Origin of the sequence: Streptomyces sp. NPDC006372, assembly GCF_040612515.1 — a bacterium.
Classification (GTDB): domain Bacteria; phylum Actinomycetota; class Actinomycetes; order Streptomycetales; family Streptomycetaceae; genus Streptomyces.
In genome coordinates, this window is record NZ_JBEXQJ010000014.1 from 57672 (window position 1) to 114772 (window position 57101).

Consider the following 57101-nt stretch of genomic DNA (forward strand, 5'->3'; position numbering starts at 1 on the left):
GTGGTGAACCTGCTGGACGACCTCCAGGACGAGCTGGGCCTGACGTACGTGATCATCGCGCACGACCTGTCCGTCGTCCGGCACGTCTCGGACCGGATCGCGGTGATGTACCTCGGCAAGATCGTCGAGCTGGCCGAGCGCGACCAGCTGTACAAGTCGCCGATGCACCCGTATTCGAAGGCCCTGCTGTCGGCCGTGCCGATCCCGGATCCGAAGCGCCGGGGTGTGAAGAGCGAGCGGATCCTGCTCAAGGGCGACGTGCCCTCGCCGATCGCCCCGCCGAGCGGCTGCCGCTTCCACACCCGGTGCTGGAAGGCGACGGAGATCTGCAAGACCACCGAGCCGCCGCTGGTGGAGCTGCGGGCCGGGCAGCAGGTCGCCTGCCACCACCCGGAGAACTTCGAGGACCAGCAGCCGCAGGACACCAAGCTGCTCTCGTCGGCCCACGACGCCGCGGAGAACAACACCTCACCTGTGGAGAAGTGACTCCGTCCGAGCCCCCGCCCTCGCACCTGGGGGCGGGGGCTTCGCCATGGGTAAAAATGTTCGGGTGCTCCAGGAACTCTTCTCCCCGTCCGTCCAGCACTCGCTCGAGCTGATCGGCATCTTCGTCTTCGCGATCTCCGGCGCCCTGCTGGCGGTGCGCAAGAACTTCGACGTGTTCGGCATGGCCGTGCTCGCCGAGGGCACCGCGCTGGGCGGCGGGCTCTTCCGTGACCTGGTCATCGGGGCCGTCCCGCCCGCCGCCTTCACGGACCTGGGGTACTTCCTCACCCCGCTGCTCGCCACGCTCCTCGTCTTCTTCCTGCATCCCCATGTGGAGCGCATCCAGGTCGCCGTGAACGTGTTCGACGCGGCCGGCCTCGGCCTGTTCTGCGTCGCCGGGACGACGAAGGCGTACGAGTACGGGCTCAACCTGACCGCCTCGGCCTGTCTGGGGATGGTCACCGCGGTGGGCGGGGGCGTGCTGCGGGACGTGCTCGCCAACGAGGTGCCCTCGCTGCTGCGCTGGGACCGCGACCTGTACGCGGTTCCGGCGATCGTCGGCGCCACGATGGTCGTGCTCTGCATCCGCTACGACGCCCTGTCCCCGCTCACCAGCACCCTCGCGGTGATCACCGCCTTCGTACTGCGGCTGCTCGCGATGCGGTACCACTGGCGAGCTCCGCGGGCGTGGCACCGGCGGTCGACGGTGAGCGAGGAGGAGCAGCCCCTCCTGCCGTGACGGGGCCGCGGCCGGTGACCTCGGTCAGCCAGCGGAAGGCCGGGACCACCTGCGGCCGCCACAGCGCCATGGTGTGACCGCCCGCGCTCCGTGGGACGTACACCACGTGCACGGTCGTCGGGGCCTTCGCGGTCTGCTCCAGGGCCACGGCCGCCTCGTAGCCGTCGTGCGGCTGGCCGGAGAGGTAGAGCGCGATCCGCGGCGGCACGGGCGCCTCGCGCAGCAGCAGGAGGGGGTCGTTCTCGGCCCGCAGGGCGGGGCTCTGCGCGGCGAGCGAGTCGCGTTCGCCGATCGGGTCGTTGTAGCCGGACAGGCTCACGGCGGCCCGGTAGCGGTCGGGGTGGGCCACGGCGAGCTTGGCGGCGCAGTGCGCCCCGGCCGAGTAGCCGGCGACGGCCCAGCCCCGCGGGGCGGACTCGACGCGGAAGTTGTCCATGACCATCTTCGGCACGTCGACGCTCAGCCAGGTGTCGGCGTTGACCGTGCCCGGGATGTTGGCGCAGCCGGTGTCCACCCCGGCCAGCAGGTTGGTGCGCGGCGCGACCAGGATGAACGGGGCGACCCGGCCGTCCCGCATCAGCGGAAGCAGTTGCTCGTGCACCTGCAGCGAGCCGAACCAGGCCTTCGCCGAGCCCGGGTAGCCGGGCAGCAGTTCGACGACCGGGAACCTGTGATGCCGGTAGGCCGGGTCGTCGTACTGCGGCGGCAGCCAGACGTAGACCTCGGCGTTCACCCCCGACACCCGGCCTTCGAGCTGGGTGACCCGCACTCCGCCGGCCGCGCGCATCCCGGGTCCGCCGGCCGGCTCGAAGATCTGCCGCACCTTGGGCAGCCGCCGCAGCACGATACCGCCGGTGCCGTCGGCGCCCAGGTCGGCCGCCTGCTGCACATGGTCGCCGGTTCCGAGCAGGTCGGCCCAGTTGTCGTACAGGTTGTTGGCGTTGTTGACCAGGGTGAACACCAGGGCCACGGCCGTCCCCTGCGCGAACAGCAGCATCAGTGTCCGGGCCGCGGCGCGCAGGAGACGGGGGCCGCGCAGGCGCGACCAGAGGGCGAGCGGCAGGGCGAGGGCGAGGACGGACAGCACGACCAGCGCGCAGAGGAACGGAGTCCCGGTGAGGCTCATGCCCTTTCAGAGGACGGGAACTCGCCCCGGGTTTACGGATGTGTCGGACACTTACCGAGATATTGCCCGTGTCTCACCAAGCCCGAACCGCCGGGCGGTGAGGAAAGCTACCGCTTAGTAGTTAGTTCTTGTACTGTTCAGGCATGCCAGAAGCAGCCTCCGCCCCGGCCGTCCGGGCCTCGATCGGTGACAGCGAGTTCGACCGCGACACCGCGGTCACCCGCCGTGCGCCCGGCGTCTACGACATCGACCTCTCCGCCGGCTGGACGATCATCAGCGCCGTCAACGGCGGCTACCTGCTGGCGGTCCTGGGCCGCGCGCTCGCGGACACCCTGCCGCACGCCGACCCCTTCACCGTCTCGGCGCACTACCTGACCGCGTCCCAGCCCGGCCCGGCGGTCGTCCGCACCGACGTCGTTCGCACCGGCCGGACCCTGTCGACCGGCCAGGCCTCCCTCTTCCAGTACGACGAGCAGGGCCGCGAGGTCGAACGCATCCGCGTCCTCGCCTCCTACGGCGATCTGGAAGCCCTGCCCGACGACGTCCGCACGACGGCCGTACCGCCCGCCATTCCGCCGATCGAGCAGTGCTTCGGCCCCGAGGACGGGCCCGCCCCCGTCGACGGCAGCTCGGCCATCGCCGACCGGCTGATGCTCAAGCTCGACCCGTCCACCCTGGGCTGGGCCCTCGGGCAGCCGTCCGGCAAGGGCGAGATGCGGGCCTGGTTCGGCCTCGCGGACGGCCGCGACCCCGACCCGCTCTCCCTGCTGCTGGCGGTGGACGCCCTGCCGCCCACCGCCTTCGAGCTCGGGCTGAAGGGCTGGGTGCCCACCGTCGAGCTGACCGTGCATGTCCGCTGCCGCCCGGCACCGGGCCCGCTGCGCGTGTCGATCACCACGCGCAACCTCGCCGGCGGCTTCCTCGAGGAGGACGCCGAGGTGTGGGACAGCGCCGGCCGGCTGGTCGCCCAGTCCCGCCAGCTCGCCCGGGTCAGGCTCGGCTGAGCGGCTCGCGCCCCAGCCAGGCGGCCAGCCTGTCGTAGGCATCGGCTCCCTCGGGGGCCGGCCGGGCCGAGCCGAACGGCGTGCGCTCGTCCCGCTGTTCGTCGGGCAGCATGCGGTGGCCGACGGTGAGCGCGAACTCGGCCAGTTGCGGATCGAGGGCGAGCGGCCGTCCCAGGGCCTCGGACAGGTCCCAGGTGTGGGTCACCGTCTCCATGACGTAGGCCGACAGGGCGGTCCGGCCCGGCATCTCACCGAACGGCAGACGCAGCAGGGCGTCCAGTCGGTCGTCGTCCGCCCAGGCCTTGACGGCCCGGATCCTGGCCTCGTCGTACGCGACGGCCCAGCCGTCGTCGGGCACGCCCTCGGCGAACGGCTGGGCGGCGACCGCGTCGCCCCCCTCGCCCGCGATCGCGATGCGGCGGGCTCCGCCGGTGAGATGGCTCAGCAGCGTGCGCACGTCGAACTCGGAGCACGGGGTGGGGCGGTCGAGCTGCTCCGGGCGTACGGTCTGGATCAGCGCGGTGGCCTGCTCGGCGGCGCGGGCGAACAGCGGGCGGGGGTCGGTGGTCATCGGATCTCCTCCTGTGTGCGTGGGCGAGAGGAGCATCGCCGGATAACCTGACAGCCTCCGTCAACATTTGCGGCGGGCTCCCACACGGCACGATGCTGATGCCGTGAAGTCCGACCGACTGCTGTCGATCCTGCTGCTCCTGCAGACCCGCGGCCGGGTCCCGGCCCGTGAACTCGCCGAGCGGCTCGAGGTGTCCGTCCGCACCGTCTACCGCGACGTCGAGTCCCTGTCGGCCGCGGGCGTCCCGGTCTATGCCGAACGCGGACGGCACGGCGGCATCGAACTGCTCGCCGGTTTCCGCACGGACGTCACCGGCCTCACCGCCGACGAGTCCCGCGCGCTCTTCGTCCTGGCCGCGCAGGGCGCGCACACCGCGCTCGGGCTGGACGCGGCGTTCGGCTCGGCCCTGCGCAAGGTGATGGCCGCGCTGCCGGCCCCGCACCGACCGGCCGCCGAGACCGCCTCCCGCCGCATCCTCGTCGACGCCACCCGCTGGCGGGGCGGCCCGCAACCGGCCGTCGACCTGGAGGTGCTGCGGGACGCGGTCTTCGCCGACCGCAGGCTGCGGCTGCGCTACCGGCACAGCGGCGAGCGCCAGGTGCGGACGTACACCGTCGACCCGTACGGCCTCGTCGCCAAGGCGGGCGTCTGGTACCTGGTCGCCGACCGGCGGGCCGCGCCACGGCTCTTCCGGGCGGACCGGGTGCGCTCGGCCCGGCTCCTCGACGATCCGGTACGGCGGCGCCCCGGCGTCGAACTGGCCGAGGTCTGGGAGGTGCTGCGCCGGCAGGTCGAGGCGCGCCCCGGTGGGCTCGACGTCACCGTCAGGGTGCGGCGTGACCGGCTCGACATGTTCCTGCGGCTGACGGCTCCTCTGCTGGCCGAGCTTCCCGACGACGACGGAGAGGGCGAGTGGGTGACCGCGCGGCTGACGTACGGGGTCCTCGGCGAGACCCGCCAGCTGCTCGCCTTCGCCGACCAGGTGGAGGTCCTCTCGCCCCCTCAGGTGCGTGAGGAGTTGGCCCGGACGGCCGCCTCTGTCACGGGACTGTACCGGTGCCCGGGTGGAGCGCCGGGGTGAAGTCGCTGGTCGGGGCAGCGTCTTGGGGTGCGCTTTGCCCGGCTGACAGGGCGGTCACAGGGCGGGCCCAAGGGAGGCCTATGCGGCGCTGGTTGAGTGCCCGCCTCAGGACTGCCTCATCTGCCTTGGAGTTGTCTCTCATGAAGCGTGCGCGTCGTCTCGTTCCGGCCGTGACCCTGCTCGTGCTGTCGCCCCTGGTGTTGGCGGCCTGCGGGTCGGGTGACTCCTCGTCGTCGGGCAGCGGGGGCGGGACCGGGCAGCAGCAGGGCTGCCAGGCGCCGTCCGGTGCCCCGTCGGGTGCGCCGTCCGGGGCTCCTTCCGGGGCTCCTTCCGGCGCTCCGACGGGCGCTCCGTCGGGTGCTGCTTCGGCCGGTGCTTCGGGTGGTACCAAGCCGTCGGGCGCCCCCTCCGGGGCGCCTTCGGGGATGCCGAGCGGTGCGCCGGGCGGCGGGCAGGGGGGTCCTGGTGGTGGCCAGGGAGGCGGCTGCGGCGGCCCGGGCGGCGGTGGCCAGGGGCAGGCGCAGTAGGCGCAGCCGGAAGCCGCGCCGGCCGGGTCAGTCCAGCCAGTGGTGGCGGCCCAGCCCGATCAACCGCATCTGACGGGTCGCCACCTGTGCGACATCCCTGGTCCGCTCCTCGCGCTCCTCGTCGGGCCCCTCCAGCGCCTCCAGGAAGAGCGACGCGGTGATCAGCATCTGGTCGACGTAGAGGTGCGCGAGCATCAGCAGGTCGTCCTCGGACCAGCCCTCGGACACCGGGTCCTTGGCCAGTTCGTCCTTGACCTCTTGGGCGAACCGGGCCAGCTGGTCGCGTATCGCCTCGCGTACCGGCTGAACTCCGCCATGCCGCTCACGGGCGATGAATCGGACATGGGCGGGGTACCCGTCGACGTGACGGGCGATCAGCTCGATGGTGCGCGTGATGCGTTCCTGGCTGTCACCCGTCGTGGACACCGTCGTCCGGATCATCGGGTGCAGGCTGCCCAGCGCCTCCTCGACCAGGGCCACACCCAGGTCCGCCGTGGAGCGGAAGTGGCGGTAGAAGGCGGTCGGGGCCACACCGACGGCGCGGGTGACCTCGCGCAGCCCGAGGCTGCTCAGGCTCTGCTCCTCCAGCAGCCCCAGGGCCGCGTCCAGGAGTGCCTGCCGGGTCTTCTGCTTCTGGGCCTGCCGGATGCCGAGAGTGTGACTCATACCATGCAGTTAACAACTGTTCTCTGTAATTGGAAAGTCTATGAGCCGCTAGACTGGGAAGTCAGTGAACAACTGTAACCACAATCGTTCACCGAAACCCTGGGGGTTGTTAACCGTGCTGTTCATCGTCGCCGCGCTCCTGCTGCTGGGCGTCGTCCTGGGCACCGTCGCCCACGCGCCGCTCACCTTCTCCGTCGCCGCGGGCGTCGTCATCGCCGTCTGGCTCGGCATCTTCGCGCTCCGCGAGCGCCACGGCCGCCGACGCCACACGCAGGCCCACTGACCGCCGCACGCCCCGCGCACCGGCCAATCTCTCCACCGACCCGATCACCGGGAGTCGATCACCATGCAGCTCACCGCTCCGGCCACGCGCCGCACCGGCATCCGCGACACCGACGGCATGGCCGTCGCGTCCTTCGTCCTGGGCCTGCTCGGCCTCCTCGTCCTCAACATCTTCCTCGGCCCCGTCGCCATCGTGCTGGCGGGCGTCGCCCTGTGGCGCGGCACCAAGCGCCGCGGCCGTGCCTACCTGGGACTGGCCCTGGGCGTCGCCGACCTGCTGGTCCTGGTGGCGTTCATGCAGGCGGACAGCTCGATCTCGTGGAGCTTCTGAGCCGTCGTCGGACAACCGCCCGCCGACGAGCCGCGGCCGACCCGGGGACGACGGGTCGCGGCCGCGCGGGAAAGCGGTTCACCTCACGCCAGGTTCGGCCGGCCTTGACCTGAGGCCGCTCCCGGGGGAGCCGTAGAATCGGGCTCACCATGGCTTACCTCGACCACGCCGCGACCACCCCCATGCTCCCGGAGGCGGCAGAGGCGCTCACCGCCCACCTGGGTGCCACCGGCAACGCGTCCTCCCTCCACGCATCCGGCCGACAGGCCCGCCGCACCGTCGAGGAGGCCCGCGAGACCCTCGCCGAAGCCCTCGGCGCCCGCCCCAGCGAAGTCGTCTTCACCTCGGGTGGCACGGAGGCCGACAACCTCGCCGTCAAGGGCCTTTACTGGTCACGCCGCGACGCCGACCCGGCCCGCACCCGCGTCCTCGCCAGCCCCGTCGAGCACCACGCCGTCCTCGACGCAGTGCACTGGCTCGGCGAACACGAGGGCGCCACCGTCGAGTACCTCCCGGTCGACGCCCACGGCCGCGTCCACCCGGACGCCCTGCGCGAGGCGATCGCCCGCGACCCCGACGACGTGGCCCTCGCCACCGTCATGTGGGCCAACAACGAGATCGGGACGATCCTGCCGATCCGTGAACTCGCCGACACCGCCGCAGAGTTCGGTGTTCCCCTGCATTCGGACGCCGTCCAGGCCTTCGGCCAGATCCCCGTGGACTTCGCCGCCTCCGGCCTCGCCGCGATGACGGTGACGGGCCACAAGATCGGCGGCCCGTACGGCGTCGGCGCCCTGGTCCTCGGCCGTGAACACACCCCCGTCCCCGTCCTGCACGGTGGCGGCCAGGAGCGGCATGTGCGCTCCGGCACCCTCGATGTGCCCGCCATCGCCTCCTTCGCGGTCGCCGGGCGGCTGGCCGCCGAGCAGCGCCAGTGGTTCGCCCGCGAGATCGGCGCCCTGCGCGACGCCCTGGTCTCCGCGGTCCGCTCGGCGGTGCCGGACGCGATCCTCGGCGGCGACCCGGACCCGGAGGGGCGCCTCCCGGCCAACGCGCACTTCACGTTCCCCGGCTGCGAGGGCGACTCCCTGCTGCTTCTGCTCGACGCCCAGGGCATCGAGTGCTCCACCGGCTCCGCCTGCACCGCCGGCGTCGCCCAGCCCAGCCATGTCCTCCTCGCCACCGGCACCGACCCCGACCTGGCCCGCGGCACCCTCCGCTTCTCCCTCGGCCACACCTCCACCGAGGCCGACATCGAGGCCCTGGCCAAGGCCATAGGCCCGGCGGTGGAACGGGCCAGGGCGGCGGGGCTGACGTAGCGCGCCGCCCGGGACCTGGTGACCGCCTACGCGGGGGCCGTGCGCGCCGCACGCACCAGCCGCATGTACGTGTCCCAGTCCCAGTGCGGCCCCGGGTCCGTGTGGTCCGTGCCCGGGACCTCCACGTGGCCGATGATGTGCCGGCGGTCGACGGGTATGTCGTACCGCGCGCAGATCCGGGCCGTGAGGCGAGCCGAGGCCTCGTACATCTCGTCCGTGAAGTCCTGCGGACGGTCCACGAAGCCCTCGTGCTCGATGCCGACACTGCGCTCGTTGTAGTCGCGGTTCCCCGCGTGGTACGCCACGTCCAGCTCACGGATCATCTGCGTGACGTGCCCGTCCTGGCGGACGATGTAGTGCGTGGCCGCCTTGTGCCCCGGGTCCTGGAAGGCCTTCACCGCGCTGTCGAAGCTGCCCTGCGTGACATGGACGATCACCATGTCTATGCCGAAGTCGTCGGGCCGGTCCGCCCGGCGCCAGTTCGCGTCCGACGCCGCCACCCAGCGCGCGCCCGCGTAGTCGACCTCGCCCTCCTTGCGGGGCTTCTCGACGCCCGGGGTCCGCCACCACAGGCGCGCGAGCTCGTCCCTGGCCAGCATGGCGGTGCCCGCCGCTGCCGCCAGCCCGCCGACCAGCAACGCGCGGCGCCCGACCTTCCGGTCGCCGTCCTTCGAGGCCTTCCGCTCTCCCATGTGATCGTCAACGGATACTCGCGGGCCCTGGTTCCCGCGCACCCGTACCCTGGAGGGGCTATGACTGACACCCCGCAGCGCTCCCGTCCCCTCCGTGTCCTGGCCGCCATGTCCGGCGGAGTCGACTCCGCCGTCGCCGCCGCCCGTGCGGCCGAGGCGGGCCACGACGTGACCGGCGTCCACCTCGCGCTCTCCGCCAACCCGCAATCGTTCCGCACGGGCGCGCGGGGCTGCTGCACCATCGAGGACTCACGCGACGCCCGCCGCGCCGCCGACGTCATCGGCATCCCGTTCTACGTGTGGGACCTCGCCGACCGCTTCCGTGAGGACGTCGTCGAGGACTTCGTCGCCGAGTACGAGGCCGGACGCACGCCCAACCCCTGCCTGCGCTGCAACGAGAAGATCAAGTTCGCCGCGCTGCTGGACAAGGCGCTGGCCCTGGGCTTCGACGCGGTCTGCACGGGCCACTACGCCAAGGTGATCACGCACGAGGACGGCACACGCGAGCTGCACCGGGCCTCCGACATGGCCAAGGACCAGTCGTACGTCCTCGGCGTGCTGGACGACCGGCAGCTCGCCCACGCGATGTTCCCCCTGGGGGACACCGTCACCACCAAGGACGAGATCCGCGCGGAGGCCGAGCGCAGGGGCCTGGCGGTGGCCAAGAAGCCCGACTCGCACGACATCTGCTTCATCGCCGACGGCGACACCCAGGGCTTCCTCGCGGACCGGCTCGGCAAGGCGGAGGGCGACATCGTCGACGAGTCGGGAGCGAAGCTCGGCACGCACGAGGGCGCCTTCGGCTTCACCATCGGCCAGCGCAAGGGGCTCAGGATCGGCACCCCCGCCCCCGACGGCAAGCCGCGCTACGTCCTCGACATCTCCCCGGTGGACAACACGGTGACCGTCGGCCCGGCCTCCGCCCTGGACGTCAGCGCCCTCACCGCCGTCAAGCCCCGCTGGTGCGGCGTCGCCCCGACCGGCCCCGGCACCTACACGGCCCAGCTCCGCGCCCACGGCGGCGAGACCGAGGTCACCGCCGAGCTGACCGACGGCACCCTGGAGGTCGCCTTCACCGAGCCGGTCCGCGGCGTCGCCCCCGGCCAGGCGATCGTCCTGTACGACGGCACACGGGTGGTCGGCTCGGCGACGATCGCCTCGACCAAGCGGACCCCGGCGGGCGTGGCCTGACAGGGGGTTCTCGACCCTGGCCTTGACCCCGCCCCGCTCAGTCCCGCGAGAAGAATTCCAGCAGCACCGGCGCCAGCACGTTCGGCTCCACCATGTGGGTCTGCCCCTGGAGGGCGCGGTACGCCCCCTCCGGGACGGAGTCCGCGATCGCCCGGGCCGCCTCGCGGAGCCAGGCCGGGCTGGCCTCGCCCGCGACCGCCAGGACGGGGACGCCGACGGAGGCCAGCCGGGAGCGCGGGACCCGGCCGTCGCGCATCACGGCGTCGTCGTAGGCGAGGCTAGGCGCGATGGCCTCCATGCCGGCCCACATCGGGGACTGGCGGGCACCCTGGATGACGCCCTCGGCCAGGCCGGTCAGCCGCAGGAACAGCTCGACCGCGTCCCCGCGCCGCCCCTCACCGAGCGCCTCCCGCAGCCGCCCGGTGTACTCCGCGCGCTCCTCGGCGCCCTCCTCGGTCATCGCGAACGGCGTCTCGTACACCGCCACCCGCCGCACCGGCAGCCCGCTCGCCGCCGCCTCCAGCGCCAGCGCCCCGCCCGACGAGATGCCGTACAGGCACGCCTCGCCGCCCACCGCCTCGATCACCGCCGCCAGGTCCTCGACCTCGCGCTCCACGGCGTACGGCGCCGTGTCGCCGCTGGCGCCACGGCCCCGGCGGTCGTACACGACGGCCTGGAAACGCTCCGAGAGCGACACCGCCAGGGGCGCGAGGGTGCCGCCCGTCGACATCGCGCCGCTCACCAGGACGACAGCGGGACCCTGGCCGGTGCTCTCGAAGGCGATGCGGGTGCCGTCGCGCGAAAGGATCTTCTTGTCCATGTCTGTGCAGACTGCCGCACGGCGCGGTGTTCATCGGTGAGGCGAGCGGCGCGTCCGCCGATCAGAACACTTCCACCTCGTAGAAGCACAGGTGGTCCTTGATCTCCGCGACCTCCGGCTTGGGCTCCGGATACGCCCAGACGAGGTCCGCGGCGCCCGGCAGCGACCAGTAGGACGCGGTCCCCTTGAACGGGCAGTGCGTGTGCGTGCCGGACGGGGTCAGCAGGTCCATGCGTACGTCCTCGGCCGGGACGTAGTACCGCTCGGGACAGCCCGTCTCGCGCAGCACCAGCGACCGGTCGCTCTCCGCCAGTACCTGCCCGTCGTGCACCACGCGTACGTGCCGCCCGCTCGGCTCGATGGTGATGCGATGCCCGGTGGTCACGATCGCCCTCCTTGGGTAGCCGACTCCTCCGGTACAGCGCACGCTGAAGCGGAGTTCTTCCCCTGCCGCAGGAGGTCCCATGCGAGCCACGGAACCCGCCAGGAACCGCAGCGCCCTGACCCACCAGATCCGGTACGCCCTGCGCCACCCGGAACGGGTGCCCGCGCACGCCCGGCGTGCGGTGCGGGACGCCTGGCTGCGGCTGCGGTACCGCGACCACATCGCGTACTACCGGGCCGTGATGGCCTCCGACGCGGCGCGCAGCGCGGAGGCGGCGGTGGGACACAACCCGTCGCGCGAGGCGTGGGCGCGGATCGGGCGCATGCAGTTCGACTACCTGGTGGGACACGGCCTGCGGCCGCACCACCGGATGCTGGAGATCGGCTGCGGCAACCTGCGCGCCGGGCGGCTGTTCATCGACCACCTCGACGCCGGGCACTACTACGGCATCGACATATCGCCGCACATCCTGCTCGCCGCCCAGGACACCCTCGTGGCCGAGAACCTCCAGTCCAAGCTGCCCTACCTGGCGCTCGCCGACGACCTCACCTTCGCCTTCCTGCCCGACGCGCACTTCGACGTGGTGCACGCGCACAGTGTCTTCTCGCACTCTCCGCCGCACGTCATCGAGGAGTGCTTCGCCCACGTCGGACGGATCCTCGCGCCCGGCGGCTTCTTCGACTTCACCTTCGACCGCACCGAGGGGGAGGAGCACCAGGTGCTCCGCGAGGACTTCTACTACCGGACGGCGACGCTGATCGAAATCGCCGCGCGGCACGGACTGGACGCCCGGTTCATGGACGACTGGGAACGGCTCCCGCACCGGCAGTCGAAAATACGGGTCGTCGCGACGGCCGACCGGACCCGTACGGTGGGCCCATGAACATCTGTGTCTTCCTGTCCGCCGCCGATCTCGACGAGCGCTACACCCGTCCCGCGCGGGAGTTCGCCAAGCTGCTGGGCAAGGGCGGTCACACGCTGGTGTGGGGCGGCTCCGACGTGGGCCTCATGAAGGTCGTCGCCGACGGGGTGCAGGAGGCGGGCGGGCGGCTCGCCGGCGTCTCCGTGCAGTTCCTCGCGGCCAAGGCCCGTCCGGGCGTCGACGAGATGGTGGTGGCCAAGGACCTGGCCGAGCGCAAGAGGCTGCTCCTGGAGAAGGCCGACGCCGTGGTGATCATGGTGGGAGGCACCGGCACGCTCGACGAGGCGACCGAGATCCTGGAGCTGAAGAAACACGGCCACACGGACAAGCCGGTGGTCCTGCTCAACACCGCCGGGTTCTACGACGGCCTGAAGGAGCAGTTCCGCCGCATGGAGGACGAGGGCTTCCTGCCCCGCCCGCTCACCGACCTGGTGTTCTTCGCGGAGGAGCCGGTGGGGGCCATGGCGTACCTGGAGGAGAGCCAGGGCATCGAGTGACCCGGCTCTGATGCGAGCATGGCGGACATGGCTACTCATGTGATCACCGGGGCGGGCTCCGGCATCGGCGCGGCCGTGGCCCGCCGTCTGCACGCGCGCGGGGACGATCTCGTGCTGCACGCGCGCGACGCGGGCCGTGCGAAGGAACTGGCGGCGGAGTTCCCCGGGGCGAAGACCCTGGTCGGTGACCTGGCCGACCCGGACAGGCTCTCCTGGGCCTTCTCCCACCAGTCACTGCCGGACCGGGTGGACTCGCTGCTGCACGTCGCCGGGGTCGTCGACCTCGGTCCGGTCGGCGACCTCACCCCGAAGACCTGGCGCCACCAGCTCAACGTCAACCTGGTCGCCCCCGCCGAGCTGACCCGTCACTTCCTGCCGCAGTTGCGCGCCGCCCGGGGGCACGTGGTCTTCGTCAACTCCGGTGCCGGTCTCAACGCGAACGCCGGCTGGTCCGCGTACGCCGCCTCCAAGCATGGCCTGAAGGCCCTGGCCGACTCCCTGCGCCACGAGGAGCACGCGAGCGGCATACGCGTCACCTCGGTCTACCCCGGCCGTACGGCGAGCCCCATGCAGGCCAAGGTCCACCAGCAGGAGGGCAAGGAGTACGACGCCTCGAAGTGGATCGACCCGGAGTCGGTGGCCACGACGATCCTGACGGCCCTGGACCTGCCGAGGGACGCGGAGGTCAACGACCTGACGGTACGACCGGGTAACTGACCCCGGCCCGGTCGCTGCGTAGGCTTCTCGGGTGAGTGAAGACAGCCAGTTCAGGTTCGGTGCCGCCACCGGCGTGGGGTCCATGCCGGGCGGCGACGCCCGAGAAGCCGCCAAGACCGTCACCGGCACCTTCGAGGACTTCCCGTTCCTGCCCGAACTGCCCGCCCGGGGCCCCGGCGCGGACATGATCGGGCGGACCGCCGGGATGCTCGTCGAGCTGTACGCGCGCGTGGAGCCCAGCGGATGGCGGCTCGGCGACCGGCCGGGGCGGGACACCAAGCGGGCCCGTTCCTGGCTCGGCGAGGACCTCGACGCGCTGGAGGAGTTCACGCAGGAGTACGAGGGACCGCTGAAGGTCCAGGCGGTCGGGCCGTGGACCCTCGCCGCGAACCTGGAGCTGAGGAACGGCGAGGCGGCCCTCTCCGACGCGGGTGCCTGCCGGGACCTCGCCGCCTCCCTCGCCGAGGGCCTGCGTCTGCATCTCGCCGAAGTGCGGCGGCGCGTCCCCGGCGCGCACCTCGTCCTCCAGCTCGACGAGCCGTCCCTCACCGCCGTCCTGCGGGGCCAGGTGAAGACCGCCAGCGGCTACCGCACCCACCGGTCCGTCGACCGGCAGACCGTCGAGGCCACGCTGCGTGACCTCGTCGCCGTGCATCCCGACGGTCCGGTCGTCGTCCACTCCTGCGCACCGGACGTGCCCTTCGCGCTGCTGCGCCGGGCGGGCGCGGCGGCCGTCTCCTTCGACTTCTCCCTGCTCACCGAGCGTGACGACGAGACGATCGGTGAGGCGGTGGAGGGCGGCACCCGGCTCTTCGCCGGTGTCGTCCCGGGCACCGAGGGCCCATTGTCAGACCCTGCCGGTAGCGTCATGGGTGTCAGGACGCTGTGGCGCAGGCTGGGGCTGTCACCGGGGCTTCTCGCGGAGGCGGTCACGCTCACCCCGGCGTGCGGACTCGCGGGGGCCTCCCCGGGGTACGCGCGCACGGCTCTCGCCCACTGCGTCCGGGCGGCGAGATCTCTCGCGGACAACCCAGAGTAACGGGAGGACGACACGGTGGCCGGCGACAAGCAAGCGGAGACGACGACGGTGCCCGCCGAGGCACGGGAGAAGCACGCGCGCCTCGCGGAGCAGATCGAGGAGCACCGCTTCCGCTACTACGTGAAGGACGCTCCCGTCGTCAGCGACGCGGAGTTCGACCAACTGCTGCGTTCCCTGGAAGCGCTGGAGGAGGAGCACCCGGAGCTGCGCACCCCGGACTCGCCCACCCAGAAGGTCGCGGGCGCGTACGCCACGGAGTTCACGGCGGTCGAGCATCGCGAGCGCATGCTCTCCCTCGACAACACCTTCAACGAGGAGGAGCTCGCCGCCTGGTCGGAGCGGATCGCGAGGGAACTGGGCGAGCAGGACTACCACTTCCTGTGCGAGCTGAAGGTCGACGGCCTCGCCGTGAACCTCACCTACGAGCACGGCCGCCTCACCCGTGCGGCGACCCGCGGCGACGGCCGCACCGGCGAGGACATCACGCCCAACGTCCGGACGATCGCCGAGATCCCGGAGCGCCTCGAGGGCGACCGCGTCCCCGACCTCGTGGAGATCCGCGGCGAGGTCTACTTCCCGATGGAGAAGTTCCAGGAGCTCAACGCCCGGCTGGTATCGGCCGGCGACAAGCCCTTCGCCAACCCGCGCAACGCCGCGGCCGGTTCACTGCGCCAGAAGGACCCGCGCGTCACCGCCACCCGCCCTCTGCACATGGTGGTCCACGGCATCGGTGCCCTGGAGGGCTTCACGGGCCTGACCCGCCTCTCGCAGGCGTACGACCTGCTCAAGACCTGGGGCCTGCCCACCTCCCGGCACAACCGGGTGGTCGACGGTCTCCCAGGCATGCTGGAGTTCATCGCCCACTACGGCGAGAACCGCCACTCCGTGGAGCACGAGATCGACGGTGTGGTCGTCAAGCTCGACGAGATCCCGCTCCAGGGCCGCCTCGGCTCGACCTCGCGCGCCCCGCGCTGGGCGATCGCGTACAAGTACGCGCCGGAGGAGGTGAACACCAAGCTCATCAACATCCGCGTGGGCGTGGGCCGCACGGGCCGGGTCACGCCGTACGCCCAGGTCGAGCCGGTCACGGTCGCGGGCTCCGAGGTCGAATTCGCCACGCTGCACAACCAGGACGTGGTCAAGGCCAAGGGCGTCCTCATCGGTGACACGGTGGTGCTGCGCAAGGCCGGTGACGTCATCCCGGAGATCCTCGGCCCGGTCGCCGACCTGCGCGACGGCAGCGAGCGCGAGTTCGTGATGCCGAGCGAGTGCCCCGAGTGCGGTACCCCGCTCAGGCCGATGAAGGAGGGCGACGTCGACCTGCGCTGCCCGAACGCCCGCACCTGCCCGGCCCAGTTGCGCGAGCGCCTGTTCTACCTCGCGGGCCGCAAGGCGCTGGACATCGAGCACTTCGGCTACGTCGCCGCGGCCGCCCTCACCGCTCCGCTGGAGCCGAAGGATCCGCCGCTGGTGGACGAGGGCGACCTGTTCGACCTCACCATCGACCAGCTGCTGCCCATCAAGGCGTACGTCCTCGACCCGGACAGCGGTCTGCCCAAGCGCGACCCGAAGACCGGTGAGGAGAAGGTCGCCACGATCTTCGCGAACCAGGAGGGCAAGCCCCGCAAGAACGCGCTGGCCATGCTGGAGAACATCGCGGCGGCGAAGGAGCGCCCGCTCGCCCGGATCATCACCAGCCTGTCGATCCGTCATGTGGGCCCGGTCGCGGCCGAGGCGCTGGCCCGCGAGTTCCGCTCGATCGAGCGCATCGACCAGGCCACCGAGGAGGAACTGGCGGTCACCGAGGGCGTCGGCCCGACCATCGCCGCCTCCCTCAAGCAGTGGTTCACCGAGGACTGGCACCGCGAAATCATCCGTAAGTGGAAGGCCGCCGGCGTCCGCATGGAGGAGGAGAGCACCGGCGAGGACGAGGGTCCGCGTCCGCTCGAAGGTCTCACCGTGGTCGTCACCGGCACCCTCGAACACTTCACCCGGGACGGCGCCAAGGAGGCGCTGCAGAGCCGCGGTGCGAAGGTGACCGGTTCGGTTTCGAAGAAGACGTCTTTCGTCGTGGTGGGTGACAGCCCCGGATCGAAATACGACAAGGCGATGCAGCTGAAGGTGCCCGTCCTGAACGAGGACGGTTTCGGGGTCCTGTTGGAGCAGGGACCGGACGCGGCGGCCGAAGTCGCCCTTTCGGCCGAGGAGTAGCGGTTGAAGGCCACCCGTTCGGCGCATACCAGATGCATACGGGTGGCCGGGGCGCATTCGGGCAACCGTCGGCGACCGCTGCCCGTGGAAGCCTTCTGCGGCCTACTGTTGAGATGTGCGCCTGCCGTGCCCAGCTGCGGTCGGGGCATCTTCGTGCTCGCGCGGGGCACGGGGACGGGTTTCAGCGCGGGCCGTCGAGGGTTGTCGGGCACCGGGCCGCGTGGCGTGGGCACCGCCGGCTGTGAGAGGGACGGGAATGGAACCGACCGAGAGCGCCGTGCCGGGCTCACGGCTGCGCCTGCGCCGCATGGCGGTCGTATGGCGCGCAGTCCGTGGGGCCGGACGGCCGGCGGGGCGTCCGGGCGTGGAGGTGCGCGCCGTCGGACAGTACACCGCGGACGCGCGCGGTGTCGGGGGGCGCGCCGCGGACGGCCGCGGCGCCACCCAGCCGGTCACCGAACACGCCCCCGGGCTGACGGGCGTGGGCCCGGACGCGGACACCGAACGTCACCATTCCTGGCCCGCGCTGCCCGCGGCGGTCGTCGCTGCGGCCGGCTTCGTCCTGGGCGCCGGCTTCTACCGCGCCTTCACCGCCGGCCACGCGCTCTTCCCGTCCGGCACGGCCGGCTGGGCGCTGGCCGTGCTGACCGGCATCATCGTCGGCCATCTGGTCATGCTGGGCCGCTCCCGCTGGTGGGGCGGCACCGGCTCGGGCGCCGCCCTCACCCTCGCCGTGCTGCTGCTCTACGGCTGGCTGCCGGCCGGCATGGTCAGCCTCACGGTCGTCGTGCTGGTCGGCGTCGCCCGCCGCAACCGCTGGCGCCAGGGCATCCTCCACGGGGCGGTCGACCTCCTCGGCATCGGCGCCGGCGCCCTGGTGCTGGGCGCCTTCGGGTCCGTTCCGTCCGTCGAGTCCCCCTCGCACCCGGACAGCTGGACGCTCTACACCGCGCCCGAAGTGGCCCTGGTCGCCCTCGCCTACCTGGCCGTCAGCCGTGTCCTGCTCTGGTACCTGCACGCCCCGCGCCCCGGCCTGCCCACCGTCGCCCGCACCGCCCTGGTCAGACAGGGTCTGGTCGCGGTCGCGCTGCTGGGCATCGCGCCGCTGGTGTGCGTGGTGGCCGTGGCCAAGCCCATCCTGCTGCCGCTGTTCTCCATCCCGCTCATCGCGCTGGACTCCACGCTCTGGATAGCCCGGGCCCGCGCCGAGGAACAGTTGCGCGACCCGCTGACGGGGCTGCCCAACCGCCAGTGGCTGCTGGAGCGCATCTGGACCGCGCTGGACGACGCCGAACGCATCGACGCCCGCGCCGCACTGATGCTGATCGACCTCGACCGTTTCCGGTCGGTCAACGACACCCTCGGTCATCTGGCCGGTGACCGGCTGCTGCTGCAGATCGCCGACCGGCTGCGGGTGGCGCTGCCGCGCGGGGCGGAGGCCGCCCGGCTCGGCGGGGACGAGTTCGCCGTCTTACTGCCCGTCGCGGACTCCACGACGTCCGCGACCCGGGTCGCCCGCAACCTGGTCACCGCGCTCAGTTCCCCGCTCGACCTCGACGGCCTCACCCTCGTCCTGGAGGCCAGCGCCGGAGTCGCCGTCTTCCCCGACCACGCCCTGGACGCCGAGGGGCTGCTGCGGCGCGCGGACGTGGCGATGTACCAGGCGAAGCGGGACCGCACGGGCGTCGAGGTCTACGAGTCCAAGCGCGACTCCAACACCCCGGACCGGCTCGGCCTGCTGGGGGACCTCCGCCGGGCGCTGGACGCCCAGGAGGTGGAACTGCACTACCAGCCGAAGGTCCGCTTCGACGGGCAGGTCGCGGGTCTGGAAGCCCTGGTCCGCTGGGTGCACCCCGAGCGGGGCAAGGTGCCGCCGGACGAGTTCATAGCGATCGCCGAGTCCTCGGGCCTGATGCCCCACCTCACCGAGTACGTCCTGGAGACCGCGCTCGGCCAGGTCGCACGCTGGCGGGCACAGGGACTGTTCGTCCCGGTCGCGGTCAACGTCTCCCCGCGCGACGTCCACACCCCCGGTTTCGCCGGCTCGGTCGCCGCCCGGCTGGCACGGCACGGTGTGCCCGCGGGAGCGCTCCAACTGGAGATAACGGAACACGTCCTCCTGGAGGACCCGCAGCGCGCCGCCGACACCCTGAACGGGCTGACCGGGCACGGCGTGAAGATGTCCCTCGACGACTTCGGCACGGGCTACTCGTCGCTCGTGCACCTGCGCCGGCTCCCGGTCAGCGAGCTGAAGATCGACCGCTCGTTCGTCGCCCGGCTCGCGGTCGACACCGAGGACGCCGAGATCGTGCGCTGCACGGTCGACCTCGCGCACTCCCTCGGCCTGCTCGTCGTCGCCGAGGGCGTCGAGGACGACGAGACCTGGGAACGCCTGCGCGACCTCGGCTGCGACGCCGTCCAGGGCTGGCTGGTCGCCGCCGCGATGCCCCCGGACGAGACGACGGCCTGGCTCCGCGCCCGAGGCTCCCGCGGCTGGCAGCGCCCCCGCGCCGCCCTCCCGGCAGCGGCCACCGAGGACTAGCCCGCCGGGCCGACCGCCCCACCCGTTCGTGCCGGCGGACAAACGGGCGTTCCCCCTGGGACGCCCGCCCCCCTGCGCCCCGTGCGTCTGCCGCCTGCCCGGCCCATGCCGTCGGCGGCCCCCACGCGCCAGCTCGCGTCCTCAGCTCGCCCCCGCCGCGAAGTGCCCGATCGGCAGTTCGCGGCGCCTGCCGTACGCGCCCTCCGGCAGGTGCGGTGTGTGTCCCTACCGCTTCCTGTTCCGGCCCGCCCCGGCCCGCCCCGACGGCGACGCCGGTGCCTACCTCTCGGTCAAGGGCCTGAGGGACGGCACCTTCGGAGTGGTGGGCCTGGCGCTGCTGGTCTTCGTCGGTGCCCGCGCCGAGGCCTGGTTCATGCTCGCCGTGGCACTCGTGCCGCTGTTCGACACACTGATAGTGCTCCGCCACGGCCGTGGTCGTGCTGATCAGTGCAGCACTGCTCTTCGCCGTCTGACCGCGTGGTCACCGACAACAGGGGGTCGGAAGATGTCGCTGTTCGTGCCGAAGTTCGACGAGACCGTGATCGTCCGCGAGGCGGACGCCGAGATCGTCGGCCGGGCTCCCACCACCGTCCGCCTGCTGGCCGACAGCAGTGCGACCGGTGGCGCCCTGTCCACCCAGCGGGTCACGCTCACGGCAGGCGCCGACGGCGCCAAGCCGCACTGGCATGACAACTCCGCCGAGATGTTCTTCCTGCTCGACGGCGCCGCGGAGATCCTCTCCGGCGACGACGTCGTCACCGCCGGCCCGGGCGACCTCGTCATCGTCCCGCCCGGCAGGCCGCACGCGTTCGCCGCCGTCCCGGGGGCCGACGCGGACCTCCTCATCGTCATCACGCCCGGCGTCGAACGCTTCGAGTACTTCCGCCACCTCCAGCGCATCCGCCTCGGCGAGGCCACCCCGGAGAGCCTCCTGGAGGTGCAGGAGCGGTACGACAACCACTTCCTGCGCAGCGAGGTCTGGGACGAGCGCCGCTGACGGGCGGGCCCGGCGGCAAACCGTTTCACGGGCACGGCCCCCGGCCCCATAGGATTGGGCCACACCACATTCACTCACCCCAGAGGATCGCTGCATGCCTGGCATCACGCGCGAGGAGGTCGCCCACCTCGCCCGGCTGGCGCGTCTGGAGCTGAAGCCCGAAGAGCTCGACCACTTCGCGGGCCAGCTGGACGACATCATCGGCGCGGTCGCCCGCGTCAGCGAGGTCGCCGACCAAGACGTACCGCCGACCTCGCACCCGCTCCCGCTGACGAACGTCATGCGACCGGACGAGGTCCGTCCCTCGCTCACCCCCGAGCAGGCGCTCTCCGGCGCCCCGGCCCAGGAGCAGCAGCGTTTCAAGGTGCCGCAGATCCTGGGGGAGGACTAACAAGCCATGACGGACATCATCAAGCTCACGGCCGCCGAGACCGCCGCCAGGATCGCCTCCGGCGAGCTCACGGCCGTCCAGGTCACCGAGGCCCACCTCGCCCGCATCGAGGCCGTCGACGAGAAGGTGCACGCCTTCCTGCACGTCGACCGCGAGGGCGCCCTCGCCCAGGCCCGCGCCGTCGACGAGAAGCGCGCCAAGGGCGAGAAGCTCGGCCCGCTGGCCGGCGTACCGCTCGCGCTCAAGGACATCTTCACCACCGAGGGCGTGCCCACGACCGTCGGCTCGAAGATCCTCGAGGGCTGGATCCCGCCGTACGACGCGACGCTCACCAAGCGCCTCAAGGCCGCCGACGTCGTCATCCTCGGCAAGACCAACATGGACGAGTTCGCCATGGGGTCCTCCACCGAGAACAGCGCCTACGGCCCGACCGGCAACCCCTGGGACCTCACCAAGATCCCCGGCGGCTCCGGTGGCGGTTCGTCCGCCGCGCTCGCCTCCTTCCAGGCCCCGCTAGCCATCGGCACCGACACCGGCGGCTCCATCCGCCAGCCCGCCGCCGTCACCGGCACCGTCGGCGTGAAGCCGACGTACGGCGCGGTGTCGCGGTACGGCATGGTCGCCTTCTCCTCCTCCCTGGACCAGGGCGGCCCCTGCGCCCGGACGGTGCTGGACGCGGCGCTGCTGCACGAGGTCATCGCCGGGCACGACCCGCTCGACTCGACCTCCATCGACGAGCCCGTCCCGGCGGTCGTCGAGGCCGCCCGGAACGGCAGCGTCCAGGGCATGCGCGTCGGCGTGGTCAAGCAGTTCCGCGGCGAGGGCTACCAGGCCGGTGTCATCCAGCGGTTCGACGAGTCCGTCGAACTGCTCAGGGAGCTCGGCGCCGAGATCGTCGAGCTGGACTGCCCGTCCTTCGACCTCGCGCTGTCGGCGTACTACCTGATCGCGCCCTCCGAGTGCTCCTCCAACCTCGCCCGCTTCGACGGCCTGCGTTACGGCCTGCGTACCGGCGACGACGGCGGCCACTCGGCCGAGGAGGTCACCTCCCTCACCCGTGAGGCGGGCTTCGGCCCCGAGGTCAAGCGCCGCATCATGCTCGGCACGTACGCCCTGTCGAGCGGCTACTACGACGCCTACTACGGCAGCGCCCAGAAGGTCCGCACCCTCATCAAGCAGGACTTCGACAAGGCGTTCGAGAAGGTCGACGTCATCGTCTCCCCGACGACCCCGACCACCGCCTTCGCGATCGGCGAGCGCGCCGACGACCCGATGGCGATGTACCTCGCCGACCTGTGCACCATCCCGACCAACCTGGCGGGCAACGCGGCCATGTCGCTGCCGTGCGGTCTCGCCCCGGAGGACAACCTCCCGGTCGGACTGCAGATCATCGCCCCGGTCATGAAGGACGACCGCCTGTACAAGGTCGGTGCCGCCGTCGAGGCCGCCTTCGTGGAAAAGTGGGGTCATCCGCTGATCGAGGAGGCTCCGTCGCTGTGAGTGCACTGACCAAGGCCAAGGGCTTCAAGAAGTCCAAGTCCGGCACGTACCTGTCCATGGCCGGGACCGCGTTCGGCGCGATCGGCGTCGCCAAGCGGCTGAAGAAGGCCCGCGCCGAGAAGGACACGCTGGTCCTGATCGACGCCACCGTGTCCGCCGTCGCCATCGTCACCGGCCTCGCCATCCTCTACCGCGAGCTGAAGCGGCTGGGCGACGACGACGTCCTGCTGGGCTGAGAGGGAAGTTTCACCGTGACCACCACGACCGACCTGGTGTCGTACGAGGAAGCACTCGCGTCGTACGACCCCGTCATGGGCCTCGAGGTCCATGTCGAACTCGGCACCAAGACCAAGATGTTCTGCGGCTGTTCGACCGCCCTCGGCCAGGACGCCAACACGCAGACCTGCCCGGTCTGCCTCGGCCTGCCCGGCGCGCTCCCGGTCGTCAACGCGACCGGAGTCGAGTCCGCCATCAAGATCGGCCTCGCGCTGAACTGCGAGATCGCCGAGTGGTGCCGCTTCGCCCGGAAGAACTACTTCTATCCGGACATGCCGAAGAACTTCCAGACCTCCCAGTACGACGAGCCGATCGCCTTCAACGGCTACCTCGACGTGCAGCTGGAGGACGGCGAGACCTTCCGCGTGCAGATCGAGCGCGCCCACATGGAGGAGGACACCGGCAAGTCGACGCACGTCGGCGGCGCCACCGGCCGTATCCACGGCGCGTCCCACTCCCTGCTGGACTACAACCGCGCCGGCATCCCGCTGATCGAGATCGTCACCAAGCCGATCGAGGGCGCGGGCGAGCGTGCCCCCGAGGTCGCGCGGGCCTACGTCCGTGAGCTGCGCGAGCTCATCAAGGCGCTCGGCGTCTCCGAGGCCCGGATGGAGATGGGCCAGATGCGCTGCGACGTGAACCTCTCGCTGCGCCCGAACGGCACCGAGAAGTTCGGCACGCGCTCCGAGACGAAGAACGTGAACTCGCTGCGCTCCGTGGAGCGCGCGGCCCGTTTCGAGATCCAGCGGCACGCGGCCGTGCTGTCCTCCGGCGGCACGATCATCCAGGAGACCCGCCACTTCCACGAGGACACGGGGTCGACGACCTCGGGCCGAGTGAAGGAGGAGGCCGAGGACTACCGGTACTTCCCGGAGCCCGACCTGGTTCCGGTGGCCCCCTCGCGCGAGTGGGTCGAACAGCTGCGAGCCGCGCTGCCCGAGCTGCCGCTGGTCCGCCGCAGCCGGCTCCGCGAGGAGTGGGGCGTGTCGGCCGTCGACATGCAGGCGATCCTCAACGCCGGCGCGCTGGAGCCCATCGTCGCCACCATCGAGGCCGGGGCCGACGCCGCCTCCGCCCGCAAGTGGTGGATGGGCGAGCTGGCCCGCAGCGCCAACGAGTCGGGCAAGGCGCTCGACGAGCTGGCGATCACTCCGCAGCAGGTCGCCCGGGTCGCCGAGCTGGTCGCCAAGGGCGACCTGAACGACAAGCTGGCCCGTCAGGTCATCGAGGGCGTTCTCGCGGGCGAGGGCACCCCGGACGAGGTCGTCGACAAGCGCGGCCTGAAGGTCGTGTCCGACGAGGGCGCCCTGACGGCGGCCGTCGACGAGGCGATCGCCGGCAACCCGGGCGTCGCGGACAAGATCCGTGGCGGCAAGGTGGCGGCGGCCGGCGCGCTGGTCGGCGCGGTCATGAAGGCCACGCGCGGCCAGGCCGACGCGGCCCGGGTGAAGGAACTGATCCTTCAGAAGCTGGGCGTCAGCGAGGGCTGAGCACCGCACGTGTGAACCCCAGGGGGGATGCATCGAGCCCGATGCATCCCCCTCAGGCGTCTACAAGCGGCGGCCGACGACCCGGGTGAAGCCCAGGACGTGCTCCACGTCGGCGTGCATCAGCTCGACCGACCAGCGGGCCATGTCGGCCATGAACTCGCTCGTGCTCTCCTCGGCGCACACTTCGCTCCACAGCAGCCAGTCGCGCCAGCCGTCGTCGAGCCAGTCGGCCGTCTCGACCTCGACGGCCCCGCTGCGGGCCCACAGCCGCCGCCACCAGGCGGGGGAGTGGAAGGCCCAGAAGCCGGGATCCTTCTCCCAGTACTTCTTCAGGTGCGCCGGCGGCTCGTCGCCCTCCGGCTCCTCCCGCAGCGCCGGCATCACGACTCCGATCCGCCCGCCCGGCTTCAGCAGCCGGGTCAGAGTGGGCAGGTAGAGGTCGTTCGTGCCGAAGTACTGGTACGCGTCGATGCTCACGATCGCGTCGAAGGTGCCCTCGCCGAACGGCAGGTCGTGCGCCTCGGCGTACACGGGCAGCACCCGGTCGGCCACGCCCGCCTCGGCGATGCGTGCGGCGTTCTCGTCGGGCTTGACCCACAGGTCGGCGGCGGTGACCGACACGTCGTACTCCCTGGCGAGGAAGATCGACGTCATGGCGCGTCCGCAGCCCAGGTCGAGCACGCGCGAGCCGGGGCTCAGGGTGTCGAGCCCGAGGGCCGGGGCCAGCCACTCCAGCAGCCACAGCGCGTGCGGGCCCATCTGGTTCTCGACGGTCCAGCGGGCGTCGTAGCCGTTGCTGCGCGGGTAGCGGGGGTGGCTCACACGGTCAGTGAGGGGGTCGTGCGAGGTCCGGGAAGTGATGTCCGACATCGGTGGACGGGCTCCTTGAGTCCTTGAGGAAGAAAGGGGATGCGTCGGAGCTCGGTCGGACCGTCAAACAATGCACCTGCTTCGGCCGGGCGGCCGGGGGGCCGCGGGCGTTTCCTCGGACCGACGGACGCTAACAGGGGGCCCGTCGGCCCCGCATCCGGTTTTCCTTCACGACGCGCTACCGTCTCGGCCATGAGTGGACGCGCTGATTCCGACACCGAACCGGAGATAGCGGTCTCGGAGCCAGCCGTGGAGCAGGAGCCGGACCCCGAGCAGGAGCCGGACCGCGTGTCCGAGCCCGAGCCCGAGCCAGAGCCCGAGCAGGACCCCGAGCCCGAGCAGGACCCCGAGCAGGACGACGCCGAACCGGCCGAGGATGCGCGTCGGGCCCGCTGGACGGCGGCCGGCACCGGCGCGGTCCTGACTCTCGCCGGTCTGGCGGCGGCACTGATCCGCCTCACCCGAGCCGCACCGGCGCTCGTCCCGGCGGCCTACGCCTGCGGAGCCGCCGTGTGCGCGGGAGCCGCCGTACTGGGTGCGCGGGGCCGCACCCGGCGGGCCCTGTGGCTGATGATCGCCGGGGTGATGGTGATGGCACTGGGGGACCAGTTCGACTGATCACGACCATTGACCACCACCATTGTGAATAAGCCCACGAAACCGACAAAGGATCTCCTGCGCCTGCAAAGGTGATTCCGCATTGCTCATGCGTTCTTTGCGGGTTGTTCAGTTCCGGTACGACTGCTCCCGGCCAAAGACCTACACAAAGCAACTCCGGGAGCACGTTCCGTGGCAGCCCTCGCACGCTGGTGTGTCCAACGCCGTCTGGTCACCGTTCTGCTGTGGCTCCTCGCCCTGGCGGGGGTCGCCTCGGGCGCCGCCGTCGCCGGCTCCGCGTACTCGAACGACTACCAGGTCCCCGGCACCGAGTCGGGCCGCGCCACCCAGCTGCTGCACGAGGGCTTCCCGCGGCTCGGCGGCGACAGCGACACCGTCGTCTGGCACACCACGTCCGGCAGCGTCCGCGCCGCCGACGTCGAGCAGACCATGACCCGCACCCTGGACCGCGTCGGGAACCTGCCCGGTGTGGCCTCCGTGACCAGCCCCTACGACGGCCCGGGTACCGGCCGGATCAGCGCCGACGGCCGTACCGCCTACGCCACGGTCACCTTCGACGAGCAGGCCCAGGACATCGGCAGGTCCGAGGCGCAGGCCGTCGTGGACACCGCCAAGAGCGCCGAGAGCGACGGGCTCCAGGTGGAACTGGGCGGCAGCGCCGTCGGGCTCACCGGGGCCTCCGGCGGGCACCTCGCCGAGATCGTCGGCGTGGTCGTCGCCGCAGTGGTGCTGTTCCTCGCCTTCGGCTCGCTCGCCGCCTCGCTGCTGCCCATCGCCACCGCCCTGGTCGGCGTCGGCACCGCCTACGCCGGGATCGTGCTGCTCGGGCACGCCATGACCGTCGCCGACTTCGCCCCCATGCTCGGCATGCTGATCGGGCTCGGCGTCGGCATCGACTACGCGCTGTTCATCGTGACCAGACACCGGCGCGGCCTGAAGCGCGGGCAGTCCGTCGCCGAGGCGGCCACCAACGCCGTCGCGACCACGGGACGGGCGGTCGTCTTCGCGGGTGCCACCGTTTGCATCGCCCTGCTGGGCATGCTGATCCTCCGGCTCGGCTTCCTCAACGGCGTCGCCGTGGCGGCGAGCCTGACCGTGATCCTCACCGTCGCGGCGTCCGTGACGCTGCTTCCCGCGCTCCTCTCCGTCATCGGCATGCGCGCGCTCAGCCGCCGCGAGCGCCGCCGGCTCGTGGAGCACGGGCCCGAACCCGAACTGCCCACCGGCTTCGCCGCCCGCTGGTCGGCGTTCGTGGAGCGTCACCCCAAGCTGCTCGGTGGCGTCGCCCTGGTGGTCATGGCCGTCCTCGCGCTGCCCACGTTCTCCCTGCACCTGGGCACCTCCGACCAGGGCAACGACCCCAGGACGTCCACCACCCGCCAGGCCTACGACCTCGTCGCCGACGGCTTCGGCCCCGGCGTGAACGGCCCGCTCACCCTCGTCACCAAGGTCGACGGAGCCGACGACAGGCTCGCCCTGGACAACCTCGACGGCACCCTCCGCGCCACCGACGGCGTGGCCTCGGTGACCCCGGTGACGTTCGACTCGGGCGGAGACACCGCCTACCTCACCGTCGTACCGCAGTCCTCCCCGCAGTCGAAGCAGACCAGCGACCTCGTCGACCGGCTGCGCGACGACGTGCTGCCGCGCGCCGAGTCGGGCACCTCGCTCGACGTGCAGGTCGGGGGCCTGACGGCCGGCTACGACGACTTCGCCGACGTCATCGTCTCCAAGCTGCCCGTCTTCGTCGGGGTCGTCATCGGCCTGGGCTGTCTGCTGCTCCTGCTGGCCTTCCGGTCGATCGGCATCCCGCTGAAGGCCGCCGCGATGAACGTCGCGGCCGTGGCCTCCGCCTTCGGGGTGGTGGTCGCGATGTTCCAGTGGGGCTGGGGCAGCGAACTGCTCGGCCTCGGCAGCGCGGGGCCCATCGAGCCCTTCCTGCCCGTGATCATGGTGTCGGTCCTCTTCGGCCTCTCCATGGACTACCAGGTCTTCCTGGTCAGCCGGATGTACGAGGAGTGGCTGGAGACCGGCGACAACCGGCGTGCCGTCCGGGTCGGCCTCGCCGAGACCGGCCGGGTGATCAACTCGGCGGCGGTCATCATGATCTCCGTCTTCCTGGCGTTCGTGCTCAGCGGCGACCGTGTGATCGCCATGTTCGGCATCGCCCTGGCCGCGGCCGTCGCCCTGGACGCCTTCGTGCTCCGCACGCTGCTCGTGCCCGCCCTGATGCACCTGCTCGGCGGCGCCAACTGGTGGCTGCCCCGCTGGCTCGACCAGCGCCTGCCGCGGATCAGCATCGAACCGCCCGAGTGCCGTGCCGCCCATGAGAGGCTGGCCGCCGCGACGGACGCCGAGGTGGCGGACGTCCTGGCGGAGGAGGAGCGGCAGCGGGATGTACGCGATATCCCTGGGTGACGACGTCGAGCTGAGGCCCCTCGAGCCCTGGCACGCCGAGGAGTTCCTGGCACACCTGGAGCGGGGGCGGGAGTTCATCGGGCAGTACGTCCCGTTCGGGACGACCGAGACGGACCTGGCCTCGGCCCGGGCGAAGCTCCAGCTGTACGCCGGCAAGCGCGCCGCCGACACGGGATCCCTGCACGGACTGTGGCTGGACGGGAAGCTCGTGGGCGGGGTGCTGTTCCCGGACTTCGACGCCGCTAACGGCACGTGCGAGGTGGGCTGCTGGCTGGAGCCCGCCGCCACCGGCCGGGGCCTGATCACCCGCGCGATGCGGGTGCTGATCGACTGGGCGGTCGAACAGCGCGGCATCCACCGCGTCGAGTGGGTCGCCGCCTCGGGCAACCAGCCGAGCCTGAACGTGGCGCGGCGGCTCGGCATGACCCGCGACGGTGTGCGCCGGGAGGCGCACCACTACCGTGGCGTACGGCACGATCTCGAAGTCTGGTCGGTGCTGGCGCCCGAGTGGCGCGAGGCACGCGCGCGTGCCGCTCACAACGATCATTAAGAGACTTCTCAGACAGCGACCCTACGGTGCGAGACATGGCAACGAACGCAGTGGACGAGACCGAGGCCACCGAGGCCACGACCGACGAGAAGGCGGTGGACACCACCAAGTCCGACGAGGCGACCGACACCGAGGTCCTGGCCCCGGCCGAGCCCGCCGAGACCAAGGACGCGAGCCCCTCCGGCGTCGGACAGGGCGCCGCGGCCGTGGTCTCCGCCGCGCTGGGCGTCGTCTCGCTCACCGGCAGCTGGCTCGGAACCATCGCCGCCGCCCGCCAGAACCTCGTCGGTCAGCTGCAGACCGCGCAGGGCGCGAGCGTGTCCAAGCAGATCCAGGCGGTCTACGGCGACGCCTGGCAGGCCACCGCCCTGTGGGGCGGCCTGTTCGCGCTGATCGCACTGGTCGTCGGCGTCGTGACGCTCGCGCGGCCCGCGTTCGGCACGCCCGGCAGGATCCAGGCCCCCTGGATCAAGTCGGTCGCCTGGGCGGGTGTCGCGCTGGGCGTGATCGGCCTGTTCCTGGCCGTCCTCAAGTACACCGGCATCCTGCTCGGACTGCCGTCCGCGGGCTGAGTCACCGCAGCTCCCGAGGGGTCTCAGGACCTCCGTAAGCACCTTACGGAGCCTCTGAGGCCCCTCAGCCGTGTCTAAGGCCTCACCCGCCCTCGGAAGATGCGGAACTCTCCCGATGTGGCAGCCCCGCCTGGGAGACGAAGGTGGAGGCATCGCAGAAAGCGAAGCCCCTCCAACGACTCTCACCGAGGACACGCCATGTACGAGTACGAGATGCAGCAGATGCGCACCGCCGACCTCATCCGCCGGGCCGAGCACGAGCGCCGGGTCCGCGAGGCCGCCCAGGCCCGCCGCGCCGCCCGCCGTGAAGCGGCCGAAGGCTCCGCCGAGCACGAGAGCCATAGCCGCCGCTTCCGCAGGCCCCGCTTCGCCAGGGCGGCGTGAAACCCGCCAGGGCACCGGCCGTCGCGACCGTCCGTAAGGGCGCGGGGGCCGGTGCCGTGGCCCGCCGGACGGAAACGGCCGCCGGTGTGGCCGGTCTGGCGAAAACCGGTGACGTGCCGCCGGATGTGCGTGCGATGCTCGGGGCCGTGGAGACCAGGTCCGTAAGTCCCGTGTTCGTCGGCCGGGCCGCCGAGTTGGGCACGCTGGACGAGGTGCTCGCCGGTGCCGCCGCCGGCGACCCCCAGGCGTTGCTCGTCGGCGGCGAGGCCGGGGTCGGCAAGACCCGCCTCCTGGAGGAGTTCGCCGCCGCCGCCCGCCGCCGGGGCGCGGTCGTCGCACTCGGCGGCTGCGTCGAGATCGGCGCCGACGGACTGCCGTTCGCGCCCTTCTCCACGGCCCTGCGCGCCCTGCGCCGCGAACTGCCCGCGCAACTCGCCGCCGCTGCGGCCGGGCAGGAGGAGGAGCTGGCCCGGCTCCTCCCGGAGATCGGCACCGCTGCCGCCCGCGAGGCGGCCCGGCACGACGAGGACGGCATGGCCCGCCTCTTCGAGCTCACCGCCCGCCTGCTGGAGCGGATCGCCGCCGAGCACACCGTGGTCCTCGCCCTGGAGGACCTGCACTGGGCCGACGCCTCCACCCGGCATCTGCTCTCCTACCTCTTCCGCACCCTGCGCACCGGCCGCCTCGTCGTCCTCGCCACCTACCGCTCCGACGACATCCACCGCCGCCACCCGCTCAGGCCCCTGCTCGCCGAACTCGATCGCCTGCGCACCGTCCGCCGCCTCGAACTCGCCCGCTTCACCCGCGAGGAGGTGTGCCTCCAGGTCGCCGGCATCCTCGCCCAGGAACCCGACCCGGACCAGGTCGACGCGATCTTCGAACGCTCCGACGGCAACGCCTTCTTCGTCGAGGAACTCGCCGTCGCCGCCCACGAAGGCTGCCGCACGGGCCTGACCGACTCCCTGCGCGACCTGCTGCTGGTCCGCGTGGAAAGGCTGCCGGAGACCGCCCAGCAGGTCGCCCGGATCGTCGCCGAGGGCGGCTCCACCGTCGAGTACCGGCTGCTGTCCGCCGTCGCCAGGCTCGCCGAGGACGACCTCATCGAGGCGCTGCGGACGGCGGTGAACGCCAGCATCCTCGCCCCCGCGCCCGGCGGCGACGCCTACCGCTTCCGGCACTCCCTGGTCCGGGAGGCCGTCAGTGACGACCTGCTCCCCGGCGAACGCTCCCGCCTCAACCGCCGCTACGCCGAAGCCCTGGAGAGCGACCCGACCCTCGTCCCCGCCGACCAGCGCGCGACGCGCCTGGCCAGCTACTGGTACCACGCCCACGAGCCGGCCAAGGCCCTGCCCGCCGTCCTCGAGGCCTCCGCCGAGGCCCGCCACCGCCATGCCTACTCCGAGCAACTGCGGCTGCTGGAGCGGGCGATGGAACTGTGGGACGCCGCACCCGACGCCGTACGCGACACCCTGCGCCCCGTCGACTTCGCCGAGGCCTACCCGCTGGAGCTGCCCGAACGACGTGGCGGGACCCTCGACCTGCTGGCCGAGGCGGCCGTGGCCGGACGGCTCTGCGGGGAGCGCGAGCGCGCCCTGAAGATCACCAAGCGGGCGCTGCGCCTGCTGGACGAGGAGGACGGCTCCCCCCGAAGTCCTCAACCGCGTTCCGGCACGGGGGACCCCCGTCGCGCCGCCTGGTTCTGGATCCAGCGCTCCCGGCTGGTGCAGAGCCTCGCCCGGGGCGACGGCTGGAAGGAGATCGCCACCGCCCAGGACCTGGTCCGCGGCCTGCCGCCGTCCGAGGTGCACGCCGAGGTGCTCGCCACGGCCGCCCACTGGTCGATGCTGCGCCAGCCGGGCCCGGAGGCGCTGACGGCTGCCGAACGCGCCGTGGAGTACGCCCGCATGGTGGGCGCCGACGACATCGCGTCCAACGCCCGGCTGACACTCGGTGGCCTCATGGTCGAGGCCGGGCAGATCGATGCCGGGCTCACCCACCTCTACGAGGTCAAGGACGAGGTGGTCGCACGGGGCCTCGCGGTGATCGCCGGCCGCAGCCATGTGAACCTGCCGTCCACCCTGGAAGGCATCGGCCGCTCCGAGGAGGCCGTCGGCATCCTGCGCGAGGGACTGGCGCTCACCGGCCGGATGGGCCTCAGGGACGCCGAGGGCTGGGTCTGGGGCAACCTCGCCGAATCGCTCATCTCCCTGGGCCGCTGGGACGAGGCCACGGAGGCGGCGGTCAACGCGCAGCGGCGCGGGCAGTCGGCCGGTCCGAAGGGGGCCGGCGCGATCCACCGGGCGTTCCTCGCGCTCGCCCGCGGCGAGGTGCCCGAGGCCGCCCGGCACCTCGCCGAGGGCCGCGCCTCCTACGGCCCGCACGACCCCATGCCGCAGCACGACCTCCCGATCGCCTGCCTCACCCTCAAGGTCGCCGTCGCCGAGGGCCGCCTCCCCGACGCCCGCGCCGAACTGGCCCGCGCCGTGGAGTCCGGCTTCCCGCCCGGCACCCAGCGCTACGCCTGGCCCCTGCTGCTCGAAGCGGCCACGGCCGAGGCCGACGCCCGGGCGCTGCCCGCGGCGCGGGACGGCCGTGAGGAAGCGCTCGAGGGCATCTTCGGGGCGGTCAAGCGCCTCACCACGAACGCCCCCGTCTGGCTCGCCCACGAGCAGTGGGTGCGCGCGGAACTCCTCCGTGCCGAGGACCGCGGCACCCCGGCTGTCTGGTCGGAGGTGGTCACCGCCTTCGAACCCCTGGAGCGGCCCTACGACCTCGCCCGCGCCCGGTACCGGCTGGCCGAGTCCCTGCTGACGGCCGGCGGCGAGTGCGACGAACGCGACCGCGCCACGGACCTGCTCCGCCTCGTCCACGCCGTCGCCTGCCACCTCGGCGCCCGGCCGCTCGCCGACGCCGCCGCAGCGCTCGCCCAGCGCGCCCGCCTCCCGCTCACGTCCGGCGCGGAACCGGCCAGGACCCCCGCCGACCCCGCCGGGGCCCTGGGGCTCACCAGCCGGGAACGGGACGTGCTGCGCCTGGTCACCGCCGGACACACCAACCGCCGGATAGCCGAGGAACTGTTCATCTCCCCGAAGACCGCGAGCGTGCACGTGTCCAACATCCTGGCGAAGCTCGGCGTCTCCGGTCGGGGCGAGGCCGCGGCGGTGGCGCACCGGCTGGGGCTCTTTCCGGCCGATTCCCTCATGCCCGGTTCGGCGGGCTGAGGTTTACGCTGTAAAGGACATCGGGGGTGTCGCGGTCCAGGGAGGATCCGTGTTCAACGTTTTCGAGGAACTCTTCTCGCCCGGCCGCAAACACACCCGCGACGAGCAGAACCGCCTGGAACTGACCCGCGAGGACGTCGGCGACGGCGATCCCGGACGCGGCCCGATAGATCTGGCGTCCGGGAAGGTCGTCGTACGCCCGCCGCAGGAGTCCGACCGGAACGAGAACTGAGAGGGGTCACGTCACCCGCAGCTCCAGGATCCGGTCGTCCCCGTCCTTCGGACTGCCCCGGCCGTCCGTGTTGCTGGTCACCAGCCACAGCCGGTCGCCGCCCGCCGAAACCACCGTGCGCAGCCGGCCGTACTCGCCCTCCAGGAAGGCCTGGGGGTCGGCCGAGGCCTCGGTGCCGTTCAGCGGGATGCGCCACAGCCGTTTGCCGCGCAGGCCCGCCATCCAGATCGAACCCTCGGCGTGGGCGATGCCGCTGGGGGAGGCCTCGGCCGTCGTCCACTGCTCGACCGGGTTCTGGAACTGCTTGTCGTCGGACCTGCCCTCGGCCTCCGGCCAGCCGTAGTTGTCACCCGGCTTGATCGCGTTGAGCTCGTCCCAGGTGTCCTGGCCGAACTCCGAGGCGAACAGCCGCTGCTTGCCGTCCCAGGCGAGGCCCTGCACATTGCGGTGGCCGTACGAGTAGACCGGCGAGTCGGGGAACGGATTGCCCGGCGCCGGCTCGCCCTCCGGGGTCAGCCGCAGGATCTTGCCGCCCAACGAGTCCTTGTCCTGGGACAGGCCCGTGTCACCGCTCTCGCCCGTGCCGACGTACAGCATCTTGTCCGGGCCGAAGGCGATCCGGCCGCCGTTGTGGATGAAGCCCTTGGGGATGCCCTTGAAGAGGGTGTCGGGAGCGCCGAGCTGCTCACCGGCGGGCTTCTTCTCGTCGTACAGCATGCGGACGACGCGGTTGTCGGAGGCCGAGGAGAAGTACGCGTAGACCATGCGGTCCGAGGCGAAGCCGGGGGACAGGGCGATGCCGAGCAGGCCGCCCTCGCCGGCGGCCGAGACCCCCGGCACCTCGCCCAGCTCGGTCTTCTTCCCGGTCTTCTCGTCGACCCGGAGGATCGTCCCGTCGTCCCGGGAGGAGACGAGCAGACCACCGCCCGGCACGGGCGCGAGTCCCCAGGGCGAGTCCAGACCCTCGGCGACGGTGCGCACCACCTTCACCGAGCCCTTGGCGGGAGGTGTCTCCTCGGCGGCCTGCCCCGGCGTGGACGACCGCGACGCCGAACGGCTCGGGGAGACGCCCTCGTCACCGCCGGACGTCCCTCCGCCGTCGGAGGAGCAGCCGGCCGTCAGCAGGAGCGCGGCTGCGGCCAACACGGCCGGCACGGCTCGACGTTGCACGATCATGGTCCCTTCGACGCGACGGGGTTCTCCCTGTCATACCCCTGACGCGCCTCCCGAGTTCCCGATCACCGAACCCGAACCCGCGGACGCGGCACCCTGCACGGGTTTGCCCCGAACACTCCCCGCCGGCCAAGCGCCCGCCGGCTCCGGGTCAGTCCCACGACCCCTGGGCGGGCGGCAGGTGCGCCACCTCCCGCAGATCCTCGGCCGTCAGCCGCAGCCGTGTCGCTCCCGTGTTCTCCGTGACCCAGCGCTCCTGCTTCGTGCCCGGGACCGGGACCACGTGGCGGCCCTGCGCGAGGACCCAGGCGAGGGCGACCTGGGCGGGGGTGACATGGGGGCCGTGACGGCGGGCCACCCGGCGCAGGCCGGCCACGATCGGCTGGTTCGCGGCCATCATCTCGCCCGTGAAGCGGGGGTGCCGGGCCCGGACGTCGTCCACCTCGAACCCCGCGCCGGGCCGCAGCCTGCCGGTCAGGAAGGCGTTGCCGAGCGGCATCGCGGCCAGGAAGCCTATGCCTCGCGTGTCGCACCACGGCAGCAGTGTCTCCAGGGCCTCCGGCGACCACACCGACAGCTCCGCCTGCACCGCGCTCACGGGGAAGACCTGCTGCACCCGCTCCAGCTGCCGGATCGTCGCGTCGTGCACCCGGGCCCCGGAGCGCCGGCCGGCCCGCGCGCCCACCGCGCACACGCCCAGCGCCCTCACCTTTCCGGCCCGGACGAGCTCCGCCATCGCGCCCCACGTCTCCTCGACGGGGACTTCCGGGTCGGCCCGGTGCAGCTGGTAGAGATCTATGACGTCCGTCTGGAGCCGGCGCAGCGACGCGTCGCAGGCCCTCCTGACGTACCCGGGGCGGCCGTTGGCGACGATGTGCTGGTCGCCCACGAGCAGACCGACCTTCGTCGACACGAACGCGTCGGACCGCCGTTCCTTCAACGCCCGCCCCACCAGCAGTTCGTTGGTGAACGGGCCGTACATGTCGGCCGTGTCCAACAGGGACGCCCCCAGGTCCAGGGCCCGGTGCACCGCCCTGAGCGACTCGTCGCCACGCCGCAGCGACGCGCTGTACGCCCAGCTCATCGGCATGCACCCCAGTCCGACGGCCCCCACCGCGAGTGCCGCCGCGCCGATCGTCCTGCGCTCCACCTGGTCGTGACCCTCCCTGTTCCGGCCACCCTCAACCTAACCTCTGCTGTGGCGCGCTCCTGACATAGCCTCCAGAGCATGACTGCTGACGTGTGGCTGCCCATCCCGCCGGACGAGATCGAGGGACTCCCCGAGGGCCCCGCCTACCGCTTCTGGAACGGCCAGGAGGAGTTCCCCGCGGACCCGGCCGACTGCGCCTTCTACGTCGTCCCCTACATGAAGCCCAGCCCGCTGTGCGTACGGCCCATGGCGGAGATGAGCCATGTGCAGGTCGTGCAGACCCTGTCCGCCGGGATCGACCACGTCGAACCGGGGATCAGGCACCTGCCCCCGGGCGTGCGGCTGTGCAACGCGCGGGGGGTGCACGAGGCCAGCACCGCGGAGCTCACCCTCACGCTGATCCTTGCCTCACTGCGCGGCGTCCCCGACTTCGCCCGGGCGCAGGAGCGGGGGGAGTGGCTCGCCGGGTTCCGGCCCGCGCTCGCCGACAAGAACGTCCTCATCGTCGGGTACGGATCGATCGGCGCGGCCATCGAGGACCGGCTCGTTCCGTTCGAGGTGGCGCGGGTGGCGCGCGTTGCGCGCTCTGAGCGCACCACGGCGCGCGGGCCGGTGCACCCGCTCACCCAACTTCCCGCGCTGCTCCCGGAAGCGGACGTCGTCATCCTGTCCACCCCGCTCAGCGAGACCACCCGCGGCCTGGCGGGAGCCGACTTCCTGGCCCGGATGAAGGACGGTGCGCTGCTGGTCAACGTCGCCCGCGGTCCCGTCGTCGACACCAAGGCCCTGCTCGCCGAGCTGGAGACCGGGCGCATCACGGCCGCCCTGGACGTCACCGATCCCGAGCCCCTGCCGCGCGAACACCCGCTGTGGCGTGCGCCGGGGGTACTCATCAGCCCCCACGTGGGCGGTCCCACCTCCGCGTTCTTTCCGCGCGCCGAGCGGCTCCTGGTGGACCAGTTGAACCGTTATGTGAACCGGGAGCCGCTCCGCAACGTGATCCTGACGACGGGTGCACCAACCGACTGATCCGACCTTGGGTACCGTCCGCAATCCTTCGGGCGCGGTGGGTACTCATATATCTATTGATCGTCACGGAGAGTAGAGAACCTATGTCCCTGAGTGACGAGACTGGTGTATCGTCCCGACAGGGGCAGCGCCGCGGACCGTTCGGCGCCGGGGACGGACACTTCGGACTGTGAGGGGGGCGACAGGCGATGCACGGCCTATGGACGAGCGATCCGACGGGGCGGGGCTGCCGGCGGCGACCCGGGCGGACGGCCGCACACAGAAGCGGCCATCACGCCGATCACGCCGGCCACCACACCCGCCGCAGTGACCATGACACGGACCACGGCCATCACCACCGCAGGCCCGGCAGCCGCAGAAGGCATGCCCAGCCGGCGCACCGGCGCCTGCGGGACCCGGGAGCGGCAGGGACCGGGAGGGCCCGGTGAGCGCGCCCCCGACCACACCCACGCTCGACGGGGCGCCGCGGGCGCAGTCCCCGTCGCCGGAGGCGCTGCCGCCCCTCACGCCGGTCCCCGGCCGCCGGCCGGCCCTGGCCCTGCAACTCGTCCTCGCCCTGGTCTGCGCGGGATACGCCGTCGGTTCCGCGTTCGGCTGGGGTTCGTACGAAGTGGCCCTGATCATGGGTGACTTCGGGCTGAGTGCCGCGGCGGCCACCGCCGCCGTGTCGTGCTTCCTCTGCGCCCGGAACCGCCACACCCGCTTTCGACCCGCCTGGCTGCTCTTCGGCCTCTCCTCGGCGATGGCGTCCCTGGGCAACCTGGTCTGGGGGTGGTACGAGGTCGTTCTGGGGGTGCCCGTGCCCAGTCCCAGCTACGCCGACCTGTTCTTCCTGTGCTTCGCGCCACCCGCGATCGTCGGGCTGCTCGTGTTCGCCAAGCGGCCCGTGACCAAGGCCGGCTGGGTCTGCCTCGGGCTGGACGCCTGGCTGATCGGCGGTTCGCTGCTCACCCTGGCGTGGAGCCTCGCCCTCGCCCAGGCCGCGAAGTCGGAGGGCCCCGGCGTGGCGCACACCGCGCTGTCGCTGGCGTACCCGCTGCTCGACATCGCGCTGGTCAGCATGGTGCTCGCACTGCACTTCCGGCGCTCCGCCGTGAACCGCTCGGCGGTCAACACCGCGATCGGGGCGCTCGCGCTGACCGTGATGTGCGACGCCCTGTTCACCTCGCCGCTGATGCACCACGACTACCGCTCCGGGCAGCTGCTCGACGCGGGCTGGTTCGCCGGCTCACTGCTCCTGGCGTACGCCCCGTGGGCCGCGTCCCGCACGCCCGACGCCGACCGGCACGGCCCGGACCGGCAGACGGCGGGACACACCCGCGTGGTGCACGAGCACCTGCCCGGGCAGCGCAGCGGCCCGCACCACCCTCCGTCCCCGCCCGCGGGCGACCACAGCAGGTACCCGGCGGCCCGGCCCATCGCCGGCTCCCTCGCCGCCCTCACGCCCTACCTCGCGGCGGCCGTGTGCACCCTGGGCATCCTCTACAACGTCCTCAACGGCCGCAGCGTCGACCGCGTCGTCCTGCTCACCGGGGGCACGGTGGTGCTCGCGCTCGTCGTGCGCCAGGGCATCATGCTGCTCGACAACATCACCCTCACCCAGGAACTGGCCCAGAAGGAGAACCACTTCCGCTCCCTGGTGCAGGGCTCCAGCGACGTCATCATGATCGCCGCACCCAGCGGTGTCCTGAGGTACGTCTCCCCGGCCGCCGCCGGAGTGTACGGCCGCCCGGCGGAGGAGCTGGTGGGCACGGAACTGGCCCATCTCATCCACCCGCAGGACCTCGGCTGCGTCGTGCACGAGGTGCGGCGCTTCCTCGCCGCCGACCCGGTCGAGGAACCCACCACCCGCATCGAGTGCCGCTTCCGGTCGGGGGACGAGGGCTGGCTGAACGTCGAGTCGACCGTCAACCGCCATCACGGCGGCCTCATCTTCAACAGCAGAGACGTGACCGAGCGAGTACGGCTGCAGGCCCAGCTGCAGCACAACGCCGAGCACGACCCGCTCACGGACCTGCCCAACCGCGCCCTGTTCACCAAACGCGTCCAGCACGCGCTGTCGGGCCGCCGCGCCTCCGACCGGGGCGTGGCCCTGCGGAACACAGCCGTGCTCTTCATCGACCTCGACGGCTTCAAGGCCGTCAACGACACCATCGGGCACCAGGCCGGGGACGAACTGCTCGTGCAGGCCGCCCGCAGACTCCACGATTCGGTCCGGCAGGGCGACACCGCCTCCCGGCTGGGCGGCGACGAGTTCGCCGCCCTGATCGTCGGGGACAACACCCGCGACCGGGAGGCCCGGCAGCGGCACATCCTGGAGCTCGCCGACCGCCTCAGGACGACGCTGTCCCAGCCGTACCTCATCGACGGCAACGACGTCCGGGTCAACGCCTCCATCGGCGTGGCCTTCGCGGAACAGGGCCTCGGCGCCGGCGAACTGCTGCGCAACGCCGACCTGGCCATGTACCGCGCCAAGGCCGGCGGCAAGGGGCGCGTCGAGCTGTACAAGCCCCAGATGCAGCAGGACGTCGTACGCAAGGCGGAGCTGGCCACGCGCCTGCGGGCCGCACTGCACGACGGGGAGTTCGCCCTGCTGCATCAGCCGGTGGTGTGCTTGGCGGACGGCCGGATCACCTCGGTCTCCGCGCAGGCGCGCTGGCGCTCCTCCCAGGGGGTGCTCTTCACCCCCGCGGAGTTCCTGCGCGTGGCGGAGGACAGCGACAAGACCGCCGAGCTGGGGCGCTGGATGATCGAGGAGGCCGTCGAGCAGGCCGCCGAGCGGCACGCGAGCGGGCTGTCCGTGCCGGTCGTGGTCCGGATGAGCGCCCGCCGTCTGCTGGACCGCTCGATGCCGCTGGGCACCATCGAGGCGCTGCTCACGCGGCACGGCCTGCCGTCCGGGTCGCTGATCGTCGAGCTGTCCGACACCGACCCGCGGGTCTCGCTGGACGAGCTGGAGCGGCGTCTGGGCGCCCTGCGGCGGGTCGGGATCCGGATCGCGCTCGACGGGTTCGGCAGCGGCTACGGCGCGATCACGACCCTCAGGCGGCTCCCCGTCGACGTGCTGAAGCTCGACCGCGGCCTGGTCGAGGGCGTCGTCGAGTCCGCCCGGCTGTACAAGATCACCAGTGGGCTGCTGCGCATCGCGAACGACCTCGGGCTGAAGTCCGTGGCCGACGGGGTGGACCTGCCCGAGCAGGTCGTCGCCCTGCGTGCGATGGGCTGCACCCACGGGCAGGGCATGGCGTTCTCCGGGCCGCTCGACGAGTACCGGCTGCGCCGGGCGCTCACGTCCGGCCACTATCCGGTGCCGAACGGGGCGGCCGAGCCGGTGTTCGCGGGCGGGTCCCCGCGGGTGTACAGCTCGGGCGTGTCGGCCGTCATCGGAGGCGGTACGGTCCTTCGCTCACATAATGAGACTCCCGTCCCACCCACTTGACAGTGAGTGTGTGCCGGGGGGAGGGTCTGTGCCATGCGCACCCGAATTCTCGTACTTGGAAAGCGCGTCGGCTGACGCTGAGCCTCGACCGCTCAGCGACTCCACCCGGCGCGCTCCCCTCGCTTGCCTTATGGCACGAGGGGTTTTTTGTTGCACAGGCGCCCCTTGTGCAGCAGCAGAAAACCGTACACACCTCGCAAAAACCCTCAGCATCTGAGAAGAGAATGCCGATGACCGAGCAGGCCACCGGGGCCCACCACCCGCAGCCCCGGCCCCGATCCGGAGGACACTCCGCCCCCGAGCAGGTGACGGGCGCGCAGTCCCTCATCCGCTCTCTCGAGGAGGTCGGCGCCGACACGGTATTCGGCATTCCCGGCGGTGCGATCCTCCCGGCCTACGACCCGCTGATGGACTCCACCAGGGTGCGCCACGTCCTGGTCCGGCACGAGCAGGGCGCCGGTCACGCCGCCACCGGCTACGCGCAGGCCACCGGCAAGGTCGGCGTCTGCATGGCCACCTCCGGCCCCGGCGCCACCAACCTGGTCACTCCGATCGCCGACGCGCACATGGACTCCGTGCCGCTCGTCGCGATCACCGGCCAGGTCGCCTCCAAGGCGATCGGCACGGACGCCTTCCAGGAGGCGGACATCGTCGGCATCACCATGCCGATCACCAAGCACAACTTCCTCGTCACCAAGGCCGAGGACATCCCTCGGATCATCGCCCAGGCGTTCCACATCGCCTCCACCGGCCGCCCCGGCCCGGTCCTGGTCGACATCGCCAAGGACGCCCTCCAGGCGAAGACCACCTTCTCCTGGCCGCCGGCCATGGACCTGCCCGGCTACCGCCCGGTGACCAAGCCGCACGCCAAGCAGATCCGCGAGGCCGCCAAGCTGATCACCCAGGCCCGCCGGCCCGTGCTCTACGTCGGCGGCGGCGTGCTCAAGGCCAAGGCCACCGCCGAGCTGAAGGTCCTCGCCGAGCTGACCGGCGCGCCCGTCACCACCACCCTGATGGCCCTCGGCGCGTTCCCCGACGACCACCCGCAGCACCTGGGCATGCCCGGCATGCACGGCTCGGTCGCCGCCGTCACCGCACTGCAGAAGGCCGACCTGATCGTCGCCCTCGGCGCCCGCTTCGACGACCGGGTCACCGGCAAGCTGGACAGCTTCGCCCCGTACGCCAAGATCGTCCACGCGGACATCGACCCGGCCGAGATCGGCAAGAACCGCGCGGCCGACGTGCCGATCGTCGGCGACGCCCGCGAGGTCATCGCCGACCTGATCCAGGCCGTCCAGAAGGAGCACAGCGAGGGCCACCAGGGCGACTACAGCGCCTGGTGGAAGGACCTCAGCCGCTGGCGCGAGACCTACCCGCTCGGCTACGACCAGCCCGACGACGGCTCGCTCTCCCCGCAGCAGGTCATCGAGCGCATCGGGCAGCTCGCCCCCGAGGGCACGATCTTCGCGGCGGGCGTCGGCCAGCACCAGATGTGGGCCGCCCACTTCATCGAGTACGACAAGCCGGGCACCTGGCTGAACTCCGGCGGCGCCGGAACCATGGGCTACGCCGTCCCGGCCGCCATGGGCGCCAAGGCCGGAGCCCCGGACAAGGCCGTCTGGGCCATCGACGGCGACGGCTGCTTCCAGATGACCAACCAGGAGCTCACCACCTGCGCCCTGAACAACATCCCGATCAAGGTCGCCGTCATCAACAACGGCGCCCTCGGGATGGTCCGCCAGTGGCAGACCCTCTTCTACAACCAGCGGTACTCCAACACCGTCCTGCACTCCGGCCCGGAGGACGTCAACCCGGAGGCCCGCGGCACCCGCGTCCCCGACTTCGTGAAGCTGTCGGAGGCCATGGGCTGCTACGCCATCCGCTGCGAGGACCCGGCCGACCTCGACAAGGTCATCGAAGAGGCGAACTCCATCAACGACCGCCCGGTCGTCGTCGACTTCATCGTCCACGAGGACGCGATGGTCTGGCCGATGGTCGCCGCCGGCACCTCCAACGACGAGATCATGGCCGCCCGGGACGTCCGCCCCGACTTCGGCGACAACGAAGACGACTGAGAGCCACCCAGGACTTTCAAGCAGAGGAAGCAGACCATGTCCAAGCACACGCTCTCCGTCCTGGTGGAGAACACCCCCGGCATCCTCGCCCGGATCGCCGCCCTGTTCTCCCGCCGCGGCTTCAACATCGACTCGCTCGCGGTCGGCGTCACCGAGCACCCCGACATCTCCCGCATCACCATCGTCGTCGGCGTGGAGGACCTGCCGCTGGAGCAGGTCACCAAGCAGCTCAACAAGCTCGTCAACGTGCTGAAGATCGTCGAGCTGGAGCCGTCGCAGGCGGTGCAGCGCGAACTCGTCCTGGTGAAGGTGCGCGCCGACAACGAGACGCGCTCCCAGATCGTCGAGATCGTCCAGCTGTTCCGCGCCAAGACCGTCGACGTCTCCCCGGAGGCCGTCACCATCGAGGCCACCGGATCCGGCGAGAAGCTGTCCGCGATGCTCAAGATGCTGGAGCCGTACGGCATCAAGGAGCTCGTCCAGTCCGGCACGATCGCGATCGGCCGCGGCGCCCGTTCCATCACGGACCGGTCGCTGCGCGCCCTGGACCGGTCGGCCTAAGACCTGAAACGGGCGGTCGGCGCGCCGTCGGCCGCCCGTATTGCGAGACCCACAGACTTCCCTTCCGCCCCCCGTCATACGGTGGGACGCAACACCTGCACTCCCGAGGAGAGAACCCAAAGTGGCCGAGCTGTTCTACGACGCCGACGCCGACCTGTCCATCATCCAGGGCCGCAAGGTCGCGGTCATCGGGTACGGCAGCCAGGGCCACGCCCACGCGCTGTCGCTCCGTGACTCGGGTGTCGACGTCCGCGTCGGTCTGCACGAGGGCTCCAAGTCCAAGGCCAAGGCCGAGGAGCAGGGTCTGCGCGTGGTGAGCCCGTCGGAGGCCGCCGCCGAGGCCGACGTCATCATGATCCTCGTCCCGGACCCGATCCAGGCCCAGGTCTACGAGGAGCACATCGCCCCGAACCTGAACGACGGCGACGCGCTGTTCTTCGGCCACGGCCTGAACATCCGCTACGGCTTCATCAAGCCCCCGGCCGGCGTGGACGTCTGCATGGTCGCCCCGAAGGGCCCGGGCCACCTGGTGCGCCGCCAGTACGAGGAGGGCCGTGGCGTTCCCTGCATCGCCGCCGTCGAGCAGGACGCCTCCGGCAACGCCTTCGCGCTGGCCCTGTCCTACGCCAAGGGCATCGGCGGCACCCGCGCCGGCGTCATCAAGACGACCTTCACCGAGGAGACCGAGACCGACCTGTTCGGTGAGCAGGCCGTCCTCTGCGGTGGTACGGCCGCGCTGGTGAAGGCCGGTTTCGAGACGCTGACCGAGGCCGGCTACCAGCCGGAGATCGCGTACTTCGAGTGCCTGCACGAGCTGAAGCTGATCGTCGACCTCATGTACGAGGGCGGCCTGGAGAAGATGCGCTGGTCGATCTCCGAGACCGCCGAGTGGGGCGACTACGTCACCGGCCCGCGCATCATCACGGACGCCACCAAGGCCGAGATGAAGAAGGTCCTCGCCGAGATCCAGGACGGCACCTTCGCGCAGCAGTGGATGGACGAGTACCACGGCGGCCTGAAGAAGTACAACGAGTACAAGAAGCAGGACTCCGAGCACCTGCTCGAGACCACCGGCAAGGAGCTGCGCAAGCTCATGAGCTGGGTCGACGAAGACGCGTAAAGCCGAGCGCCCGAGGGCCGGAGCACCCCGCTCCGGCCCTCTCGGTGAACCCGGGGTAACGTCGGTGGTACGGCGTTGTCCATCCCGTCCGGCCACGGACGGGTGATCCTTCCGCAGCGGCACAGGACGACGCCCCCGGCGCCACTAGACTGCTGCACTACATACGCGTCAGGCCCACAGCGTCGTGCGTCTTCCACGCGGCCATGCGACACCGGAGAAGTGCAGGCACGCCCCCGCGCCGCCCGGCACGCACTCTCGCCGCACCGGCCGAAGGCCCAAAAGTAGCTCCGCTACGAGGACCTCCGGCCGGCACGCCGAGAGCACGCACCGACCGACGCAGAAGCGCACCCGCACTTCACCGGCGCCGCTCCACCCCTCCACCGCCTGCGGCCGTCGGGACGGCCGTCCGCAGCACTGGACTTGTGAGGACTCACGTGAGCTCGAAACCCGTCGTACTCATCGCTGAAGAGCTGTCGCCCGCCACCGTCGACGCGCTTGGCCCGGACTTCGAGATCCGGCAGTGCAACGGCGCGGACCGGGCCGAGCTGCTCCCGGCCATCGCCGACGTGGACGCGATCCTGATCCGTTCGGCCACCAAGGTCGACGCCGAGGCGATCGCCGCCGCGCGCAAGCTCAAGGTCGTCGCGCGAGCCGGCGTCGGCCTGGACAACGTGGACGTCTCCGCCGCCACCAAGGCCGGCGTGATGGTCGTCAACGCCCCCACCTCGAACATCGTGACCGCCGCCGAGCTCGCCTGCGGTCTGCTCCTCGCCACCGCCCGCAACATCCCGCAGGCGAACGCCGCGCTGAAGAACGGCGAGTGGAAGCGCAGCAAGTACACGGGTGTGGAGCTCGCCGAGAAGACCCTCGGTGTCGTCGGCCTCGGCCGCATCGGCGCGCTGGTCGCGCAGCGCATGTCCGCCTTCGGCATGAAGGTCGTCGCCTACGACCCCTACGTGCAGCCCGCCCGCGCCGCGCAGATGGGCGTCAAGGTGGTGTCGCTCGACGAACTGCTCGAGGTGTCCGACTTCATCACCGTCCACCTCCCCAAGACCCCCGAGACCCTGGGCCTGATCGGCGACGAGGCGCTGCGCAAGGTCAAGCCGAGCGTGCGCATCGTCAACGCCGCGCGCGGCGGGATCGTCGACGAGGAGGCGCTGTACTCCGCCCTCAAGGAGGGCCGGGTCGCCGGCGCCGGCCTCGACGTGTACGCCAAGGAGCCGTGCACGGACTCGCCGCTGTTCGAGTTCGACCAGGTGGTCTCCACCCCGCACCTCGGTGCCTCCACGGACGAGGCGCAGGAGAAGGCCGGTATCGCCGTCGCCCGCTCGGTGCGCCTCGCCCTCGCCGGTGAGCTCGTGCCGGACGCGGTGAACGTGCAGGGCGGAGTCATCGCCGAGGACGTCAAGCCGGGCCTGCCCCTCGCCGAGCGCCTGGGCCGGATCTTCACCGCGCTCGCCGGTGAGGTCGCGGTCCGCCTCGACGTCGAGGTGTACGGCGAGATCACCCAGCACGACGTGAAGGTGCTGGAGCTCTCCGCCCTCAAGGGTGTCTTCGAGGACGTCGTCGACGAGACGGTGTCCTACGTCAACGCCCCGCTGTTCGCCCAGGAGCGCGGTGTCGAGGTGCGGCTGACCACCAGCTCGGAGGCGACCGAGCACCGCAACGTCGTCACCGTGCGCGGCACCCTCGCCGACGGCGAGGAGGTGTCGGTCTCCGGCACGCTGGCCGGCCCGAAGCACCTGCAGAAGATCGTCGCCGTCGGCGAGTACGACGTGGACCTCGCGCTCGCCGACCACATGGTGGTCCTGCGGTACGAGGACCGTCCGGGTGTCGTGGGCACGGTGGGCCGCATCCTGGGCGAGGCGGGCATCAACATCGCCGGCATGCAGGTGTCGCGGGCCGTGGCCGGTGGCGAGGCGCTGGCCGTGCTGACCGTCGACGACACGGTGACCTCCGGGGTGCTGGCCGAGGTGGCGGCGGAGATCGGGGCGACCTCGTCCCGTTCCGTGAACCTGGCCTGAGCCGTCCCGGGGCTCCGCCCCGGACTTCGAACGCCGGGCGGGCTGATTCGATCAGCCCGCCCGGCGTTTCGCTGTGCTGTGGGTCCGCTCAGACGGTCGCCTTCCGCGGCTCCGGCGGTGCGGGCTCCCGTACCTGGCTGCGCCGCAGGGTCACCGCCGCTGCCGCCGCCCCGGCCAGCAGCACCGCGCCGGTGATCGCCGCCGCGTGCATCCCACTGGTGAAGGCCTCGCGCGCCGCCGTCGCCAGGGCGTCTCCCGCGCGCCCCGGGAGCCGGCCGGCCACGGCGAGGGCGCCGCCCAGTGTCTCGCGGGCCGGAGCGGGCGCCGCGGCGGGGATCTCGTGACGGTAGACGGCCGTACCGATGGAGCCGAGGAAGGCCATGCCCAGCGCGCCGCCGAACTCCGTGCCCGTCTCCAGCAGGGACGAGGCCGCGCCCGCCTTCTCCACCGGGGCGGCGCTCAGCGCCAGGTCGGCCACCTGGGACATGACGGCGACGATGCCGCAGGCCAGGACGGCGCACGCGGCCAGCAGCAGCCAGAGGGAGTCCGTGCCGGCCAGGGTCAGCATCACGTAGCCGCTCGCGGCGACCGCGAAGCCGCCGCCGACGACGTGGGCGCGGGGAACGCCGCGCTGCACGAGCTGTGCGCCGACCGGGGCCGCGAGTCCGATGGGCACCGACGGCAGCAGGCTCCACAGCGCCGCCTCCAGCGGGCTCTTGTCCAGCACCGACTGGATGTACTGGGTCGTGAAGTACGCCGAGCCCATCATGCCGAAGGCGGCGACGAGGTTGAGGACGACGGCCGGGCTGAAACCGCGGACCCGGAACAGTTCCGGCGAGATCAGCGGGGACACGGCCGTGCGCTGACGGTGGACGAACAGCGCGGCGAAGAGCAGCCCGACCGTCACCGACATCACGTGCCGCACGTTCCAGCCCTCCGACGCGAGCTCCTTCAGGCCGTAGATCACCGGGAGCACCGCCGCCATCGACAGGGGAACGCTCAGCCGGTCGAAGCGGCCGGGGTGAGGGTCGCGCGACTCGGGCAGCAGGACGGGGCCCAGGACCAGGAGCAGCAGCATCGCGGGCAGGTTGACCAGGAAGACCGAGCCCCACCAGAAGTGCTCGACGAGCACCCCGCTCATCACCGAGCCGAGGGCGATGCCGCCCGTCATCACGCCCGACCACACGCCGATCGCCTTGGTGCGCTGCGCGGGGTCGGTGAACATCGTGCGCACCAGTGCCATCGTCGACGGCATCAGGGTCGCGCCGCCGATGCCGAGGACGGCGCGGGCGGCGATCAGGGTCTCGGCGCTGTTCGCGTAGGCGGCCACCAGGGAGGCCGCGCCGAAGGCGGCCGCGCCGGCCAGCAGGAGCTTGCGGCGGCCGATGCGGTCGCCCAGCGAGCCCATCGTCATCAGCAGGCCGGCCAGCACGAAGCCGTAGATGTCGAAGATCCACAGCTGCTGGCCGGCACTCGGCTCCAGGTCGGCGCTGATCGCGGGGATCGCGAAGTAGAGGACGGAGACGTCCATCGAAACCAGCAGCAGCGGAAGCATCAGCACGCCGAGGGCCGTCCATTCGCGGCGCCCGGCGCGGGCGGGAGAGTGCGGTTCTGTCGTCATGGGCAGGACTGTACGGGCGTCTTAAACGCTTGTCTAGTACGCTTGTATAAGACGTCCGTCTGGATCTCGGGATAGGGTGAACTGCCATGGGACACCGTGAGGATCTGCTCGAGGGCACCAAGCGCTGCCTGCTGGCGAAGGGGTTCGTGCGCACGACGGCGCGCGACATCGTCAAGGAGTCGGGGACCAACCTGGCGTCGATCGGCTACCACTACGGCTCGAAGGACGCGTTGCTGGCGGAGGCGTACCTGTCGCTGGTCGGTGAACTCTCCGAGGCCTTCGAGGGAGAGGAGCCCGGGGCGAGCACGGCTGAGCCCGGCTCGCTGGAGCGGTTCCAGGAGGTGTGGTCCAACATCATCGGGACCATGCGGGGGCCCGGTTCGATGTGGCGCCTCAGCATGGAGATCGTGGCCATGGGCGACCAACTGCCCGTGGTGCGCGACCACCTGGCGCGGCAACAGCGGGACGCCGAGCGTGCCCTGGTCGCGCTCTTCACGGGGGTCCGTGAAGAGGACGTCCAGGACAAGACCCTGGACACGCTCGGCAGGTTCTACACGACGCTGATGACGGGGCTCATCGCCCAGTGGAACTTCGACCCCGAGCGTGCGCCCGACGCCGGCACGCTCACCGAAGGACTGCGCCAGGTGATCGAGGCCGCTACCCCGAAGTGACGCGGAGGCGTCCCTCGCGCATCTCGATCGCCCGGTCCGCGAAGTGCCGTACGACCGCCCGGTCGTGGCAGATGAACAGGTAGCCGAGGCCCAGGTCGTCCTGGAGGTCGGCGAGCAGGTTCAGCACGCCCGCGCGCACCGACGGGTCCAGTGACGACACCGGCTCGTCCAGGACCAGCAGGCGCGGTGCGCAGGCCAGGGCGCGGGCGATGCCGGCGCGCTGGCACTGGCCGCCGGAGAGTTCGTGCGGGCGGCGGTCGCCGTACCCGGGGTCGAGACCGACCCGGTCGAGGAGCCCGGCGACCCGGGCCGGTCCGTCGACGGGGTGCCAGCGGCCCTGGACCTTCAGCGGTTCGGCGATCGCGTCGCGGATGCGGTGGCGGGGACTCAGCGAGCCGTACGGGTCCTGGAAGACGGGCTGGATGCGGGGCCGGAGCGGACGCAGCTCACGTTCGGTGAGGGAGGTCAGCTCCCGCCCCTCGAAGCGGACTTCACCGCTGTACGGGCGGCGCAGCTGGAGCACTGCCAGGGCTGTGGAGGACTTGCCGCAGCCGGACGGGCCGTTCAGGGCCAGGGTCTCGCCGGCGGCCAGGGAGAAGGAGACGCCGTCCACGGCGGTGACCCGGCCGTAGCGGACGACCAGGTCGCGGACGTCGAGCAGGGGTTCACTCATGCGGGTCGGCGCTCCTGGAGGAACAGGTCGGCGGCCGGGTGGGGGAGGTCCTCCCAGCGGTGGCAGGCGACCAGGCGTCCGGCCGCCTGCCGGGGCTCCGGCTCGGCCGTGTGGCAGGGGCCCGACGCGAGCGGGCAGCGCGGGGCGAAGGCGCAGCCCGGCGGGAGCGTGCCCGGGGCGGGCGGGGTTCCGCGCAGGGCCGGGAGGCGGCGGCCCGGCGAGGCGTTCTGCGGGAGGGACGCCAGCAGGCCGGCCGTGTAGGGGGCCCGGGGGCGGTCCAGCACCTTCGCCGCCGGGCCGAGTTCGGTGAGGCGCCCGGCGTACATGACCAGGACGCGGTCCGCGTGCCCGCGTACGACGTCCATGTCGTGCGTGACCAGGACGAGCGCGGTGCCGGCCGACTCCCGCCGCTCGGCGAGCAGCCGCAGCACCTGGTCGCGGTGGTCCTCGTCGAGGGCGGTGGTGGGCTCGTCGGCGACCACGACGTCCGGTTCGTTGACGGTGGCCATGGCGATCACCGCGCGCTGCCGCATCCCGCCGGAGTACTCGTGCGGATACGCCCGCGCCCTGCGGGCGGCGTCCGGGATGCCCACACGGTCCAGGGCCGCGACCGCCCGGGCCCGGGCCTTTGTGCGGGAGACCTTGGCCACCGACCGCACGGCGGCGGCGAGTTGGTCGCCCACCGGATGCACGGGGGACAGGGCCGACAGCGCGTCCTGCGGGACGAGCGAGATACGGCGGCCGCGCCCGCCCGAGAGGTCCGGGCTGACCGTCCCGCTCGTGCTCGCGTCGCGCGGCAGCATCCCGAGGAGCGCGCGGGCCGTCAGGGACTTGCCCGCACCCGACTCCCCGACGATCGCCAGCACTTCCCGCGGGCGGACGTCGAAGGACAGGCCGCGCACGGCCTCGACGCCGTCGAAGGCGATCCGCAGTTCGCGCACGGACAGCAGTGCCTCAGACACCGACGGTGGCCTCCTTCGCGATCTCGGCCGGAGCCGGGGTGAGCCGCCGCAGCCTCCGGCCCTGGGTGAGCGCCGCGCCCGACACCGCGAGTCCGGCCAGCAGGGCCAGTGCGGCCGCGGGGGCGAGGGCCGCCCAGGGGGCGCGTTCCACGTAGGCCCGGGACTCCTCCAGCAACAGACCCCACTCGGGGGCGGGCGGCTGGGCGCCCAGGCCCAGGAAACCCAGCGAGGCCAGGGCCAGGGCGATGCCCGGCAGGCGCAGCAGGGCGTGCCGGGCGACCGGGGCGGCGACGGACGGCAGGACGTGCCGGGTCAGGATCCAGAACGGACCCGCCCCGATGGCCCGTTGGGCGGTCAGGAACGCCGACGCCCGTACCTCCTGCACGAGCGCCGCCGCGTGTGCGGACAGGGCCGGCCAGGAGATCAGCGCGACGGCGAGGGCCGCCCCGCCGGTGCCGGGTCCGACGGCAGCCGCGACCAGGATGCCGACGATCACCGGCGGCAGCGCGTTGGCGATGTCGGCCGCGCCCGAGGCGATGGCCGGCAGGAAGCCCAGCACGAGCGCGATCAGCAGGCCCAGCAGGCAGACGGCCACCGCCGTGCCGACCGTCGAGGCGGCACCGTGCCCGAGCCGGGCCAGCACATCACGGCCGAGGCCGTCGGTGCCCAGCGGATGCGCCCAGGAGGGCGGGGCGAGCCGGACCGTGGTGTCCACGGTGTACGGGTCGCGCAGCAGGCCCCAGCCGATGGTCAGCAGCAGGACGGCGGCCAGTACGGCCGGGACGGCCGGGTGGGCGCGGACCGGGCGGGCCGGGGGCAGCGTCAGCCCGGCGTCGCGCAGGGCCGGCCCCAGCAGCCGCCGCCGTACGACCGCCGCGAGCGCGCCCGCGACCAGGCCGAGCAGCAGCAGCGCCAGCACCGAGCCCTGGAGCAGCGGCAGATCCTGCGACCTGGCCGCGCCGAGGGCCGTGCGGCCGATGCCGGGCACCGCGAACACCGTCTCCACGGCCACCGCCCCGCCGGTCAGACCGACCGCGACCATCCCGAACTGCGGGACCAGCGGCGGCAGGACGCGCCGCAGCGCTGCCCCGGCGACCCGGCCCCGGCTCACCCCGGCGCCCCGCCACAGCTCCACCCAGCGCTCGTCGAGCACGGCGGGCAGCGCGTCCGCGACCAGCCGCCCGAGCAGCCCGCCCGCCGGGACGCCGAGGGCGACCGCGGGCAGCACCAGGTACGCGGCGCTCTGCCAGCCCGACGTCGGCAGCCACCCCAGCCACACCCCGAACACCAGCAGCACGACGGTGGCCAGCAGGAACTCCGGTACGGCCGCGAGCATCGCGGCGAACGCCCCGGCCGAGCCGCGCCCGCGCATCAGCACCGGTGCCACCAGCGCGGCGGCCAGCAGCACGGCGACGCCCAGTGCCGCGCCCATCAGGGCCAGCGACACCTGGAGCCCGGCGGCCACGGACGGCAGGACGTCATGGCCCGACACCCACGACGTGCCGAACTCCCCGCGCAGCAGGTTCCCGGCCCATCGCCCCAGCAGGGACAGGGGACCGGCGTCCAGACCGAGGTCCGCGCGGATCGCGGCCAGCGCCTCCGGGGTCGCCTCCCGCTCGGCCGACCGGGCGCGCAGCACGGTGAGCGCCGGGTCGCGGTGGGAGAGCCAGGGCAGCAGCCCGACGACGGCCAGGACGGCGAGGAGGCCGGCGCAGCGGGTCAGCCCGGCCGCCTTCTTCGTCACGGACCTCACCTGACGTACGTGTCCGCCGTGACGAGCTCACGCTCGCGCGGGTCGTGCGCGGCGCCCACGACTCCGGCGGCGTCGCCCTGGATCACTCGCTCATGGAGCATCGGGACGGCCGCGTCCCGGGCCAGAACGGCGGCCTCGGCCTTCACGACCGCTTTGCGGCGGGCGTCGCCGACCGGGGTGTCGGCGGCCTTCTTCAGCGCCTTGTCGATCTCCGGGTCGGAGAGGTGCGAGAGGTTGAAGGTGCCGTCGGAGGCGAAGTCGCTGTACAGACAGGCGGCCGGGTCCCCCGAGTCCAGGACGGTGGCCCGGGAGAGGACGAACGCGTCGAAGCGGCCGGCGAGCGCGTCGGACTCGATGTTCGCGTACTCACGCACGTCCAGCTTCACCCTGAACCCGGCCTTCTGGAGCTGCTGTTGCAGCGCGGCGGCGACCTCGGGCAGCTCGGAGCGGTCGGTGTACGTGCCGATGGTGACGGTCCTGCCGGCCGGATCACCGGCCTCGGTGTGCTCGACGGGCGTGCGCAGCCCGGTGGCCCAGGGCAGGGCGGGCCCGAGCAGCCCCTCGGCGACGTCGGCGCGGCCCTCGTACACGCCCCGCACGATCGACTCGGCGTCGACGGCCTCGCGGGCGGCGGCGCGCAGCGCCGGGTCCTTGAAGGCGCCCTTCTCCGTGTTGAGGTAGAGGGTGTTGGTCCGCGGCATCGGGACCTCGGTGACCAGGTCCTGGTCGAGGACGGCGGCCTGGGAGACGGGGATCGCCTCGACGATGTCGGCCTCGCCGCTGCGCAGCGCCGCGGCGCGGGCGGTGCCGTCCGGGACGAACTTGACGTCGATGCCGGGGGACTTGGCCTTCCCTCCCCAGTAGCCGTCGTAACGGTCGAGGGTGGCGGAGGAGGTGCCGTCGACCCTCGTGAGCTCGAAGGGGCCGGTGCCGGCGCCGACGGGGTCGACCGTCTTCCCCCGGTACGCCTTCGCCGCCAGGATCGCCAGCTGCGGGGAGCTCAGCCGTTGCGGGACCAGGGGATCCTCGGTGGCGGTGGTGACGGTGACCCGGTCGCCGTCGGCCTTCGCGGTGAGGTGGACGCCGTCGAGGATGCGGGGCTTGGGGGAGGCGGTGGCGGCCCTGGTGAGGGAGTCGGCGACGGTCTCGGGGGTGAGCCTCGTGCCGTCGTGGAAGGTGACGCCGGCGCGGAGGGTGAAGGTCCAGCTCCTGCCGGACCGCTTCCACGCGGTGGCCAGCGCGGGTTGCGCGTCACCCTCCCGGTCCAGCTCGACCAGGGTCTCGGCGGTCGACCAGCGCGACAGCTTGAACGCGTCGTCGGAGAGCGGGGAGAGGCCGGAGCGGGGTGGCTGGAGCATGGCGACGCGTAGGCGTTTCCCGCCGGGCCCGGCGGCGTCCGTGGTCTGCTCCGCGCCGGTGAAACAGCCGGTGAGCAGGGCGGAGGCGGCGGTGAGGGCGGTGGCGGGGAGCAGGCGGCGAGCGGGCAGGCGCACGGGGCCCTCCGGGCAAAGGGATGGTCAAGGGATGCGCAGACCGTAGCACTGATAATCGTTTTCAACAATTGCGTTCGGGTCGCACCATGGACCACATGTCCGGGTGGTCCTCAGAGGCGGTGTGCCTTCAGGGCCATGTGCAGCAGCAGGCGGTCCTCGCCGTCGTCCAGGTCGAGGCCGGTGAGCTTCTCGATCCGGGAGAGGCGGTAGTACAGGGTCTGACGGTGGATGCCCAGCTCGGCGGCGGCGCGGGCGGCCTGGCCCGCGCAGTCGAGGTAGACCTCGGCGGTACGGGCGAGCTCGTGGTGCACGGGGAAGAGCAGGGCGTGCACGGCGGGGTCGCGGGCCACGTCCGGCGGCAGCGCGGTGAGCAGCCGGAACGGGCCGATCGCCGTCCACCGGGCGACGGGCCCCAGCCGGGACTCCGCGAGGGCCGCCCGGGCCGCCGCCGACGCCTCCCACCAGGCGGCGCCCAGGTCGGCGAGGCCGGAGCGGGGAGTGGCGACACCCGCGGACGGCCCGCGCGAGGGGCCGTACCCAGTGGCTCCCGCCGGTCCGCGCAAAGCGTTGCGCGGGGCGGCGCCGCCCGGTTCGCCGGCCGTTCCCCCCGGGTCGCGGGAGGCCGCTGCGCCCGACGTGCCGGAGGAGGTACCGCCCGCCCGGCCGGTGGCCGGTCCGCCCGCGCCGTCGGTGGCCGGTCCGCCTCCCCCGCGCGCCCGTTCCAGCAACCGTCCCGCCGCCGTCGTCGCCGGGGTCAGGACATCCGTCGAACGCAAGCGGATCAGCACCGCCACGCACTGGTCCGCCGTTCCCCACGGCAATGTGCACAGCGCCGTCGCCCCCGGTACGGCCCGGCCCGACGGCGCGTCGTCGGGGTCCGCCGACGGCCAGGGGGCGACGCACACCACCGTGTGCGGGCCGTCGGCGCGGGTGCCGAGGGCGGTGCGCAGTTCCGCTATGGCCATGTCCCGCTGCCAGTCGCGCTCGGCGGTGAGCACCGCCCGCAGTTCGCGGCTGAGGTCGGCACCGTGCTGCGCCTCGTCCGCGAGCAGGGCGCCGATGCGGGCCGTGACCCCCATGGCGGCGGACAGCCGGCGTTCGCTCGGCCCCGGATCGTCGTCCAGGAGCCAGACGTAGCCGTGGACCACACCCCGGTGGCGGACGGGCAGGCAGATACGCCCCCGGTACACCCCGGCCTCCGGCGTCGGCGGGATCCGCACCGGGCCGGTCGCGCGGGTGATGCCGAACCCCTCGAACCACGCCCGGACGGCGGCCGTCGAGCGGCGGGTGAGGATCGAGCGGGTGCGCACCGGGTCCAGGGCCGACGGATCGAGGTCGCCCTCACTGTCGTAGGCGCCGAAGGCGATCAGCTCGAAGTCCCGGTTCTCCAGCGTCGCGGGCGCCCCGAGCAGCTCCGAGATCTCGTCGACCAGTTCCTCGTAGTCCCCCCGGTGTTCCGACGTCATGCGGGCATTGTCGCGCACCCGAGGCGCCCCTTCATACATCTGTCTGAGATCTGCGGCACGGATGCGTGACAGCTGTCGATGGCCGACGATCGAAGGGATCCTTAGGTTTCACGGTGGTTCTCCGCGCCGTACCCCAGGTGTCATCCGCCCGGTGTCCGGCCATCCGTTGGTTGTGCTCTGGAGGTGCCCCGTGCTGGGTCCCGTGATTCTCGCCGCGTCTCGCAGCGACCGGATGCGACGTCTGATCTCGGCGGCCCCGGTGACCAAGCAGGTCGTCGACCGCTTCATCCCGGGCGAGGGCGTCGACGACATCGTCCCCGTCGTCCGGAGCCTCGCCGAGCGGGGTCTTGAGCTGACGATGGACGTCGTCGGCGAGGACATCACCAACCCGGCGCAGGCCGCCGCCGCCCGGGACGCCTATCTGGAGCTGATCGACCGCCTGAAGCCGCTCGAGCTCGGCACCCGCGCCGAGATGTCGGTGAAGCTGTCGATGTTCGGCCAGGCCCTGGCCGGAGGCCACGAACTGGCCCTCGCCAACGTCCGCCCGGTCGTCGAGGCCGCCGCCGAGATCGGCACGACGGTCACCCTGGACGCCGAGGACCACACCACCCTGGACTCGATGTTCGCCATCCACGAGGAACTGCGGAAGGACTTCCCGCAGACCGGCTGCGTCATCCAGGCGTACCTCTTCCGCACCGAGGCCGACGCCCGCCGCCTCGCCGCGAACGGCAGCCGGGTCCGGCTGGTCAAGGGCGCGTACAAGGAGCCCGCCTCCGTCGCGTACCTGGACAAACACGAGATCGACCGGGCATACGTCCGCATCCTCCGGACGTTGATGCAGGGGGAGGGGTACCCGATGATCGGGTCCCACGACCCGCGACTGATCGCCATCGGCCAGGAACTCGCCCACCAGGCCGGGCGCAAGCTCGACGAGTACGAGTTCCAGATGCTCTACGGCATCCGCGGCGAGGAGCAGTCCCGCCTCGCCGCCGAAGGCCACCGCATGCGCGTCTACACCGCGTACGGCACCGACTGGTACGGCTACTTCATGAGGCGCCTCGCGGAGAAGCCGGCCAACCTGCGCTTCTTCGCCCGCTCGATGCTCACCCAGGGCTGACAGCCCTCAAGGGCCGAGAGCCCGGCAAGGGCCGAGACCGAAACACCGCTCAGTAAGGAGTTACGGAAAACATGGACGCTGTGACCCAGGTCCCCACCCCCGTCAACGAGCCGGTGCACGGCTACGCCCCCGGCTCGCCCGAGCGTGCCCGGCTGGAGGCCAGGCTGAAGGAGCTGGCCGACAACCCCGTCGACCTGCCCTGCACCATCGGCGGCGAGAAGCGGATGGGCGGCGGCGAGGCCTTCCAGGTCGTCCAGCCGCACAACCACCAGGCCGTGCTCGGTACGTACCGCAACGCCACGCAAGCGGACGCCCAGGACGCCATCGACGCGGCCCTCGCCGCCGCCCCCGCCTGGCGTGCCCTGTCCTTCGACGACCGCGCGGCGATCATCCTGCGCGCCGCCGAGCTGCTGTCCGGCCCCTGGCGCGAGACGCTCGCCGCCTCCACCATGCTCGGCCAGTCCAAGACCGCCCAGCAGGCCGAGATCGACACGCCCTGCGAGTTGATCGACTTCTGGCGCTTCAACGTCTCCTACGCCCGCAACCTCCTGGCCGAGCAGCCCCCGGCCAACTCCCCGGGCGTGTGGAACCGGCTGGACCACCGCCCGCTCGAGGGCTTCGTCTACGCGGTCACGCCCTTCAACTTCACCGCCATCGCGGGCAACCTGCCGACGGCCCCCGCCCTGATGGGCAACGTCGTCGTCTGGAAGCCGTCCCCGACGCAGACCCACGCCGCCGTGCTGCTGATGCAGCTGCTGGAGGAGGCCGGTCTGCCCAAGGGCGTCATCAACCTCGTCACCGGTGACGGCATCGAGGTCTCCAAGGTCGCCCTGGAGCACCGCGACCTCGCCGGCATCCACTTCACCGGTTCGACCAAGACCTTCCAGTACCTGTGGAAGACGGTCGGCAACAACATCGAGAAGTACCGCACCTACCCGCGCCTCGTCGGCGAGACCGGCGGCAAGGACTTCCTCGTCGCCCACCCGTCGGCCGACCCGGCGATCCTGAAGACGGCGTTCACCCGGGGTGCCTTCGAGTTCCAGGGCCAGAAGTGCAGCGCCACCTCCCGGGCGTACATCCCCGCCTCGATCTGGAACTCCGGTTTCAAGGAGGAGCTCGCCGCCGAGGTCGACGGCATCAAGATGGGCGACGTCACCGACCTGTCGAACTTCATCGGCGCCGTCATCGACGAGCGTGCCTTCGCCAAGAACAAGGCCGCCATCGACCGCGCCAAGGAGGACGCCACCTGCACGATCGTCGCGGGCGGCACCTACGACGACTCCGTGGGCTACTTCGTCCGCCCGACCGTCATCGAGTGCACCGACCCGGAGAACGAGGTCTTCCGCACCGAGTACTTCGGCCCGATCATCGCCGTGCACGTCTACGAGGACGACAAGTACGACGAGATGCTGACCCAGATGGAGTCGGTCTCCGACTACGCCCTGACCGGCTCGGTCATCGCGAACGACCGCGCGGCGGCCGCCTACACCGCGGACAAGCTCCGCTACGCGGCCGGCAACTTCTACATCAACGACAAGTCGACCGGCGCCGTCGTCGGCCAGCAGCCCTTCGGCGGCGGCCGCGCCTCCGGCACCAACGACAAGGCCGGCGCCCCGCAGAACCTGATGCGCTGGACCCTGACCCGCGCCATCAAGGAGACGCTGGTCCCGCCGACCGACTACACGTACCCGCACATGGGCTGACACCCCGGGTGAACCGTCGGGCCAGGTCGAAAAGACCTGGCCCGTCGCTATGTCCGCCGGAAACACTGGCTCCATGACGAACACGGAGACCGTGACCGCCGACGACGGCGTACGGCTGTGGGCGCGGCGGTCGGGCCGGGGTGCCACGCCCCTGGTGCTGTGCCACGGCGGGCCCGGACTGTGGGACATGTTCGAGGACGTCGCCGGACTGCTCGGCGACGTGGCCACGGTGATCCGCTGGGACCAGCGCGGCTGCGGGCGCTCACAGCCCTGTGACGGGCCGTGGACCGTGGACCGCTTCGTGGCCGATCTCGACGCCGTACGCCGGCACTTCGGCCTGGACCGGATGGCGCTGCTCGGTCACTCCTGGGGCGCGCAACTGGGGCTGCACTACACACTGACGC

51 protein-coding genes and 1 pseudogene (2 of these 52 cut by a window edge) are annotated in these 57101 nt (G+C 72.0%); 37 read left to right on the forward strand and 15 right to left on the reverse strand.

The genetic code is table 11. The features are described 5' to 3' along the window. Together ABZ016_RS21490 and ABZ016_RS21495 are read left to right on the forward strand one after the other, a co-directional pair. Positions 1-486, forward strand: the 3' portion of a protein-coding gene (locus ABZ016_RS21490) for a dipeptide ABC transporter ATP-binding protein (RefSeq protein ID WP_356918247.1). The gene continues 648 nt to the left of window position 1, outside the view; the window shows 486 of its 1134 coding nt (coding positions 649-1134); its start codon lies beyond the left edge, outside the window; its stop codon occupies positions 484-486. A 64-nt stretch (positions 487-550) separates the two neighbouring features. Next, complete coding sequence (locus ABZ016_RS21495) at positions 551-1225, forward strand: trimeric intracellular cation channel family protein (RefSeq protein ID WP_356918248.1); 675 nt, start codon at positions 551-553, stop codon at positions 1223-1225. Here the strand turns inward: ABZ016_RS21495 and ABZ016_RS21500 are convergent. Beyond that, positions 1116-2351 (reverse strand): alpha/beta hydrolase-fold protein, encoded by a 1236-nt coding sequence (locus ABZ016_RS21500; protein ID WP_356918249.1) that lies wholly within the window; start codon positions 2349-2351, stop codon positions 1116-1118. The two genes, ABZ016_RS21495 and ABZ016_RS21500, sit on opposite strands and share 110 nt — an antisense overlap. A 143-nt stretch (positions 2352-2494) precedes the next feature. On the opposite strand from ABZ016_RS21500, the gene ABZ016_RS21505 reads away from it, so the two are divergent. Then, positions 2495-3355 carry a thioesterase family protein gene (locus ABZ016_RS21505; protein WP_356918250.1) on the forward strand — a complete coding sequence of 287 codons (861 nt, stop codon included), beginning with the start codon at positions 2495-2497 and terminating at the stop codon, positions 3353-3355. Here the strand turns inward: ABZ016_RS21505 and ABZ016_RS21510 are convergent. Beyond that, positions 3342-3926: a TIGR03086 family metal-binding protein gene (locus ABZ016_RS21510; protein ID WP_356918251.1), complete on the reverse strand. Its 585-nt coding sequence runs from the start codon at positions 3924-3926 to the stop codon at positions 3342-3344. The genes ABZ016_RS21505 and ABZ016_RS21510 overlap by 14 nt on opposite strands. A 103-nt stretch (positions 3927-4029) precedes the next feature. Here ABZ016_RS21510 and ABZ016_RS21515 point away from each other — a divergent pair, with 103 nt between their 5' ends. Then, positions 4030-5007, forward strand: a complete 978-nt coding sequence (locus ABZ016_RS21515; protein WP_356918252.1) for a YafY family protein — start codon at positions 4030-4032, stop codon at positions 5005-5007. Positions 5008-5561: 554 nt separating this feature from the next. Here ABZ016_RS21515 and ABZ016_RS21520 read toward each other — a convergent pair. Further along, positions 5562-6200, reverse strand: a complete 639-nt coding sequence (locus tag ABZ016_RS21520) for a TetR family transcriptional regulator (RefSeq protein ID WP_356918253.1) — start codon at positions 6198-6200, stop codon at positions 5562-5564. A gap of 115 nt (positions 6201-6315) precedes the next feature. Here ABZ016_RS21520 and ABZ016_RS21525 point away from each other — a divergent pair, with 115 nt between their 5' ends. The 3 genes from ABZ016_RS21525 to ABZ016_RS21535 all read left to right on the forward strand — a co-directional run bounded on the left by ABZ016_RS21525 (position 6316) and on the right by ABZ016_RS21535 (position 8132). Next, on the forward strand, positions 6316-6483 hold the full coding sequence (locus ABZ016_RS21525; protein ID WP_039933717.1) for a hypothetical protein: 168 nt from the start codon (positions 6316-6318) through the stop codon (positions 6481-6483). Between the two features lie 63 nt (positions 6484-6546). After that, a complete protein-coding gene (locus ABZ016_RS21530) occupies positions 6547-6813 on the forward strand; it encodes a DUF4190 domain-containing protein (protein ID WP_356918254.1) in 267 nt (88 codons plus the stop codon). A 149-nt stretch (positions 6814-6962) separates the two neighbouring features. After that, a complete protein-coding gene (locus ABZ016_RS21535; RefSeq protein WP_356918255.1) occupies positions 6963-8132 on the forward strand; it encodes a cysteine desulfurase family protein in 1170 nt (389 codons plus the stop codon). A gap of 26 nt (positions 8133-8158) precedes the next feature. Here ABZ016_RS21535 and ABZ016_RS21540 read toward each other — a convergent pair whose 3' ends face one another. Beyond that, positions 8159-8824, reverse strand: coding sequence for a peptidoglycan recognition family protein (locus tag ABZ016_RS21540; protein ID WP_356918256.1), 666 nt, complete (start codon positions 8822-8824; stop codon positions 8159-8161). Positions 8825-8884: 60 nt separating this feature from the next. Between ABZ016_RS21540 and mnmA the strand changes: the two genes are divergently transcribed. After that, positions 8885-10015 carry a tRNA 2-thiouridine(34) synthase MnmA gene (gene mnmA, locus ABZ016_RS21545; protein WP_356918257.1) on the forward strand — a complete coding sequence of 377 codons (1131 nt, stop codon included), beginning with the start codon at positions 8885-8887 and terminating at the stop codon, positions 10013-10015. Between the two features lie 37 nt (positions 10016-10052). Here the strand turns inward: mnmA and ABZ016_RS21550 are convergent, their stop codons facing one another. Beyond that, entirely contained in the window at positions 10053-10835 is a 783-nt protein-coding gene (locus tag ABZ016_RS21550) for an alpha/beta fold hydrolase (protein ID WP_356918258.1), read from the reverse strand. A 61-nt stretch (positions 10836-10896) separates the two neighbouring features. Beyond that, on the reverse strand, positions 10897-11220 hold the full coding sequence (locus ABZ016_RS21555; RefSeq protein ID WP_356918260.1) for a DUF427 domain-containing protein: 324 nt from the start codon (positions 11218-11220) through the stop codon (positions 10897-10899). A gap of 79 nt (positions 11221-11299) precedes the next feature. Here ABZ016_RS21555 and ABZ016_RS21560 point away from each other — a divergent pair, with 79 nt between their 5' ends. From ABZ016_RS21560 to gatB, 12 genes and pseudogenes are all read left to right on the forward strand, one after another. Then, positions 11300-12103, forward strand: a complete 804-nt coding sequence (locus ABZ016_RS21560; protein ID WP_356918261.1) for a class I SAM-dependent methyltransferase — start codon at positions 11300-11302, stop codon at positions 12101-12103. Then, the gene (locus tag ABZ016_RS21565; RefSeq protein ID WP_356918262.1) at positions 12100-12639 is read left to right on the forward strand and encodes a TIGR00730 family Rossman fold protein; all 540 of its coding nucleotides are present in this window, start codon (positions 12100-12102) and stop codon (positions 12637-12639) included. The genes ABZ016_RS21560 and ABZ016_RS21565 overlap by 4 nt, the downstream gene beginning before the upstream one ends. Positions 12640-12657: 18 nt before the next feature. Next, a complete protein-coding gene (locus ABZ016_RS21570; protein WP_356918263.1) occupies positions 12658-13356 on the forward strand; it encodes an SDR family oxidoreductase in 699 nt (232 codons plus the stop codon). 31 nt (positions 13357-13387) lie between these two features. Continuing rightward, a complete protein-coding gene (locus tag ABZ016_RS21575) occupies positions 13388-14395 on the forward strand; it encodes a methionine synthase (RefSeq protein ID WP_356918264.1) in 1008 nt (335 codons plus the stop codon). A 15-nt stretch (positions 14396-14410) separates the two neighbouring features. Beyond that, positions 14411-16606 (forward strand): NAD-dependent DNA ligase LigA, encoded by a 2196-nt coding sequence (gene ligA / locus ABZ016_RS21580; protein ID WP_356918265.1) that lies wholly within the window; start codon positions 14411-14413, stop codon positions 16604-16606. Positions 16607-16862: 256 nt separating this feature from the next. Continuing rightward, on the forward strand, positions 16863-19148 hold the full coding sequence (locus tag ABZ016_RS21585) for a bifunctional diguanylate cyclase/phosphodiesterase (RefSeq protein WP_356918266.1): 2286 nt from the start codon (positions 16863-16865) through the stop codon (positions 19146-19148). 217 nt (positions 19149-19365) lie between these two features. Continuing rightward, positions 19366-19530: pseudogene (locus ABZ016_RS21590) on the forward strand (hypothetical protein); the annotation flags it as partial. Between the two features lie 123 nt (positions 19531-19653). After that, positions 19654-20145: a cupin domain-containing protein gene (locus tag ABZ016_RS21595; RefSeq protein ID WP_356918334.1), complete on the forward strand. Its 492-nt coding sequence runs from the start codon at positions 19654-19656 to the stop codon at positions 20143-20145. A 94-nt stretch (positions 20146-20239) separates the two neighbouring features. Next, positions 20240-20536 (forward strand): Asp-tRNA(Asn)/Glu-tRNA(Gln) amidotransferase subunit GatC, encoded by a 297-nt coding sequence (gene gatC / locus ABZ016_RS21600; protein ID WP_031117542.1) that lies wholly within the window; start codon positions 20240-20242, stop codon positions 20534-20536. A gap of 6 nt (positions 20537-20542) precedes the next feature. Next, the gene (gatA, locus tag ABZ016_RS21605) at positions 20543-22036 is read left to right on the forward strand and encodes an Asp-tRNA(Asn)/Glu-tRNA(Gln) amidotransferase subunit GatA (RefSeq protein WP_356918267.1); all 1494 of its coding nucleotides are present in this window, start codon (positions 20543-20545) and stop codon (positions 22034-22036) included. Next, the gene (locus tag ABZ016_RS21610; RefSeq protein WP_003993134.1) at positions 22033-22272 is read left to right on the forward strand and encodes a hypothetical protein; all 240 of its coding nucleotides are present in this window, start codon (positions 22033-22035) and stop codon (positions 22270-22272) included. The genes gatA and ABZ016_RS21610 overlap by 4 nt, the downstream gene beginning before the upstream one ends. A 15-nt stretch (positions 22273-22287) precedes the next feature. Beyond that, positions 22288-23802: an Asp-tRNA(Asn)/Glu-tRNA(Gln) amidotransferase subunit GatB gene (gatB, locus tag ABZ016_RS21615; protein WP_356918268.1), complete on the forward strand. Its 1515-nt coding sequence runs from the start codon at positions 22288-22290 to the stop codon at positions 23800-23802. Positions 23803-23862: 60 nt separating this feature from the next. Here gatB and ABZ016_RS21620 read toward each other — a convergent pair whose 3' ends face one another. After that, the gene (locus tag ABZ016_RS21620; RefSeq protein WP_356918269.1) at positions 23863-24672 is read right to left on the reverse strand and encodes a methyltransferase domain-containing protein; all 810 of its coding nucleotides are present in this window, start codon (positions 24670-24672) and stop codon (positions 23863-23865) included. A gap of 228 nt (positions 24673-24900) precedes the next feature. On the opposite strand from ABZ016_RS21620, the gene ABZ016_RS21625 reads away from it, so the two are divergent. From ABZ016_RS21625 to ABZ016_RS21655, 7 genes are all read left to right on the forward strand, one after another. After that, entirely contained in the window at positions 24901-25290 is a 390-nt protein-coding gene (locus tag ABZ016_RS21625; RefSeq protein WP_356918335.1) for a hypothetical protein, read from the forward strand. Positions 25291-25461: 171 nt separating this feature from the next. After that, on the forward strand, positions 25462-27708 hold the full coding sequence (locus tag ABZ016_RS21630; protein WP_356918270.1) for an MMPL family transporter: 2247 nt from the start codon (positions 25462-25464) through the stop codon (positions 27706-27708). Continuing rightward, entirely contained in the window at positions 27686-28258 is a 573-nt protein-coding gene (locus tag ABZ016_RS21635) for a GNAT family protein (RefSeq protein ID WP_356918271.1), read from the forward strand. Before ABZ016_RS21630 ends, ABZ016_RS21635 begins: the two co-directional genes overlap by 23 nt. Before the next feature lie 35 nt (positions 28259-28293). Continuing rightward, positions 28294-28830, forward strand: coding sequence for a hypothetical protein (locus tag ABZ016_RS21640; RefSeq protein ID WP_356918272.1), 537 nt, complete (start codon positions 28294-28296; stop codon positions 28828-28830). Between the two features lie 198 nt (positions 28831-29028). Continuing rightward, positions 29029-29214, forward strand: a complete 186-nt coding sequence (locus ABZ016_RS21645) for a hypothetical protein (protein WP_356918273.1) — start codon at positions 29029-29031, stop codon at positions 29212-29214. Positions 29215-29348: 134 nt separating this feature from the next. Continuing rightward, positions 29349-32435, forward strand: a complete 3087-nt coding sequence (locus ABZ016_RS21650) for an AAA family ATPase (protein WP_356918336.1) — start codon at positions 29349-29351, stop codon at positions 32433-32435. Positions 32436-32484: 49 nt separating this feature from the next. Beyond that, positions 32485-32667 carry a DUF6191 domain-containing protein gene (locus ABZ016_RS21655; protein WP_356918274.1) on the forward strand — a complete coding sequence of 61 codons (183 nt, stop codon included), beginning with the start codon at positions 32485-32487 and terminating at the stop codon, positions 32665-32667. 6 nt (positions 32668-32673) lie between these two features. Here the strand turns inward: ABZ016_RS21655 and ABZ016_RS21660 are convergent, their stop codons facing one another. After that, positions 32674-33843, reverse strand: a complete 1170-nt coding sequence (locus ABZ016_RS21660; RefSeq protein ID WP_356918275.1) for a PQQ-dependent sugar dehydrogenase — start codon at positions 33841-33843, stop codon at positions 32674-32676. A 148-nt stretch (positions 33844-33991) separates the two neighbouring features. Further along, positions 33992-34990, reverse strand: coding sequence for an aldo/keto reductase (locus ABZ016_RS21665; RefSeq protein ID WP_356918276.1), 999 nt, complete (start codon positions 34988-34990; stop codon positions 33992-33994). Between the two features lie 78 nt (positions 34991-35068). Between ABZ016_RS21665 and ABZ016_RS21670 the strand changes: the two genes are divergently transcribed. The 6 genes from ABZ016_RS21670 (at position 35069) to serA (ending at position 45238) form a co-directional block, all read left to right on the forward strand. Beyond that, a complete protein-coding gene (locus ABZ016_RS21670) occupies positions 35069-36019 on the forward strand; it encodes a 2-hydroxyacid dehydrogenase (RefSeq protein ID WP_356918277.1) in 951 nt (316 codons plus the stop codon). A 424-nt stretch (positions 36020-36443) separates the two neighbouring features. Beyond that, positions 36444-39458: an EAL domain-containing protein gene (locus ABZ016_RS21675; protein WP_356918278.1), complete on the forward strand. Its 3015-nt coding sequence runs from the start codon at positions 36444-36446 to the stop codon at positions 39456-39458. Positions 39459-39688: 230 nt separating this feature from the next. Continuing rightward, positions 39689-41533 carry an acetolactate synthase large subunit gene (locus ABZ016_RS21680; protein ID WP_356918279.1) on the forward strand — a complete coding sequence of 615 codons (1845 nt, stop codon included), beginning with the start codon at positions 39689-39691 and terminating at the stop codon, positions 41531-41533. A 36-nt stretch (positions 41534-41569) separates the two neighbouring features. After that, positions 41570-42094 carry an acetolactate synthase small subunit gene (gene ilvN, locus ABZ016_RS21685; RefSeq protein WP_010048631.1) on the forward strand — a complete coding sequence of 175 codons (525 nt, stop codon included), beginning with the start codon at positions 41570-41572 and terminating at the stop codon, positions 42092-42094. Positions 42095-42215: 121 nt separating this feature from the next. After that, positions 42216-43214, forward strand: coding sequence for a ketol-acid reductoisomerase (gene ilvC, locus ABZ016_RS21690; RefSeq protein WP_356918280.1), 999 nt, complete (start codon positions 42216-42218; stop codon positions 43212-43214). Between the two features lie 434 nt (positions 43215-43648). Beyond that, a complete protein-coding gene (gene serA, locus ABZ016_RS21695; protein WP_356918281.1) occupies positions 43649-45238 on the forward strand; it encodes a phosphoglycerate dehydrogenase in 1590 nt (529 codons plus the stop codon). Positions 45239-45326: 88 nt separating this feature from the next. On the opposite strand, the gene ABZ016_RS21700 is transcribed toward serA, so the two are convergent. Further along, positions 45327-46859 carry an MFS transporter gene (locus ABZ016_RS21700; protein WP_356918282.1) on the reverse strand — a complete coding sequence of 511 codons (1533 nt, stop codon included), beginning with the start codon at positions 46857-46859 and terminating at the stop codon, positions 45327-45329. A gap of 86 nt (positions 46860-46945) precedes the next feature. Here ABZ016_RS21700 and ABZ016_RS21705 point away from each other — a divergent pair, with 86 nt between their 5' ends. After that, complete coding sequence (locus ABZ016_RS21705; protein WP_356918283.1) at positions 46946-47530, forward strand: TetR/AcrR family transcriptional regulator; 585 nt, start codon at positions 46946-46948, stop codon at positions 47528-47530. Here the strand turns inward: ABZ016_RS21705 and ABZ016_RS21710 are convergent. The 5 genes from ABZ016_RS21710 to ABZ016_RS21730 form a co-directional block, all read right to left on the reverse strand. Further along, entirely contained in the window at positions 47517-48203 is a 687-nt protein-coding gene (locus ABZ016_RS21710; RefSeq protein WP_356918284.1) for a dipeptide/oligopeptide/nickel ABC transporter ATP-binding protein, read from the reverse strand. The two genes, ABZ016_RS21705 and ABZ016_RS21710, sit on opposite strands and share 14 nt — an antisense overlap. Next, on the reverse strand, positions 48200-49165 hold the full coding sequence (locus tag ABZ016_RS21715; protein WP_356918285.1) for an ABC transporter ATP-binding protein: 966 nt from the start codon (positions 49163-49165) through the stop codon (positions 48200-48202). The genes ABZ016_RS21710 and ABZ016_RS21715 overlap by 4 nt, the downstream gene beginning before the upstream one ends. Then, positions 49158-50909 (reverse strand): ABC transporter permease subunit, encoded by a 1752-nt coding sequence (locus ABZ016_RS21720; RefSeq protein WP_356918286.1) that lies wholly within the window; start codon positions 50907-50909, stop codon positions 49158-49160. Before ABZ016_RS21720 ends, ABZ016_RS21715 begins: the two co-directional genes overlap by 8 nt. Positions 50910-50914: 5 nt before the next feature. Then, on the reverse strand, positions 50915-52411 hold the full coding sequence (locus ABZ016_RS21725; protein WP_356918287.1) for an ABC transporter substrate-binding protein: 1497 nt from the start codon (positions 52409-52411) through the stop codon (positions 50915-50917). Between the two features lie 110 nt (positions 52412-52521). Further along, positions 52522-53877, reverse strand: a complete 1356-nt coding sequence (locus tag ABZ016_RS21730; RefSeq protein WP_356918288.1) for a helix-turn-helix domain-containing protein — start codon at positions 53875-53877, stop codon at positions 52522-52524. A gap of 190 nt (positions 53878-54067) precedes the next feature. Here ABZ016_RS21730 and ABZ016_RS21735 point away from each other — a divergent pair, with 190 nt between their 5' ends. From ABZ016_RS21735 to ABZ016_RS21745, 3 genes are all read left to right on the forward strand, one after another. Beyond that, entirely contained in the window at positions 54068-54994 is a 927-nt protein-coding gene (locus tag ABZ016_RS21735; RefSeq protein ID WP_356918289.1) for a proline dehydrogenase family protein, read from the forward strand. A 71-nt stretch (positions 54995-55065) separates the two neighbouring features. Continuing rightward, entirely contained in the window at positions 55066-56697 is a 1632-nt protein-coding gene (gene pruA, locus ABZ016_RS21740) for an L-glutamate gamma-semialdehyde dehydrogenase (protein ID WP_356918290.1), read from the forward strand. 73 nt (positions 56698-56770) lie between these two features. After that, on the forward strand, positions 56771-57101 hold the 5' end (the start) of the coding sequence (locus ABZ016_RS21745) for an alpha/beta hydrolase (RefSeq protein ID WP_356918291.1). It continues 536 nt past the right edge of the window; only the first 331 of its 867 coding nucleotides appear in the window; the start codon lies at positions 56771-56773; its stop codon lies off the right edge, out of view.

What these genes read in the sequence shown, in the direction of transcription:
- ABZ016_RS21500 (WP_356918249.1), bottom strand. Translation starts at nt 2,351, where the DNA reads ATGAGCCTCACCGGGACTCCGTTCCTCTGCGCGCTGGTCGTGCTGTCC.
- ABZ016_RS21505 (WP_356918250.1), top strand. Translation starts at nt 2,495, where the DNA reads ATGCCAGAAGCAGCCTCCGCCCCGGCCGTCCGGGCCTCGATCGGTGAC.
- ABZ016_RS21510 (WP_356918251.1), bottom strand. Translation starts at nt 3,926, where the DNA reads ATGACCACCGACCCCCGCCCGCTGTTCGCCCGCGCCGCCGAGCAGGCC.
- ABZ016_RS21520 (WP_356918253.1), bottom strand. Translation starts at nt 6,200, where the DNA reads ATGAGTCACACTCTCGGCATCCGGCAGGCCCAGAAGCAGAAGACCCGG.
- ABZ016_RS21530 (WP_356918254.1), top strand. Translation starts at nt 6,547, where the DNA reads ATGCAGCTCACCGCTCCGGCCACGCGCCGCACCGGCATCCGCGACACC.
- ABZ016_RS21535 (WP_356918255.1), top strand. Translation starts at nt 6,963, where the DNA reads ATGGCTTACCTCGACCACGCCGCGACCACCCCCATGCTCCCGGAGGCG.
- ABZ016_RS21540 (WP_356918256.1), bottom strand. Translation starts at nt 8,824, where the DNA reads ATGGGAGAGCGGAAGGCCTCGAAGGACGGCGACCGGAAGGTCGGGCGC.
- mnmA (WP_356918257.1), top strand. Translation starts at nt 8,885, where the DNA reads ATGACTGACACCCCGCAGCGCTCCCGTCCCCTCCGTGTCCTGGCCGCC.
- ABZ016_RS21550 (WP_356918258.1), bottom strand. Translation starts at nt 10,835, where the DNA reads ATGGACAAGAAGATCCTTTCGCGCGACGGCACCCGCATCGCCTTCGAG.
- ABZ016_RS21560 (WP_356918261.1), top strand. Translation starts at nt 11,300, where the DNA reads ATGCGAGCCACGGAACCCGCCAGGAACCGCAGCGCCCTGACCCACCAG.
- ABZ016_RS21565 (WP_356918262.1), top strand. Translation starts at nt 12,100, where the DNA reads ATGAACATCTGTGTCTTCCTGTCCGCCGCCGATCTCGACGAGCGCTAC.
- ABZ016_RS21570 (WP_356918263.1), top strand. Translation starts at nt 12,658, where the DNA reads ATGGCGGACATGGCTACTCATGTGATCACCGGGGCGGGCTCCGGCATC.
- ABZ016_RS21585 (WP_356918266.1), top strand. Translation starts at nt 16,863, where the DNA reads ATGGAACCGACCGAGAGCGCCGTGCCGGGCTCACGGCTGCGCCTGCGC.
- ABZ016_RS21595 (WP_356918334.1), top strand. Translation starts at nt 19,654, where the DNA reads ATGTCGCTGTTCGTGCCGAAGTTCGACGAGACCGTGATCGTCCGCGAG.
- gatC (WP_031117542.1), top strand. Translation starts at nt 20,240, where the DNA reads ATGCCTGGCATCACGCGCGAGGAGGTCGCCCACCTCGCCCGGCTGGCG.
- gatA (WP_356918267.1), top strand. Translation starts at nt 20,543, where the DNA reads ATGACGGACATCATCAAGCTCACGGCCGCCGAGACCGCCGCCAGGATC.
- ABZ016_RS21620 (WP_356918269.1), bottom strand. Translation starts at nt 24,672, where the DNA reads ATGTCGGACATCACTTCCCGGACCTCGCACGACCCCCTCACTGACCGT.
- ABZ016_RS21635 (WP_356918271.1), top strand. Translation starts at nt 27,686, where the DNA reads ATGTACGCGATATCCCTGGGTGACGACGTCGAGCTGAGGCCCCTCGAG.
- ABZ016_RS21640 (WP_356918272.1), top strand. Translation starts at nt 28,294, where the DNA reads ATGGCAACGAACGCAGTGGACGAGACCGAGGCCACCGAGGCCACGACC.
- ABZ016_RS21645 (WP_356918273.1), top strand. Translation starts at nt 29,029, where the DNA reads ATGTACGAGTACGAGATGCAGCAGATGCGCACCGCCGACCTCATCCGC.
- ABZ016_RS21650 (WP_356918336.1), top strand. Translation starts at nt 29,349, where the DNA reads ATGCTCGGGGCCGTGGAGACCAGGTCCGTAAGTCCCGTGTTCGTCGGC.
- ABZ016_RS21660 (WP_356918275.1), bottom strand. Translation starts at nt 33,843, where the DNA reads ATGATCGTGCAACGTCGAGCCGTGCCGGCCGTGTTGGCCGCAGCCGCG.
- ABZ016_RS21670 (WP_356918277.1), top strand. Translation starts at nt 35,069, where the DNA reads ATGACTGCTGACGTGTGGCTGCCCATCCCGCCGGACGAGATCGAGGGA.
- ABZ016_RS21680 (WP_356918279.1), top strand. Translation starts at nt 39,689, where the DNA reads ATGACCGAGCAGGCCACCGGGGCCCACCACCCGCAGCCCCGGCCCCGA.
- ilvN (WP_010048631.1), top strand. Translation starts at nt 41,570, where the DNA reads ATGTCCAAGCACACGCTCTCCGTCCTGGTGGAGAACACCCCCGGCATC.
- ABZ016_RS21700 (WP_356918282.1), bottom strand. Translation starts at nt 46,859, where the DNA reads ATGACGACAGAACCGCACTCTCCCGCCCGCGCCGGGCGCCGCGAATGG.
- ABZ016_RS21705 (WP_356918283.1), top strand. Translation starts at nt 46,946, where the DNA reads ATGGGACACCGTGAGGATCTGCTCGAGGGCACCAAGCGCTGCCTGCTG.
- ABZ016_RS21710 (WP_356918284.1), bottom strand. Translation starts at nt 48,203, where the DNA reads ATGAGTGAACCCCTGCTCGACGTCCGCGACCTGGTCGTCCGCTACGGC.
- ABZ016_RS21730 (WP_356918288.1), bottom strand. Translation starts at nt 53,877, where the DNA reads ATGACGTCGGAACACCGGGGGGACTACGAGGAACTGGTCGACGAGATC.
- pruA (WP_356918290.1), top strand. Translation starts at nt 55,066, where the DNA reads ATGGACGCTGTGACCCAGGTCCCCACCCCCGTCAACGAGCCGGTGCAC.